At 67.5% G+C, this 57427-nt stretch carries 47 protein-coding genes (2 of these 47 cut by a window edge); 22 read left to right on the top strand and 25 right to left on the bottom strand.

The window, feature by feature from the left end:
- The 3 genes from H3H39_RS12805 to H3H39_RS12795 form a co-directional block, all read left to right on the top strand.
- Positions 1-280, top strand: the 3' end of a protein-coding gene (locus tag H3H39_RS12805; RefSeq protein WP_182153756.1) for a pirin family protein. It extends 599 nt beyond the left edge of the window; the window shows 280 of its 879 coding nt (coding positions 600-879); the start codon falls outside the window, past its left edge; the stop codon is at positions 278-280.
- 249 nt (positions 281-529) lie between these two features.
- Positions 530-2224, top strand: a complete 1695-nt coding sequence (locus H3H39_RS12800) for a sigma-54-dependent Fis family transcriptional regulator (RefSeq protein ID WP_182153755.1) — start codon at positions 530-532, stop codon at positions 2222-2224.
- 49 nt (positions 2225-2273) lie between these two features.
- A complete protein-coding gene (locus tag H3H39_RS12795) occupies positions 2274-3980 on the top strand; it encodes a methyl-accepting chemotaxis protein (protein WP_182153754.1) in 1707 nt (568 codons plus the stop codon).
- A 105-nt stretch (positions 3981-4085) separates the two neighbouring features.
- Here the strand turns inward: H3H39_RS12795 and H3H39_RS12790 are convergent, their stop codons facing one another.
- The 8 genes from H3H39_RS12790 to H3H39_RS12755 all read right to left on the bottom strand — a co-directional run bounded on the left by H3H39_RS12790 (position 4086) and on the right by H3H39_RS12755 (position 13882).
- A complete protein-coding gene (locus tag H3H39_RS12790) occupies positions 4086-5624 on the bottom strand; it encodes an FHA domain-containing protein (RefSeq protein WP_182153753.1) in 1539 nt (512 codons plus the stop codon).
- A 175-nt stretch (positions 5625-5799) separates the two neighbouring features.
- Positions 5800-6840 (bottom strand): PP2C family protein-serine/threonine phosphatase, encoded by a 1041-nt coding sequence (locus H3H39_RS12785; RefSeq protein ID WP_229218006.1) that lies wholly within the window; start codon positions 6838-6840, stop codon positions 5800-5802.
- Entirely contained in the window at positions 6837-7373 is a 537-nt protein-coding gene (locus tag H3H39_RS12780) for an SH3 domain-containing protein (RefSeq protein WP_229218005.1), read from the bottom strand. Before H3H39_RS12780 ends, H3H39_RS12785 begins: the two co-directional genes overlap by 4 nt.
- Positions 7374-7405: 32 nt before the next feature.
- A complete protein-coding gene (locus H3H39_RS12775) occupies positions 7406-9043 on the bottom strand; it encodes a hypothetical protein (RefSeq protein ID WP_182153751.1) in 1638 nt (545 codons plus the stop codon).
- 12 nt (positions 9044-9055) lie between these two features.
- Positions 9056-11557: an FtsW/RodA/SpoVE family cell cycle protein gene (locus H3H39_RS28355; RefSeq protein ID WP_182153750.1), complete on the bottom strand. Its 2502-nt coding sequence runs from the start codon at positions 11555-11557 to the stop codon at positions 9056-9058.
- An 11-nt stretch (positions 11558-11568) separates the two neighbouring features.
- Positions 11569-12609 (bottom strand): serine/threonine-protein kinase, encoded by a 1041-nt coding sequence (locus H3H39_RS12765; protein ID WP_182153749.1) that lies wholly within the window; start codon positions 12607-12609, stop codon positions 11569-11571.
- 144 nt (positions 12610-12753) lie between these two features.
- On the bottom strand, positions 12754-13203 hold the full coding sequence (locus H3H39_RS12760) for a glycine zipper 2TM domain-containing protein (protein ID WP_182153748.1): 450 nt from the start codon (positions 13201-13203) through the stop codon (positions 12754-12756).
- A gap of 103 nt (positions 13204-13306) precedes the next feature.
- Entirely contained in the window at positions 13307-13882 is a 576-nt protein-coding gene (locus tag H3H39_RS12755) for a GNAT family N-acetyltransferase (RefSeq protein ID WP_182153747.1), read from the bottom strand.
- Between the two features lie 202 nt (positions 13883-14084).
- On the opposite strand from H3H39_RS12755, the gene H3H39_RS12750 reads away from it, so the two are divergent.
- Both H3H39_RS12750 and H3H39_RS12745 read left to right on the top strand, forming a co-directional pair.
- Positions 14085-15533 (top strand): M20/M25/M40 family metallo-hydrolase, encoded by a 1449-nt coding sequence (locus H3H39_RS12750; RefSeq protein ID WP_182153746.1) that lies wholly within the window; start codon positions 14085-14087, stop codon positions 15531-15533.
- A 142-nt stretch (positions 15534-15675) separates the two neighbouring features.
- Positions 15676-15924 carry a hypothetical protein gene (locus H3H39_RS12745; protein ID WP_182153745.1) on the top strand — a complete coding sequence of 83 codons (249 nt, stop codon included), beginning with the start codon at positions 15676-15678 and terminating at the stop codon, positions 15922-15924.
- 11 nt (positions 15925-15935) lie between these two features.
- On the opposite strand, the gene H3H39_RS12740 is transcribed toward H3H39_RS12745, so the two are convergent.
- The 3 genes from H3H39_RS12740 to H3H39_RS12730 form a co-directional block, all read right to left on the bottom strand.
- A complete protein-coding gene (locus H3H39_RS12740) occupies positions 15936-17114 on the bottom strand; it encodes a GGDEF domain-containing protein (protein WP_182153744.1) in 1179 nt (392 codons plus the stop codon).
- Between the two features lie 98 nt (positions 17115-17212).
- Complete coding sequence (locus tag H3H39_RS12735; protein WP_229218004.1) at positions 17213-17590, bottom strand: helix-turn-helix domain-containing protein; 378 nt, start codon at positions 17588-17590, stop codon at positions 17213-17215.
- Between the two features lie 23 nt (positions 17591-17613).
- Complete coding sequence (locus H3H39_RS12730) at positions 17614-18465, bottom strand: GGDEF domain-containing protein (RefSeq protein WP_182153743.1); 852 nt, start codon at positions 18463-18465, stop codon at positions 17614-17616.
- A 240-nt stretch (positions 18466-18705) separates the two neighbouring features.
- Between H3H39_RS12730 and H3H39_RS12725 the strand changes: the two genes are divergently transcribed.
- The 4 genes from H3H39_RS12725 (at position 18706) to H3H39_RS12710 (ending at position 23992) form a co-directional block, all read left to right on the top strand.
- A complete protein-coding gene (locus H3H39_RS12725; RefSeq protein ID WP_182153802.1) occupies positions 18706-19344 on the top strand; it encodes a response regulator in 639 nt (212 codons plus the stop codon).
- A gap of 105 nt (positions 19345-19449) precedes the next feature.
- The gene (locus H3H39_RS12720; protein WP_182153742.1) at positions 19450-21138 is read left to right on the top strand and encodes a sensor histidine kinase; all 1689 of its coding nucleotides are present in this window, start codon (positions 19450-19452) and stop codon (positions 21136-21138) included.
- Positions 21135-21515, top strand: coding sequence for an Hpt domain-containing protein (locus H3H39_RS12715; RefSeq protein ID WP_182153741.1), 381 nt, complete (start codon positions 21135-21137; stop codon positions 21513-21515). The genes H3H39_RS12720 and H3H39_RS12715 overlap by 4 nt, the downstream gene beginning before the upstream one ends.
- Positions 21512-23992: a hybrid sensor histidine kinase/response regulator gene (locus tag H3H39_RS12710; RefSeq protein ID WP_229218002.1), complete on the top strand. Its 2481-nt coding sequence runs from the start codon at positions 21512-21514 to the stop codon at positions 23990-23992. Before H3H39_RS12715 ends, H3H39_RS12710 begins: the two co-directional genes overlap by 4 nt.
- Here the strand turns inward: H3H39_RS12710 and H3H39_RS12700 are convergent.
- Entirely contained in the window at positions 23898-24896 is a 999-nt protein-coding gene (locus H3H39_RS12700; protein WP_182153740.1) for a LysR family transcriptional regulator, read from the bottom strand. The two genes, H3H39_RS12710 and H3H39_RS12700, sit on opposite strands and share 95 nt — an antisense overlap.
- A 105-nt stretch (positions 24897-25001) precedes the next feature.
- On the opposite strand from H3H39_RS12700, the gene H3H39_RS12695 reads away from it, so the two are divergent.
- The 3 genes from H3H39_RS12695 to H3H39_RS12685 all read left to right on the top strand — a co-directional run bounded on the left by H3H39_RS12695 (position 25002) and on the right by H3H39_RS12685 (position 27899).
- Positions 25002-25649 (top strand): glutathione S-transferase family protein, encoded by a 648-nt coding sequence (locus H3H39_RS12695; RefSeq protein ID WP_182153739.1) that lies wholly within the window; start codon positions 25002-25004, stop codon positions 25647-25649.
- 8 nt (positions 25650-25657) lie between these two features.
- Positions 25658-26515, top strand: coding sequence for a pyridoxamine 5'-phosphate oxidase family protein (locus H3H39_RS12690; protein ID WP_229218001.1), 858 nt, complete (start codon positions 25658-25660; stop codon positions 26513-26515).
- Between the two features lie 307 nt (positions 26516-26822).
- Complete coding sequence (locus H3H39_RS12685; RefSeq protein ID WP_182153738.1) at positions 26823-27899, top strand: GGDEF domain-containing protein; 1077 nt, start codon at positions 26823-26825, stop codon at positions 27897-27899.
- 7 nt (positions 27900-27906) lie between these two features.
- On the opposite strand, the gene H3H39_RS12680 is transcribed toward H3H39_RS12685, so the two are convergent.
- The 11 genes from H3H39_RS12680 to H3H39_RS12630 all read right to left on the bottom strand — a co-directional run bounded on the left by H3H39_RS12680 (position 27907) and on the right by H3H39_RS12630 (position 44374).
- On the bottom strand, positions 27907-28824 hold the full coding sequence (locus H3H39_RS12680; RefSeq protein ID WP_182153737.1) for a diguanylate cyclase: 918 nt from the start codon (positions 28822-28824) through the stop codon (positions 27907-27909).
- On the bottom strand, positions 28805-32818 hold the full coding sequence (locus tag H3H39_RS28350; RefSeq protein WP_182153736.1) for a PAS domain S-box protein: 4014 nt from the start codon (positions 32816-32818) through the stop codon (positions 28805-28807). Before H3H39_RS28350 ends, H3H39_RS12680 begins: the two co-directional genes overlap by 20 nt.
- A 158-nt stretch (positions 32819-32976) precedes the next feature.
- Complete coding sequence (locus tag H3H39_RS12670) at positions 32977-33597, bottom strand: Hpt domain-containing protein (RefSeq protein ID WP_182153735.1); 621 nt, start codon at positions 33595-33597, stop codon at positions 32977-32979.
- Between the two features lie 13 nt (positions 33598-33610).
- Complete coding sequence (locus H3H39_RS12665; protein ID WP_182153734.1) at positions 33611-34540, bottom strand: diguanylate cyclase; 930 nt, start codon at positions 34538-34540, stop codon at positions 33611-33613.
- Positions 34537-38031 carry a hybrid sensor histidine kinase/response regulator gene (locus tag H3H39_RS12660; RefSeq protein ID WP_182153733.1) on the bottom strand — a complete coding sequence of 1165 codons (3495 nt, stop codon included), beginning with the start codon at positions 38029-38031 and terminating at the stop codon, positions 34537-34539. The genes H3H39_RS12665 and H3H39_RS12660 overlap by 4 nt, the downstream gene beginning before the upstream one ends.
- A complete protein-coding gene (locus tag H3H39_RS12655) occupies positions 38028-39419 on the bottom strand; it encodes an oxygenase MpaB family protein (protein ID WP_182153732.1) in 1392 nt (463 codons plus the stop codon). The genes H3H39_RS12660 and H3H39_RS12655 overlap by 4 nt, the downstream gene beginning before the upstream one ends.
- The gene (locus tag H3H39_RS12650; protein WP_182153731.1) at positions 39416-40264 is read right to left on the bottom strand and encodes a carotenoid biosynthesis protein; all 849 of its coding nucleotides are present in this window, start codon (positions 40262-40264) and stop codon (positions 39416-39418) included. Before H3H39_RS12650 ends, H3H39_RS12655 begins: the two co-directional genes overlap by 4 nt.
- 82 nt (positions 40265-40346) lie before the next feature.
- Complete coding sequence (locus tag H3H39_RS12645; protein WP_182153730.1) at positions 40347-42602, bottom strand: TonB-dependent receptor; 2256 nt, start codon at positions 42600-42602, stop codon at positions 40347-40349.
- Positions 42603-42838: 236 nt separating this feature from the next.
- Positions 42839-43240: a type II toxin-antitoxin system VapC family toxin gene (locus H3H39_RS12640; protein WP_182153729.1), complete on the bottom strand. Its 402-nt coding sequence runs from the start codon at positions 43238-43240 to the stop codon at positions 42839-42841.
- Positions 43240-43476, bottom strand: coding sequence for a type II toxin-antitoxin system VapB family antitoxin (gene vapB, locus H3H39_RS12635; RefSeq protein ID WP_182153728.1), 237 nt, complete (start codon positions 43474-43476; stop codon positions 43240-43242). Before vapB ends, H3H39_RS12640 begins: the two co-directional genes overlap by 1 nt.
- Positions 43477-43591: 115 nt before the next feature.
- Entirely contained in the window at positions 43592-44374 is a 783-nt protein-coding gene (locus H3H39_RS12630) for an IclR family transcriptional regulator domain-containing protein (RefSeq protein ID WP_182153727.1), read from the bottom strand.
- 227 nt (positions 44375-44601) lie between these two features.
- On the opposite strand from H3H39_RS12630, the gene H3H39_RS12625 reads away from it, so the two are divergent.
- Complete coding sequence (locus H3H39_RS12625; protein WP_182153726.1) at positions 44602-45816, top strand: multidrug effflux MFS transporter; 1215 nt, start codon at positions 44602-44604, stop codon at positions 45814-45816.
- An 84-nt stretch (positions 45817-45900) separates the two neighbouring features.
- On the opposite strand, the gene H3H39_RS12620 is transcribed toward H3H39_RS12625, so the two are convergent.
- Entirely contained in the window at positions 45901-46125 is a 225-nt protein-coding gene (locus tag H3H39_RS12620; RefSeq protein ID WP_182153725.1) for a hypothetical protein, read from the bottom strand.
- Between the two features lies 1 nt (position 46126).
- Here H3H39_RS12620 and H3H39_RS12615 point away from each other — a divergent pair, with 1 nt between their 5' ends.
- From H3H39_RS12615 to H3H39_RS12585, 7 genes are all read left to right on the top strand, one after another.
- Complete coding sequence (locus H3H39_RS12615; protein WP_182153799.1) at positions 46127-47011, top strand: 4-hydroxyphenylpyruvate dioxygenase; 885 nt, start codon at positions 46127-46129, stop codon at positions 47009-47011.
- The gene (locus tag H3H39_RS12610; RefSeq protein WP_182153724.1) at positions 47004-47849 is read left to right on the top strand and encodes a shikimate dehydrogenase family protein; all 846 of its coding nucleotides are present in this window, start codon (positions 47004-47006) and stop codon (positions 47847-47849) included. The genes H3H39_RS12615 and H3H39_RS12610 overlap by 8 nt, the downstream gene beginning before the upstream one ends.
- Positions 47846-48733 carry a sugar phosphate isomerase/epimerase family protein gene (locus H3H39_RS12605; protein WP_182153723.1) on the top strand — a complete coding sequence of 296 codons (888 nt, stop codon included), beginning with the start codon at positions 47846-47848 and terminating at the stop codon, positions 48731-48733. Before H3H39_RS12610 ends, H3H39_RS12605 begins: the two co-directional genes overlap by 4 nt.
- Before the next feature lie 11 nt (positions 48734-48744).
- A complete protein-coding gene (gene aroQ, locus H3H39_RS12600) occupies positions 48745-49206 on the top strand; it encodes a type II 3-dehydroquinate dehydratase (protein WP_182153722.1) in 462 nt (153 codons plus the stop codon).
- A gap of 114 nt (positions 49207-49320) precedes the next feature.
- Positions 49321-50451 carry a porin gene (locus H3H39_RS12595; RefSeq protein ID WP_182153721.1) on the top strand — a complete coding sequence of 377 codons (1131 nt, stop codon included), beginning with the start codon at positions 49321-49323 and terminating at the stop codon, positions 50449-50451.
- Between the two features lie 81 nt (positions 50452-50532).
- The gene (locus H3H39_RS12590; protein ID WP_182153720.1) at positions 50533-51873 is read left to right on the top strand and encodes an MFS transporter; all 1341 of its coding nucleotides are present in this window, start codon (positions 50533-50535) and stop codon (positions 51871-51873) included.
- A 293-nt stretch (positions 51874-52166) separates the two neighbouring features.
- Positions 52167-53879, top strand: a complete 1713-nt coding sequence (locus tag H3H39_RS12585; RefSeq protein WP_182153719.1) for an AMP-binding protein — start codon at positions 52167-52169, stop codon at positions 53877-53879.
- A gap of 72 nt (positions 53880-53951) precedes the next feature.
- On the opposite strand, the gene H3H39_RS12580 is transcribed toward H3H39_RS12585, so the two are convergent.
- Positions 53952-55334 (bottom strand): amino acid permease, encoded by a 1383-nt coding sequence (locus tag H3H39_RS12580; protein ID WP_182153718.1) that lies wholly within the window; start codon positions 55332-55334, stop codon positions 53952-53954.
- Positions 55335-55536: 202 nt separating this feature from the next.
- Here H3H39_RS12580 and H3H39_RS12575 point away from each other — a divergent pair, with 202 nt between their 5' ends.
- Both H3H39_RS12575 and H3H39_RS12570 read left to right on the top strand, forming a co-directional pair.
- The gene (locus tag H3H39_RS12575) at positions 55537-55752 is read left to right on the top strand and encodes a hypothetical protein (protein ID WP_182153717.1); all 216 of its coding nucleotides are present in this window, start codon (positions 55537-55539) and stop codon (positions 55750-55752) included.
- 73 nt (positions 55753-55825) lie between these two features.
- Positions 55826-57427, top strand: the 5' portion of a protein-coding gene (locus H3H39_RS12570; RefSeq protein ID WP_182153716.1) for an outer membrane protein assembly factor BamB family protein. 321 nt of this gene lie beyond the right edge of the window; only the first 1602 of its 1923 coding nucleotides appear in the window; its start codon is at positions 55826-55828; its stop codon lies beyond the right edge, outside the window.

The raw sequence follows: 57427 nt of genomic DNA, 5'->3' as shown, positions 1-57427 counted from the left end.
CATCAGCGGCGCAGTGGAGGTGGATGGCGTGCCGCTGGCGCTGCACACCATGGCATTGCTGGACACGGCCAGCGCCCAGCGCGTGCTCGCAGGTTCGGACGCGCGCTTTGTCATCATTGGCGGCGAACCGCTGGAAGGGCGGCGATTCATGTCGTGGAACTTCGTCTCGTCGAGCAAGGAGCGCATCCAGCAGGCGGCCGAGGATTGGACCGCGCAGCGCTTCGATCCGGTACCCGGTGAGACAGAATGGATACCGCTGCCGGCCCGCATGCCCGTTTGAACCGGTACAGCAGGCAGGGCTGTCATGGACAGTTTGTTGTCAAGGTGCACCTTGCGATGCGCCTTGATCTGGATCAAGGTTTCGAGCTGTTCCATCCGGGTACAGTGATTGTCTCAGGAACCATTTTCCTTAACTAACACTGTCATCTGATAGTGCGCCCAGCGAACGCGCTCTTGCAGATCCCAGGACGAGAGCGCGATGAACTCTTCCAGTCTGCTGTTGCTACATGCTTCACCTGTATTGGATTTATTGCAACACCAACTCGGCGGCAAGGACATGACGATGCTGGTGGTCGATGCCTTGGGGCAGCCGCTTCATGTTCGAGGTGATGCGGCTCTGGCCGGGCGCACGGCTGAACTGACCAATACCTTGGGCGCCGCGTTGATAGTCCAGCACCCGGTGTACTTGCCCGCATCTTGCGCGGGATCATGCGCGCCCATCGTCGATGGACAGGGCCAGTTGTGCGGCGCGCTGGCCATCCTCGGCGACTGCGCCAGCGACCAACCGGCCATGCTGGCGCTGGCGCGCATGTCGGCCAACATGATCGAGCGCCAACTGTTTTTGGCCTCGGCGCCGCAAGGCTTGACGCTGCATTTCCATGGCCGCGGCGCCGGCCTCGGCACGCTGCAGGACGGGCTGGCCAGTTGCAGCGCCGACGGCCGCGCCGTGATGGTCAACGATGCCGGCCTGACTCAGCTTGGGCTGCCCCGCGCGGCACTGGCCTCCCACACCTTTCCCTCCTTGTTCGGCGCGACGCTGGCCGAGCTGGCCGAGCGCTGTCGCGCCGCCGCCCCTGGATTGGTCAGCCTGCGATTGCGCGATGGCGGCACGGTGCACTGCCGTGTGCAATTTTGGGACAGCTGTGACACGATGGACCGGCGCGACACCGCCAGCGCCACCGCCACCGCCACCGTCGCCGATGGCGCCCACCCGGGGCGGCGCGTGCGGGCTGGGCTGGGCCGGTTGGCCGACTTGCCGTCCCCGCTGGCGGCGACGGCCCTGGGCCAGCTCGACATGGGCGACACCCGCATGGCGCAAGTGATCGCCAAACTGCGCAAGGTGGCGGGCACCGATATCGCCGTCCTCATCACGGGCGAGACGGGTAGCGGCAAGGAATGGCTGGCGCAGGCCATCCACCGCGATTCGCCGCGCGCGCGGCAACCGTTCGTGGCCATCAATTGTGCCTCCATCCCCGAGTCGCTGATTGAGTCGGAGCTGTTCGGCTACGAGGACGGCGCCTTCACGGGGGCGCGCCGCAAGGGCAGTCCCGGCAAGATCGTGGCGGCCAATGGCGGCACCTTGTTCCTCGACGAGATCGGCGACATGCCGCTGCCGTTGCAGGCGCGCCTGCTGCGGGTGCTGCAGGAACGCCAGGTCACGCCGCTCGGCAGCGCCAGATCGATTCCGGTCGATATCGCCCTGGTGTGCGCCACCCACCGCAATTTGCGCGAGCAGATTGAAGCGCACACCTTCCGCGAGGACTTGTACTACCGGCTCAACGGGCTGGTGGTGAAACTGCCGGCCCTGCGCGAGCGCAGCGATCTGCCGGCCCTGCTGGCGCGGGTGCTGGCCGAGGATGGCGCCGGTTGCACGCTGGCGCCTGCCGTGGCGGGCCTGCTGGAACGCCACCGCTGGCCGGGCAACCTGCGCCAGTTGCGCAACGTGCTGCGCACGGCGGCGGTAATGGCCGGGCCGGGTGAACAGATCCGGCCAGAACATCTGGCCGACGATTTCATGGATGACCTGACCCCCGTCATCGCGGGCACGGAAGCTGCTTCTAACGATAATGCACCGGCGCTGATGCTGGATCAAATGGAATTGCAGCTGATCCAGCGGACGCTGGCCGCGCACGGCGGCAACACCTCCGCCGCCGCGCGCGCCCTGGGCGTTTCGCGCAACACGATCTACCGCAAGCTGGGTATGGACCGGCTGGCGGTCGCGTGAAGCGCGCCCGGGCCGGAGCGACACCATAACGAGACAGTGGGAGACGACTATGTTTACGCAAGCAGTGACGCGGCGGCGGATGATGGTATGGGCAACGGTGGCGCTGTTCGCCGGGCTGGCGCTGGGAATCAGCGCGCTGGCTGGCGCGGCTTGGCCGGCGCAATTGGCGGCGGCGCTGTCGGCCGCCAGCGGCATCTGGCTGGGCGCCCGGCTGCGCGGACGCGGCGCCGGCACCCCCGAACAGCTGTTGTCCAGCAGCGGGGCCATGATCGACCAGATGATGATAGGCGCGGCCGAGACTTCGCACTTCATCGACACCATCCGCAAGCAGGTCGAACATGACCTGCAGGCGGTGCAGGAGATCGTGCGGCACGCATCCCACTCGACCGACAACACGGAGCAGATCGCGGCCAACGCCGAGCGTGCGTCGGTGGTGGCGGCGCAAGTGCGGCGCGCCAGCCTGGATGGGCGCAGCGAGGCCGACCAGAGCCTGGAGCAGATCGGCCAGGCGCGCGACGACGCCCATGCGGCCGTGGCCCTGATGCGGGCCTTGCAGGAAAAATCGCGCACCATCCACACCATCACCGACACCATCAACCAGATCGCCCAGCGCACCAACCTGCTGGCCTTGAACGCCGCCATCGAGGCGGCGCGCGCCGGGGAGCATGGCCGTGGTTTCGCCGTGGTGGCGGGCGAGGTGCGACAACTGGCGCAGCGCACCAGCGAATCGAGCAACGAGATCGGCCAGCTGGTGCGCGCCATCAGCGAACAGGCCGAACGGGCCGCCGGTGGCATGGAAGCGTTGAGCGGCAAGGTGGTGGCCGTCAGCGGCAAGGTCGAGCAGGTGCACGCCTTCTTCCAGACCATCGACCAGGCATCGGCCACGGCCGAAGGCGAAGTGCAGGGTATCGCGCTTTCCTCGCGCGGCCACGTGGACAGCACGCGCGCCATCGGCGGCGCCATCGAGGCGATCCGCGACGGCATGCTCAACACGCAGGCCGAATTGCCGCTCGCCTCGCAGTCGGCCATGATGCTGAGCGAACGGGCCGAGGCGCTGTTCCACGCCGGCGCGGGCGCCGAGGCGGGCGCGCACGACGCCATCCGCGTCGCCGCACAGCAGGCCGCGCGCGAGGTGGGGGAACTGTTCGAGCAGGCGCTCAAGTGCGGCGTGATCAGCGAGCAGGCGCTGTTCGAACGGCGCTACACGCCCATCCCCGGCACCAATCCGCCCAAGTACCGCACCGCCTTCGATGCCTACACCGACCGCGTGCTGCCGGAAATCCAGGAAGCGGTGCTGGAGCGCTTGCCGCAACTGGCTTATGCGGGTGCGGTGGACGACCACGGTTACTTCCCCACCCATAACCGCAAGTTCAGCCAACCGCTGACGGGCGACATGGACTACGACCTGGTGCACAACCGCACCAAGCGTATCTTTGACGATCGCATCGGCGCCCGCTGCGGCTCGCACACCCAGCCCTACCTGCTGCAGACCTACAAGCGCGACACGGGCGAGGTGATGCATGACCTGTCGGCGCCCATCACGGTACGGGGCCGGCATTGGGGCGGTTTCCGCATTGGCTACCGTTCGGATGCGGCGACGACGAGCGCTCCTGTCGCGGCGCCAGCGGCCGCGCCAGCCCCCACGCCTGCGGCTGCGCCAGCGCCCACGCGCGGCGGAGCGGGCAAGAGCGCGCTCACCTCGCGCCGGCCGGCGCTGGCGGGCGTGGCTGGCGCCAGGGCGCGCGCGGCGCGCTGAACGAAGCGGAGCGATTGCAAAGAAAATGGCAGGCGCGTGATCATCAAGGCCAGACCCCCGCGCCAAGGCGGGGAGTCTGGCCCTGAAGGCGGCGAGGCGAAAAAATCAGGCGGTGGACAGGTCGTGCGCGGCGATGGTGCTGTGCAGGCCGGTCGCGCCGGTGCGGATGATCCAGTGTTCGGGATACGGTTCGCTGGCGAAGCGGTTGTGGCGCGCGATGCGGGTCAGCTTGTCGAGCGAGGTGGTGGGCGCCAGCGCCGTCTCCTTGCCGCTTAGCTGATCGAGGTGCCAGAAGCCGCCGTCGTGGTGCAGCAGCAGCGGCAGCGCGGACGCCAGCGGGGTGCTGGCGTAGGACGGTATCGGGTAGCCGGGATGGGTCTCCGGCGCTACCAGGTAGAAGCACTCGGCGCGCGCACCTTCGTCGATGCGGTGCAGGATGACGGCGTGCGGCAGGATCGCCGTCACGGCCAGCACCACGATGCCCTTGATGCTGGCGCTCAGTTCAATGCGCATGCCCAGCCGCAGCGGCGTGGGTTTGTTCTTGCCCGGCCAGACGCCATCCAGCAGCAGGCCGTAGCGTGACACGTCCTCGATTTCGAAACCGTGGCTGGTGCGGCGGATCACGGCATGGCGCCCGGACAGGCGGCGCGTGAGTCCGTTGGTTTCCTGGCCATCGCCGCTGTAATGGGTGAGCAGAGCGTCAGCCTCGGGATCGACCAGTTCGAAGCGGCCGAACACGCATTCCTCCAGCGCGAACAGGCGGATCTGGCGCTGCGCGCCCGCTTCCGGCGCCGCGTTCACCAGGCAGGCCGCGCGGCTGGGGTGTGGATGCAGGGCCGCTGCGGCCGGCATGTCGATTTCGATCAGGTCCTCATCCCAGGCGATGGTGGAAAAGCCCAGGTCCACCTTGCCCTGCGGCGCGCCCAGGTCCAGATGGGCGATGCCGGCGTTGCGGGCCGTGACGTCGATGTCGAGCCGGTCGCCGCCTTGCGCGCTCACGCGGGCGATGGAGGCGTCGTCCGCCATCACGCGCACGTTTTTGTGGGTGGACAGGAAAATGCGGTGGATCTCGGTCAGCGTGGCGTCCGGGCGGGGCACCAGGATCACGAAGGTGCATACCCATTTGCGCGACGCCAGCTCCGGGTGCTGGCTCAGCACCTCGATGCTGATCTGGTACTGGCCATGCTCCATGCCGCGCGAGGAGAATTCCACGAACACGGGGCGCCAGTCGCCATTGGTGGAGCGCACCATCTGCTGGTGCGCGGCGCCATGCGGGATCAGGTCCGATTGCAGTTGCAGCGCCAGCTGGGGCGCGCAGCCTTGCGGCATACCGCGCAATTCCATTTTCAGGGTCTGGCGGCCGCCGGCGGCGCGCGGGTCGAAACCGCTGATGTGGAGCTGGGGACGTTCGGCCTGGGCGCGCACCAGCGTGCGGGCGTAGGCGGGGGCCAGGTCGGCGGCGGTGGTGGCTACCGCTGCTGTTGCGGGGAGGTCGGTGCCGGTGTGCGGTAAACCCTGGGCAGCCGCCTGCGCCGCGGCCGGTACATCGGCGCGGGCATGGCGCACGGCATGCAGCAGGTCGTAGCTGGAGGGTTGCGCTGCGGCTTGGGCGTGACCGCCCGCGCATGCGTCTTCCCCAGGCATGACCCAGTACGTGCAGTGCGGATGCTGCGGGTTACTGCATTTTTTCATGGCATTCGAACCAACGGGATACCCATGAGTTTATGCGCTTTTGCCATGGCTTGGCAATCGGCGTACCCCTGCAAATCATGAATTGTGGCCCGATTACGCCGGTTTGCTGTTTTTGTAACAACGCCGCTTAGCAAAAAGTGGTCAGAATGGAATGTGGCAGTGCTGTCTGGTCAATATTTCGGCCTGAAAAGCGGATGGCGATGGCTGTCATGTTGTCGATATATAACTGCGGCGGCGGGTTGTTGGTCCAGGCATGGAACAGGCCGTCCAGCGCCTCGTTGACGGAGGCTGTACCGTCCGAGAGCAAGCGCGGCCAACGGGCCAGCCACGGCAGCGGCTCACGGCAGGCCCACAGGCCGTCCGTGGCCAGCAGGTACAGCGCGTCGGGCCGTAATGCCAAGGCACGGCGGTCGGCCATCTGGCGCAGGAAGGGCGGCAATGAGGCCGGGTCCAGCGCGCGCAGGCCGTCATCCAGCACTTGTGGGTTGGCGAAGGCATTGCCGAGGATGAAGGCCTGGGCGATCTGGGGCCGGTGCTCGCCGTGCACCTGTTGCCACCATTCGCGCGCGCCCAGCATGCCGTGCATGGCGTAGCCGGTGGCCGGCACATGGTCGATGGTGAGCGGCAGGGCCACGTCAGCCGTCACTTCGTACAGCCGCGAATCGCCCACGTGATACAGCAGCGGCGCTTGGCCGGGCGCGATCTCCAGCAAGGTGAGGGTGGTGCCGGGGCGGCGGAAGGTGTCTGCGTCGCCCGGTTGGCGGAAGCGCGCTTGCAGCGCGGCGTGCAGCGTGTCGAAGCGGGAAGACAGTTCGTGCAGCGTGCGGCAGGCTGGAACGTCCAGCAAGGCCGTGGCCACAGCCTCCGCCGCCTGCCTGCCGTTGCCGTGGCCGCCCATGCCATCGAGTACGGCCAGCCGCACGTGGCCGGCGGGCCAGCCGGCGACCCGTGTGCGCAGTGGCGCTTGGCCGTAGAGGCGAACGGCGTGGCCGCTGGCGTCGATCAGCAGTAGGTTGTCCTGGTTCTCCGGCACCACCAAGCGGCTGGCGCTGGCGGCGCTGCGGGCGGCCACCGTCAGGCCGGGGCCGAACGCCAGCCCGTCGGCCAGACAGGTCATGGCATCGGTCGCAGGGGGCGCCTCGGCGCATGGGCCGCGCATGAACCTCATTCGCCGCTCCGGCGCAGCCACAGGCTGCTGACCCAGCCCACGCTGCCGCCATCGGCCATCACGGCGCGCACCTGCCACCAGTCGCCGTCGCGTGCGCCGGTGGGCGTGACGGTGGCGCCGGGCGGCACGGTGGCCAGCAACGGCGCGTTGACGCCGGCGGCCGCGCGCAAGTGCAGCGCGCGGTGGGTCTGGAATGGCTGGCCGGCGGTGGCTGGGCGGGGCGTGCCGGTTGACGTGGCGTCACGGTCGCTGTCAGACGGCGTGATGGATGGTGTGGCGTCACGGTCGCCTTGAGCCGTCGCGATGGATGGTATGGCGGCGTGGTCGTCCGGGCTCGTCGCCCGCGCCCACGTGTGCGGCGCGGGCGCGAGGAAAAGGATCAAGCTGCCCAGTCCCCAGCTTCCGGCCACCAGGATCAGCAGCGCGCGCGCGTTCGGCCGGCGCCACCACTGGCGCGGCGTCAGTACGGACGCCAGGAACAGGGTCAGCACCAGTCCCGCCAGGAAGGCGCCCGCGCCGTAGAGTTTAGCCATGTCCATGTTGGCTCCCGTTGTCATACCAGTTGTCATGCTTCGAAGCGCAGCACGTAATGGCCCACTGCCAGGTGGTGGCCCGCCGGCAGCAGGTAGGGCGCGTCGGCGCTCGTTTCGGCGATGGTGGCGACGAAGGCCAGCTTGTCGTCCAGGTGGTACAGGGCTTGGGTCGCGGCCAGGCGGCCGATTCGATAGCCCTGCGGCGTGGCCTCGAAACTGAATGCGGTGCGCGACAGGCCGAGTCGGTCGGCGCTGGCACCGTCGGCGCCGCCGTCGCGGCGCAGGAAACGTGGCGAGTCGAGTACGCGTAGCGCCGCCAGCATGGCGCTGCTGCGGCCGAAGGTGAAACGCGCGCCGCCCGCCACCGGCGCCGACAGCGGCTGCGCCAGCGACAGCAGGGCGCAATAGCGTTCGGCCATTTCCGGCACCACGGCCAGCAGCGCCATGCTGCGGCCATCGACGGGATTGAAGGTGGCCGGCGCGGCCACGCGCTGGCGGCCGGCGGCCGTACGGGCGTACAGTTCGTCGTTGGCGGTCACGCCGAATATGATGGCCGCCGAAGCGTCGTGCGAGACGGCCAGCGTGCCGTCGAATGGCAGTTCCAGCGCGCTGGCGCCTGTGTCGCGGTAGCGGCTCAGGCGCGGCAACGCCAACGCCACCAGGCTGACGCGCTGCTGGGCGGCAGGGGCGTAGGTGGCTTCGCTCTCGGCCGGGCGCGCCGCCTTGTGGCTGACAGGGAGCGCGGTCAGGTCGGCGCCGGCCGGCATGGCGGACGTGGCTGGCGAGGCAAGCGAGGTAAGCGAGGCAGGCGAGGCAGGCGAGGCAGGTGAGGTAGGTGAAGGCGAGGCGGAGCGGCCGGCCGAACGGTTCTGCCAGACGGCGGGCTTGATGCTGTTCCGTGATGTCGAGGGCGACGCGGAGGTGGCGGGGACCGCGCCGACTCGTGTGATCTTCAGCAGCAGGCGTGGGCCGCCGTTGGCACCGCCGATGCCGCTGGCGTTGGACTTGATGGTGTAGTAGCCGCTGCGTGGATCAAAGCGGCAATCAAAGCCGTCCTTGGGCCGCATCTGCACAATGGGTGGTGCGTCCGGCCCATCGTTGATGATGAGGATGGCGCCGTCCGGGCCGAATGGCCAGCCGGGGGCGGCGCAACTGGCGTCGCTGGCGTCGGCGCCGATCAGCACCAGCCGCTGGTCGGGATAGACCGGGCACACGGGATGCCACACGGCGCTGTCGCGCGATACGCTGACGTTGAACAGGATTTTCTCGTCCGGCGCCGGCAGGTAGACGGCGTGGCCGAACTTGACTTCGATCTGGCCCGGCGCCAGCGCGTCCGCGCCCACCACGTCGTAGCGCACCTGGTCGGCGCCCAGCAGGTCGCCGAAGTCCTTCTGGTGCAGGGCCGTCAGCGTTTGCGCCAGGTCGCGCGCGCGGGCGCCGCGCGTGAGGTGGTAGTCGTCATCGACTTCCTCTTGCGGCAGCATCAGCGTCACGTGCGAGAAGCAGCGCGTGGCGGCGCGGCCCCGGTGTTCGCGCGGGCAGCGTTCCAGCAAATCGCGCAGCAGGGGGCGGCGGGCGAACAGCGCCAGGCCCGGCGTCTGCCAGATCGCCTCGGCGTTGAAGACGTCCCCTATCCGGCCCAGGACTTGGTGTTGAACATAGATCGGCATGATGAAATCTCCTCAGGTCTCAGATGATGGCGCGCTGGCCGCGACCAGTGCTAGCAGGGGGCACAGGAAAAACAGCAGGTGGCTGCCGCCGGCCGACAGGAAACTCATGGGCTGGCCCATGATGGGGAAGATGGCCAGGTTGGTGCCCCACGACAGCAGGAAGTGCCCCAGCGCGAACGCGGCGCCGCCGCACAGGGCGAAGTAGGCGAAGCGCCCGGCCCATGCGGCGCGATGGTGGCGGGCGGTGGCGCCAGCGGCCAGGCGGCGTGCCGCCGTCAACACGATCCCGGTCACGAACGCCGCCTGTACGGCCCACAGCAGCAGGCCCGCCGCCAGCCCATGGCGGTTCAGGAAGAACGACGGCGCGAAGTCATCCTGCACGGCGGGGATGCGCAGCACGCCGCCCAGCGGTTGGCCCAGTGTGCGCAGGCCGAACAGGTGATCGGCGCCCAACCAGCCGCCGTCGGCGACGGCATGGGCGCCCAGCAGCAATTGCTGGCCCGTGTGCGGATGTTCGGCCGGGTTGAGCCAGACCAGGAAGCGGTCGGCATAGAAACCCCAGCGGATCAGGTCATCGGTGCCGGCCAGCCGCAGCCAGGTGATGGCGGCGACGGCCGCCAGCACCAGCAACAGCAAGGCGGCCGCCAGTTTGCCGTTGCGCGCGGCGGCCGCGTAGGCCAGCGCCATCGATGTACTCCACACCAGTAGCAGGATCAGAGGCGAGTAGTCGTCCACCTGCACCAGGGCGAGGCCCAGCAGCGCGAGGAACAGCAGGGCCGGCGCGGCCAGTTGCAGCCAGCGCAGGACGCGGTCAGGCCAGTGGTGCGGACCGTGGCGCCAGCCGAAGCGCAATGCCAGGCAGTGGGCGGTGAGGGCGGTCAGCGCCAGCTTGGCCAGTTCCACCGGCTGCAGGTCGAACACGCCCGTCTCGTCGCCCCACAATACCTGGGCCGCCAGCGCGGCCAGCGCCACGGCGGCGAACAGCATCAGCAGCCATTCGACGCCCCGTTGCGGCATGCGGCTTCCCTGTAGTCTCACCCACAGGCGGCAACTGGCGGCGAGCGCCGTGCCGATGGCCAGCATGGCGGCGCTCTTCTGGTAGTAGCGCAGCCACGATGATTCGTCCGCGCCCAGCCCCAACTCCAGTTGCGCCAGCAGTCCGGTCGCCAGCAGGATGACGGCGGCGGCGACGGGCAGCGATAAGCGGCCCGGCGACGCTAGCCACACGGCCAGCGCGCAGCATGCCAGCAACAGCGAGCAGGCAACGCTGGGGGGATGTCCGGCCCGCTGCAGCACCAGCGCCGCCGCGCCGGCGGCCAGCAGCCAGCCTCCCGTCCAACAAGTCGCCGCGGCATGCCAGCCTGCCACAGCCTGCCGCCCCGACGCAGCTTGCCACCCCGCCCCAGTCTGCCACCGCGCCGCAGTCCGCCATCCCGTTTCTTTGGCCGCCGGAACCCAAATGATGCGCGCCGTGAACAGCAGGCATAGGCCAGCCAGTCCGACGGCCAGCGCGCCGAACACGGTGCGGTCGCCCGCGCCATCCCATAGCGTCCGCTGTTGCCAGCGCCATTCAACGGCGGACGGCAGCCGCGCTTGCGGTATGCTGTACAGGGCGATGTGACGGCCCGGTGTCATGGTCAGCTCATTGCCGGCGAGGGTGAGTTCGAAGCGCGTATGGCCGACCACGAGCGCGCGGGCAGATGCCAGCGGCACTTCCTGTCGCCGCAGGTCGCTCGCTAGCTGATCTCGCTGCACCTGCACGGCGGCCGGTTCGCCGTCCGGATTGCCGGCGCTGAGCACGATCTGGCCATCCTCGCGCGCCAGCCGCGCCGCGCCGGGTGTCACGTCGGGCAGGCCAAGGCGGTTGCCGCAGTGGAGATTGCCGCCAAACGTGAGCGGATGGGCCACCGTCAACGCGGTGGGCGCCCAGCGGTTCCATAGTGCCGTCAGCCGCGCGCCGAGGTGGGTGTCGGGGCAGGCGGGCTGTGGCTGGCCGTCGCGGTACAGCGTGGCGCCGTCATAGCGCCAATGCTGGCCGGCCATCGAAAAAGCGATGCCGCTGGCGCCAGCCTGTTCGATGATGAAACGCCGGCCATCGATCTGGAAGGCGCGCTTGCCCTGCAAGGAACTGCTGCCCATGCGCCGTTCGCTGTCCGCGTCCTGCAATACCAGTTGGCGGGATGGGCTCAGATTGGCCAGCAGCCAGGCCCCGTCCGCATCGCGCCGCAGGGACAGGTGGGCCAGATCGGCCTGTGGGGCGGCCAGTTCATGGCGGCCCAATGTGACGATGGCGCCCGGCGCGAGCATGACCTTGATGGTGGCGGGCAGCCAGGCAGCCGGTGCGCGCCACAGCGCCCACGCCTGCAAGGCGCATAGCAGTGTGACCAGTGCAATGACGGCGGCGCGTGCGCCGTTGCGGGCGATCGCGTTGACGGTGCCTTGCGCGCCCGTGGCGCTCCTTGCCGCATCGCTGGCAGCCGCTCCCGTGCGCGGACGGGTACGAGCGAATGGCATGGTGGTCCCCATCATGCGCTCTGGATGTTGCGCCAGCCGTTGGCGGCGGTGGGCCGGGCCAGCCCGTGGGCCAGTTCGTGCGGGCCGGACATGGGCGCGGGCGGCAGGGTATGACGGATGGCCTCCAGCAGGCGGCTGATCTGCACCGCGTGGCGCGGCCGCAGCGCGGGATCGGTGGCCAGCAGGGTGCGCAGCAGCTTCAGGGCCGGCGCGCGCGCTTGCGGCTGCGCGCGCGCGATGGCGTCGCCAAAGTGTTCGGCTTCGTCCTCGCTCAATGCGGGGGGGATGGCGCCATCGTGCGCTTGCCGCAGCAGGTCCGCGCCGGCCGTGTGGTGGTGGCGGTAGGCCTGGCCGCAATCGCTGCAGAACCGCAACGGCTGGCCGCCTGTGGCCAAATAATAGAACAGGGCGCCCAGCGAGAAGTAGTCGCTGCGCGCGTCGGTGTCGTAGCGGCCATCGGCGCCGGGGAAGAACTGTTCCGGCGCCTGCCAGTTGGCCGTGCCGGCGTAGGAATGGGAATGCGCTTGATCGAGTGGCCGGTTGGTGCCGAAATCGGCCAGCTTGACGGTGGACAGGTGCGGGTCCAACAGCACGTTGGCCGGTTTCAGGTCCAGGTAGCGCCAGCCGTACTGGTGCACCTTGGCCAGCGCCTGATTGAGCTGGGCGATCCAGTCCAGCAGCTGTGGCAGGGGGAGCGCTTCGCCGCGCGCCTTCAGGGTCGTGGTGTGCTGGCCCAGGTCGGTGCCCATCAATTCGAGCGCCAGCACGGGCAGGCCGTCGTGCCAGCCGCTGTCGAGCAGGCGCACGATATGGCGCTCGTCCCACGGTTCCAGCGATTGCAGGAAGGCGATTTCGTTGCGGGCGCTGTCGATCCAGCGCGCCCGCTGTTCGGGCAGGGCGCGCGCCATCTGCTCCTGGTTGATCAGCTTGATGGCCACGTCGCGCGTGGCGCGGGGCCCGCTGGCGCGCCAGATCACGCCGTAGGCCGAGCCCCCGATTTGCTCGCGCAGCCGATAGTGGCCCAGCTCCAAGGTGATGATAGTGTCCGTCATGATTCCCCCGCCGGCACCGCGCCGTCATGCCGGTGTAGCGGGGGGAGAGGAAAAGCGGAAACGGGGCGCCTATAAAAAAAAGCCTGACGCCGGGAGCGTCAGGCCTTGGCCGCTGGGGTGTGCGGCGCGAAACGGTGGGCGCGGTTAGTCCCGATCGTAACCCCGGTGATGTTCGTGGTGTTCATGCTCGCGGTATCCATGCTCATAGTAGCCATGGCCACGGTATTCACGATATTCGCGGTAGTAAGGCCGCGCCGGTTCCACGTAGACCACGCGCGGCGGGCCGTAGTAGCGCGGTGGCGGTGCGTAGTAGACGGGTGCCTGTTCGTAGTACACAGGCGCCGGTTGCGTGTAGACGCGGGTTTCCGTGTAGCCGCGACGGTAGCCGCGGTCGTCCGTGCTGATGCTGTTGCCAACGGCCGCGCCGAGCAGGCCGCCGACGATGGCGCCATCGCGGCCGCCACTGTTGTTGCCGATGGCCGCGCCGATCACCGCGCCGGCCGCCGTGTTGAAGTCTCTATCCCCGGCCATAGCGCCCGACGATACGGCCATCGCGGCCAGCATCACCGCACCCAGGATTTTCTTGTTCAACATGGCGTTCTCCTTGCATCGGCGCTGATCGGAATGATCAGTTCGACCGTTGTATGAGCTTCACTATATCGTCCAGCGAAAAAATCTCCACGCCTTATACACATTCTTACATTCGGGGCAGCCGTGTAACATTTGACGGTATCCCGCCCCGGCTGGCGCGCCGTTCCTCCCACTCAGGCCGCAGCAGGCTGTAGACGGTCACATCGCGGTAGCCGCCGTTGATGAAGAACGCCTGGCGCAGCGTGCCTTCGGCCGTGAAGCCGCATTTCTCCGCCACCCGCACCGAGGCCGTGTTCTCGGGCGCCGTCAGTAGTTCCAACCGGTGGTATTGGCTCACATTGAACAGGTGGTCGATCAGCAGCGTGCATGCTTCCGTCACGTAACCGCGCCCGGCCAGCGTCTGGTCGAACAGGCGGTAGCCGATTTCGCGCATGGTGGGCGTGCGCGCCTTGAAGTGGGTGAGCACGCCGACGATATGGTGTGCCTGGTCTTCGATCACGAACAATTCGCTGTCCTCGGACGCGAAACCGTTCTGCATGAATTCCTTGCGCATGGTTTCGGGCGACTTGAACTGGCTGGAAAAATAGTCGCCGCGCGAGGGCAGGTCGTTGACCAGCGCGATGAAGGTGTTCAGGTCGGCCGTGAGCAGGTGGCGCACGGTGCACAGTTTCCCTTTGAGCATGGACGTTTCCTCCAGGACGGGCATCAAGCCTCATGGTAAGGCAAGCTTGCCGCTGAATCAACAGCGATCCGCTCTGGTCAAAACGTAACATTTGCTGCGAAAACTAGTCAAATAAGCTATTGTTTCAGTCCCCTTGCCATTCGCCAGGGAAACATTGATCGCAATGAAACGTTCCATCCATTACCCGAGAGACAGGATACGCATGCACACCGTTATCAAGAAAGCGCTGGGCCACAAGCCCGTACTGACCATGCTGGCAGGTTGCCTGCTGGGCGCCGCCGCGTCGGCCGCGCTGGCAGCGCCGGCCAACGACAACGCCACCCTGAGCCAGATCCGCGACAGCGCCATGCGCGACAACTGGGCCTACGAGCGCCTGGCCGACCTGACCGACCTGGTGGGGCCGCGTTTGTCCGGTTCACCCGGCGCGGCGGCGGCCGTGGAGCAGGTGGCGGAGGCGATGCGCAAGCTGGGCGCCAAGGTCACGCTGCAGCCGGTCAAGGTGCCGCATTGGGTGCGCGGCGCCGAGTCGGGTGAGCTGGTCGATTACGCCGGCCGGCCCGCCGGCATCACCCAGCGCGTGGTGTTGACTGCCCTGGGCGGCTCGGGCGCGACCCCGGCCACCGGGCTCACGGCGCCCGTGCTGGTGGTGCACAGCTTCGACGAGCTGCAAGCCCACGCGGCCGAAGCCAGGGGCCGCATCGTCCTGTTCGACGTGCCGTTCGACCAGCAGATGGCCGACCGCGGCATGGCCGGTCCGGCCTACGGCCACGGCGCCAACTACCGCGTCAACGGCCCGCGCAAGGCGGCCGAACTGGGGGCGGTGGCGGCGCTGGTGCGCTCCGTGGGCGGCGCCGACTACCGCATCGCGCATACCGGTGCGACCATCCTCGATGACAAGGCCCGCATTCCGGCCGCCGCCGTCACCACGGAAGACGCGCTGTTGATGACGCGCCTGGCCGCGCGCGGCGCCTTGAAGATGCACCTGACCCTGACCCCGCAAACCCTGCCCGACGCCGACAGCTTTAACGTGATCGCCGACCTGCCGGGCAGCGACAAGGCCGACGAAGTGGTGATCGTGTCCGGCCACCTCGATTCCTGGGACCTGGCCACCGGCGCCAACGACGACGGCGCCGGCGTGGCTGGCGCCATGGGCGTGCTGGCCACGCTCAAGAAGCTCAATTTGCAGCCGCGCCGCACCATCCGCGTGATCGCCTGGATGAACGAGGAAAACGGCACCCGTGGCGGCAAGGCGTATTTCGCCGCCAGCAAGGATCAGCTGGAAAAGCAGGTGGCGGGCATCGAGAGCGATTCCGGCTCCGGCCGGCCGTTCGGTGTGCTGTCGAGCGTGGCGCCCAAGGTGGAACCCCTGTTCGAGCCGCTGATGGCGGCGCTGGAGCCGATCGGCGCCGGCGCGTTCACCCGGCGCGATGTGCTGGGCGCGGCCGACCTGCACCCACTGGAGCAGGCCGGCATGCCCGTGTTCGAGCCGCACGTCGATACCCACAGCTACTTCCACTACCACCATACGCCGGCCGACACGCTCGACAAGGTCAATCCGGACGACCTGCGGCGCCACGTGGCCGTGATGTCGGCCCTGTCCTGGTTCCTGGCCAATATGGAGCAGCCCATCGGCCGCACGCTCAAGCCCTGAGCGTCCTAAGCGTTCTATGTGCCGCCGCATGGCTTGATCAGGTGTGCAGCCGCGTGCCATTGCTTCGTGCTAGTCTGTAGGCTGGCGTCCGCCCGCGACGCCAGCCATATACTGAACCCGCTAAACGGCAAAGGAGAGGGCCATGGACCAGCAGTCGAAGATCCACTACAAGGGTTGGGAAATCATGCCGGTGGCCTTGCCCACCAGCGACAAGCGATGGACGGCCAGCTGCGATATCGCGCGTGCCGGCGTGGATGGCAAGGAAATGTTCGAAGGCGCCACCATGCAGTTCCTGCGTGAGACGGAGGACGACGCTATCGCCGCCGCCTGCGACGAGGCGATCCGCCAGATCGACAACCTGATCGCCAATCCCCTGGTGCGCCTGGCCTGAGCCAGGCCGGCTCAGCGCGCGCCGGCCAGCGCCACCCGGTTGCGGCCATCGTGCTTGGCCCGGTACAGGGCCAGGTCGGCGTCATGCAGCAGGGCCGGCCAGTTGGCATGGCCGGGGCCATACACGGCCACTCCCACGCTGACGGTGAAATGCAGCATCCCCAACGGCGTGGCGATGGTCAGCAAGGACAGGCTGTGGCGCAGCCGTTCCGCGCAGCGCAGCGCTTCGTCGCAGTCCGTTTCCGGCAACACGCAGACAAATTCCTCCCCGCCCAGCCGGCCGAAATGGTCGATCTCGCGCAACTGGCCGTGGCAGGTGCGCACCAGCGCCTGCAATACGCGGTCGCCCGTCTCATGGCCGTACTGGTCGTTGACCTGCTTGAAGTGGTCGATATCGAGCATGGCCACGGCCAGCTTGCGCCCATGCCGCTGGGCCAGAGCCAGTTCGCGCTCGGCCACTTCCTCCAGGTAGCGCCGGTTGCAGGCGCCCGTCAGGCTGTCATGCTGCGACAGGTGCAGCAGTTGCTGTTCGAGCAGGAAGGACTTTTGCTGGAACACCCGCATCACCAGCAGCACGACGGCGGCCAGCGCGACGGCGAAGGCATACTGCATCAGCCCGCTCACGCATTGCAGCCACGGCAGCCGCCACGCGCTCAGGGCCACGAACAGCACCGTGGGCGCGGCCAGCATGCGGGCGAACGCGGGCAGGCGCAGTGTGCACAGGGCGGCCGCGAAATTGCATGCGGCCACGCCGGCCAGGCCGTACACCAGCCCCTGCGGCAGCAGGAATTCGCACAGGATCAGCGCGCACACGTGGCTGACGTAGATGTGGCCGCAGCGCCGCTCCACGCTCCAGCACAGGGCATTAGGAAAATAGGCGGCGCTGCCGATGAGCACGGCCAGCGCCCGCAGCGCCAGCGTGTAGCGGGCCAGGTGCGGGTCGAGCAGCATGTCCCAGACGGCGAACAGCACCATGCCGAGGCCGAACAGCGGACCGAGCACGGGCAGCATCTGTTCCAGTTCCGCGTCATGCTGGGCGTGCATGGCGCGCTCGGCCGGTTGGGGCAGGGCCCGCAGCCGTTGCAGCCCCATGCGCTGCCGGGTGGCGGTGCGCAGCGGCGTTCCGGCCGGGGCTGCATGGGCGGCGTGAGGGGCAGCCGGTGGCCGCTGGGTGGCATTCATTGTGCGCATTCCGATTCGTTCATTTCACAATAGCAAGCCGATAGTCAGTCGTGTTTGATCTGGGTCAAATGGGACGGGAATGCGGCGCGCCCGGCTCCCGGGCCGGCTCAAATGCACTGCATCGTCAGGCTTTTCAGTTCCGCGATGGGGATCATGAAGGTTTCGTGGATACGCAGCACGAGGTCGGCGTTGACGGCCAGCTTGCCGCGGCGGATCTTGCTCAGGCGCGGCGCCGACACTTGCAGCGCCCGGCACAGGGCGGCGTCGTTCTTCAGGTCATGGCGTGCGATCACGGTGTCGAGCAGGTGGTGTGGGGTACGTGGCTTGTGCGGGTGGCGTGGCGCGTTGATCATGCTGCTTCCTTTCAGACTGGGAGGGAGACGAATGGTGTTGCTCAGGCGCGGCGTGGCGCCGGCCGTCGTGGCCAGGACGTGGCACGATCGATTCAGGTTGATTGGCTCGTCGTCGACGATCGGTACGTCCATGATCGTCAGGCTCCGGAGCGCGGTCAGGCGTTGCGCCGCTGCGCGATGGGCGAGGCCAGCCGCATTGCCGCCTCGGCGAGCGCCTCGGTGCTGGCATGCTGGCGGCTGTCGGCCACGCCGATGGCGCAACTGAGCTGGCTGAAGCCGGCGAAGAAGGCGTCACCGATGGCGCGGTGCAGGCGCGCGGCCAGTTCGCCGGCTTCCTCGCTGGTGGTGCCGGGCAGCAGCAGGGCGAACGCACCGTCGTCCCAGCGCGCCACCACGTCGCTGCCGCGCAGCTGGTGGTGCAGCAAGGCGGCCAGTTCGACCAGCACGGCGTCGGCTGCCCCGGGCCCGAACAGGGTGCCGATATAATCGAGTTGCTCGACCCGCACCAGCACCAGCGCCAGCGGACTGTGGAAGCGGCCGGCGCGCACGAACATCAGGGCCAGCATCTTGCGGCACTCGTGCTGGCTGTAGCTGCCCGTGAGCGGGTCGGTCGCACTCCTGTTGGCCGCCGGCGCGGCCTCGGCCTCCGGCTGGTCCGGGGCCTGAGGCTGGCCGCCGTGGACCAGCCGCAACGCTGGCCGGGGCGAGGCGGGGTGTTCCGAGCCGGCGCCAGCGCTGGCGTTGGCACGGGCAGGGGTGGCTGTTGGCGCCGGCGCCAGTATCGTTTGCAGCGCCAGGCCGGCGCCACCCGCCACCAGCACCAGCAGGATCAGCACCCGCTCCCACGCTTCCAGATGGGGACTGTAGAGCATGGCGCCCAGCAGCAACATCGCCGTGCCCAGCAGCGGCAACCGGCGCAGGCTTTCCAGGCCGGGCTGGGCTGGGCTCAGGTGGCTGGCTCCGGCGTTCGGCGCGCGTGGATGAAGGATGTCGTGGGATCGGTTCATAAGGCCTCGCAACGTCGCCAGCTGGCGTTTTCTTCGCCGGAAAATCGGTTTTTCCGTGCATTTCGCAAATTTGCATCCCGCCAGTCCGGCTCGCTGCTATGCCTATGACCGTTTTGGCGGCATAATGCCCTTAGTGGCGCCAAGCGAAACATCAAAATCCCCGCCGCCTGAAACAATTATAATGAATTTATTTGAGAATTGTTGGAATTGCGAAAATTAATGTTGCCGAAAGCCCTCACCATGAAAACCAAGGACGCCGCGCCCGACGAAGTGTGTACGACACAACAGGCGGCTGAAATCCTGGGCATTTCTGTGTCGTCGGTGCAACAACTGGTGGAAGCGGGTGTGATCGAAGCCTGGAAAACCAAAGGCGGCCACCGCCGCATTCCACGCCATGCCGTGCTGGCCTATAAGTCCACGCCGTCGCCGGCCCTCGGCTCGCGCGCGGCCGCCGGGGGCGTCGCCCCGCGCGAACTGGCGGCCGACGGCCTCGTCTCCATCATGGTGATCGAGGACAATCCCATGCAGCGCGCCCTGTACGAGCGCCAGATCGGCGCCTGGGACTTGCCCGTGCGCCTGTCGTTCTGCGAGAACGGCTACCAGGCCTTGCTGCAGATCGCCCGCAGCCAGCCGGACGTGTTGCTGGCCGATATAGTGATGGAGGGCATAGACGGCTATGAGGTGGTCAAGACCATCCTGGACGACCCCAAGCTGGCCTCCATGCAGATCGCCATCCTGTCCGGCCTGACGGCGCAGCAGCTCGACGAGCGTGGCGGCGTGCCGCCGGGCGTGGTGTTCTTCGCCAAGCCCGTCAATTACGACGAGCTGCGTGGCTACTTGCGCGCCTGCATCGCCCAGCGCCTGCGTGTATTGAAATGAATTTATCAAATTAAACGACTTTGACATTTATTTGAAACGGGAGCACCATCTGACTGCAGGTGCAGCGCGGCCACTCCGGCCCGTGGCGGCGGCGGGGAGAGTGAAATGTGGCGAGGGTCAGTCAAGAAACTGGATGTGCGCTGGCTGGTGGTCTGCTTCGGGCTGCTGCTGATCGCCGGTCTGTGGTGGTTGACCCTGGCCCAGCTGGCCGATGCCGAGCGCACGGAGCTGGCCGACGCCGAGCGTGACGCCCAGGCGCTGGTGCGCCTGTCCGACGAGCACGCGACGCGCACGCTGGAGGCGGCCGACCAGGCCGTCATCTTCCTGCGCCATCGTTACCAGAGCTCGGGCATGGCGCTCGACATTCCCGCCGAGCTCGAGAGCGGCCTCGGGACGCTCGACCTGTACAACCTGTTTACCATCGTCGACCAGCACGGCACGGTGGTGCTGTCCAGCCGTCCGTTCCAGCCCACCAACCTGAGCGACCGCGAGCACATCCGCGTCCACATGCGCCACGATGACGGCCAGCTGTATGTAAGCCAGCCCGTGCTGGGGCGGGTGTCGGGCAAATGGTCGCTCCAGCTCACGCGCCGCATCAATTATCCCGACGGCAGTTTCAAGGGCGTGGTCGTCGTGTCCATGGACCCCGAGTATTTCCTCCGCCTGTACCGCGATATCGACATCGGCCCGCACGGCACCATCGGCCTGGTGGGCGCGGACGGCGTGCTGCGGGCACGGCGCGTGGGTAGTGAGGCCTCGCTGGGGCAGGATATCCATGACAGCGCGCTGTTCGCCGCCATCCTTCGGGAAGGGCATGGCGGCGTCACCGCCAACAGCCCCATCGACGGGCGCCGCCGCATCTTCCGCTACGCCAAGCTCGAACACTTCCCGCTGTATGTGGTGGTGGGTATCGACCTGGAAGACCGGATGGTCAACTTTGGCGTGCGGCGCAGCCAGGCCCTGGGCCTGGCCACGGCCGCCACGGTGCTGATCGCGCTGTTCAGCGGCGCTATCATCGTGCTGGTGGCCCAGTTGATCGCGCGCCGCGAGCAAGCCGTGGCGGCCAGCCTGGCCAAGTCGCGCTTCCTGGCCAATATGTCGCATGAGCTGCGTACGCCGCTCAACGGTATCCTCGGCTATTCCGAGCTGCTGGCCGAGGAGCTGGGTGACAGCCGGCTGGGCGGCTTCGCGCGGGCCGTGCAGGGCAGCGGGCGCCGCCTGCTGGGACTGATCGAATCCGTGCTGGAACTGAGCGCGCTGGAATCGGGTGGCGCGGTGCTGGCGCTGCGGGCCGAGCCGCTGCGCGAAATGATGGAGCAGGCGCTGAGCGCGCAGCGCGACGGCGCCGCCGAGCGCCACGTGGGCCTGTGCGTCCATTACAGCGCCGATTTGCCGGAACAATTCGTGTGCGACCGCGCGCGCCTGCTGCGCGTGCTCGACATCCTGTTGCGCAATGCGCTGGCGGCCACCAGCTACGGCGCCGTGCAGCTCGACGTGCTGCCCGTGGCGGAAGGCTTGCTGCTGCGCGTGACGGACACCGGCTGCGGCATTTCGCCCGAACAGCAGCGCCGCCTGTTCCAGATTTTCACGCAGCTGGACGACTCGGCCAGCCGCGCCAAGGGCGGGGCCGGCATCGGACTGGCCATCGCGGCCCGGCTGGTGCGGCTGATGGCGGGCCGGATCTGGGGCGAACCGGGCGCCGTGCAAGGCAGCGTATTTACGGTCGTGCTGCCGCCGCTGGCCCTGCGCGAGCAGCCCGTCCCGCAACCGCAGCTGGTCGAGGAGACCGTATGACGGCCGGCCGCTACCACGCCATTGCGCCCGAGGTGCTGATGGGGGCTGTGGCCGGTGACCTGGCGTCGTTTCGCAGCCTGTCGCAAGTGTATCTGGCCATCGCACCGCCGGGGCTGGCCCGCATGCGCGCCGCGCGCGCGGCCGGCGACCTGCGCGCGCTGGCGCACGAGAGCCATGCCCTGAAAGGCAGCGCCGTGCTGGTGGGCGCGCAGGCGCTGTGCGCGTTGCTGCAACAGATCGAACTGCTGGCCGGCGCGGCCGGCGGCGCCGACCTGGTGGCGCTGTGGCCGGCGCTGGAGCAGCAGTTCGGCCTGGTGATGGACGAAGTGACCGACAGTATCGATCACTACCACGGCACGCCGGGGAGGGGCGTATGACGGCGCCGGACGCGGCTCCCGCGCCGGCGGCGCACGGCGAGCGCCGCCACCCGCGCCGCTATCCGTTGCGCTGGAGCGGGTTGAGCGCGCGCCAGGCCGCTGCCGTGATCGGCGGCGCCGTGATCCTGCTGCTGTGCGTGGCCACGGTGGGCGCGGCCTGGCTGCTGCGCCAGCGCGCCATCGAGGACTGGCGCGGCGACATGAGCAGCCTGTCGCTGGTGCTGGCCGAGAACGTGTCGCAAACCATGGCCTCCACCTATCTGGTGCTGGACGGCCTGACGGAAGTGGTACAAGCCATCCAGCAGCACGCGCCGGGGCCGCTGGCCGCCTCCACCCGCTCCGTACAGCTGTACCAGACCATGCGCGACAAGATCAGCGGCCTGCCGCAGGTTGGCGTGGCCACGGTGGTCGATGCGGACGGCACGGTCCTCAATTTCACCCGCAGCTATCCGCCGCCGCCCATCACGCTGGCCGACCGCGACTACTTCGCCTACCACCGCGACCATGCGGACAGCGCGCCCTTCCTGAGCCAGCCGGTGCGCAACAAGGGCAACGGCAAGTGGACCTTCTACGTGAGCCGGCGCCTGAACGACGCCCATGGCCGCTTCGCCGGCGTGGTGCTGGTGGGTGTGTCGTGCGACTTCTTCAGCGCGTTTTTCCGCAACGTGAGCCTGGGCGAACACGCGGCCATCTCGCTGTACCGGCGCGACCAGACCTTGCTGGCGCGCTGGCCGCAGGTGGAGCAGATCATGGGCAAGCGCATCACCACCGGCAATACCAGCCAGGTGCTGGCGCAGGGCAAGGACCACGATGTGCGGCTCAGCGCCGGCCCGCGCGAGGCGGCCGGCGGCCAGCACGTGTACCGCATGGGCGCCGTGCGGCTGGTGCGCAATTATCCGCTCGTGATCAATGCCACCATTACGGAGGAACTGCTGCTGGCGGGTTACTGGCGCAACCTGCGTGTGCTCGGCGGGATCGCGCTGGGCAGCCTGGTGGCGCTGACGCTGGCGTTCTGGATGATGGGCCAGTTGCTCAAGCGGCGCGAGCAGGATGCCGAGCAGGCGCGCGCGCTCATGCGCATGGCCGACGCGGCCAGCGAGGCCAAGTCGAGTTTCCTGGCCATGATGAGCCACGAGATCCGCACGCCGATGAACGCCATCGTCGGCATGTCCGAACTGATGCTCGACACGCCGCTCGACGCCACCCAGCGCGGCTATGCGCGCAATGTGCACAGCGGTGTGCTTGAGCTGATGCAGATCATCAACGAGGTGCTCGATTTTTCCAAGATCGAGTCCGGCCGCATGGAGCTGGTGCAGGGACTGTTCGATCCGGCCGACCCGGTGCGCCAGGTGGCGGCCCTGCACCGCGCCAGCGCCGACGCGAAAGGCTTGCAGCTGGAGGTGCGGATCGCCAGCTGTCCGCGCAGGGTGTATGGCGATGCGGCCCGGCTGCGCCAGGTGCTGGGCAACCTGGTCAGCAACGCCATCAAGTTCACGCCGTCGGGCGGCGTCTCGATCGCGCTGGAGGCACGGCCCGGGGGTGGCCGCAACGGCCTCTGGCGGCTGTGCTACACGGTGCGCGACAGCGGCATTGGTATCGGCGCCGACGCCCAGCGCCACCTGTTCGAACCCTTCAGCCAGGCCGACAGCACCATCAGCCGCGAATACGGCGGCACGGGCCTGGGCCTGGCCATCTGCCGGCGCCTGGTGCGCCTGATGGAAGGCCACATCGAATGCAGCAGCGTTCCCGGCGAGGGCTCGACCTTCCGGGTCGAACTGCCGTGCCGCCTGCATGCGCCGGCCGGGGTGCCCGTTGCCGCGCCAGTGCCACCGCCCGCGCCGGCGCCATCGGCGGATGCGGCGCCGGCGCGCGCCGAACCGTCCCATGCCGCGCCAGCGCAAACACAAACGCCAGCGCCAACACCAATGCCAACGCCAACATCAACATCAACGCCAACGCCAATGCCAATGCCAATGCCAATGCCAACGCCAGCGCCAACGCTGGCAACGGCCGTTGCGCTGCTCGACGGCGCCGCGCCGGCGGCGGACGGGCCGCCGCCGCTACGCGTGCTGGTGGCCGAGGACACGGAAATGAACCGCCAGCTAGCGCGCATCCTGCTCACCCGGCTCGGCTGCGAAGTGGACGAAGCCGTCAACGGCCAGCTGGCGCTGGACGCGCTGGAAGCGGCCCGCTACGACTTGGTGCTGATGGACTGCATGATGCCGGTGCTGGACGGCTACGAGGCGTGCCGCCGCCTGCGCCAGCGCGAAAGTGAGACGGACGCGCCGCGCCTGCCCGTGATCGCGCTGACGGCCAGCGCCATCGAAGGCGACCGCCAGCGCTGCCTGGCCGCCGGCATGGACGACTACCTGTCCAAGCCCTTCACGGCCGCCGAGTTTTCCGCGATGGTGGCGCGCTGGGGGCGCCTGCCTGTCGCCGCCCCGCCGGTTTCGGCGCCGCCGTTATCGGTACCCTAGCGGGAGGCAACGGTTGCAGCGGGGGTAGGGCGGCCAGCCGCGCGGCCAGGAATTCGAGCAGCGCACGCAGCTTGGGCGCCATGTAGCGCGCGCTCGATACCACCAGGTGCACCGGCAGCGATTCCGGTTCGTAGTCGGCCAGCAACCGCACCAGCGTGCCTGCCGCCAGGTCGTCCGCCACCTGGTACGACAGTGCCCGTCCCAGTCCGAAACCATCACGCACCGCCACCAGTGTCGCTTCCGTGTCGTTCAACGTCAGGCGCGGCGCCAGCTTCACGGCCATGTCGCGCCCCGCATGGCGAAAGCGCCATTCTTCCAGCGGCGAGCGGATCGCAGTGAACACCACGTCATGCCGCTCCAGTTCCTGCGGTGTGTTGGGCGTGCCGCGCCGCGCCAGATAGGCTGGACTGGCCACCACCATGCGCCGCACCTCGCCCACGCGGCGCGCCACCAGCCCGGCGTCGGCCAGCGCGCCGATGCGCACGGCCAGGTCCAGTCCTTCCTCGATCAGGTCCAGGTTGCGGTCGTTGAACAGCAGTTCCACCTGCATGGCCGGATGGGCGTCCAGGAAGCGCATCACCAGCGCCGTTACGTGGCGCCGCCCGAACACCTGCGGCGCCGTGATGCGCAATTTGCCGCGCAGGGGCGCGTCCGGGTCTTCACGCACGGCCTGCTCGTAATCGGCCAGCACGCGGCGCGCCATGTCGGCCAGCCGCAGGCCGGCCTCGGTGGGCGCCAGCCGGCGCGTGGTGCGCTCGATCAGGCGCGTGCCCAGGCGTTCCTCCAGCGCGGCCAGCGCGCGCGTGACGGCCGGCGCGGAGCGGCGCAAGCGGCGCGCCGCGCCACTGAGGCTGGCGCTATCGAGGATGGCGACGAAGATGGTCAGTTCGTCCAGGCGGTCCATGGATTCTTCCACTAATTGAAAAAGTAATTTCCACTATAGCATTATTTACATCAAATACTGGAATGCCTACCATGGGTGTACCGATCAACGAAACGAGGAACCGCCATGACCACTTCCACCCATACCCTGATCCTGCACGGCACCCGCTTGTCCGGCCACGTGCACCGGGTCGAACTGCTGCTGCACATGCTGGGGCTGCGCTACGAACTGGTTGACGCGCCGGCCGCCGTGCGCGACGGCGCCGCTTTCCGCGCCATGAATCCGCTGGGCCAGATTCCCGTGCTGCAGGACGGCGACCTGGTGCTGGCCGACAGCAACGCCATCCTGACTTACCTGGCCCGCCGTTACGCGCCCGCTGGCGGCTGGCTGTCGGACGACCCGGTGGAAGCGGCCGAGATCACGCGCTGGCTGTCGATCGCGGCCGGCGAGCTGCGCTTCGGCCCGGCCATGGCGCGCGCCGTCACACTGTGGAACATGGACGGCGACCTGTCCCGCGCCCACGCCATCGCGGGCCGTCTGCTGGCTTTCATGGAGCAGCACCTGGCCACGCGCGCCTTCCTGGCCACGCGCGCCTTCCAGGCCGCCGGCCGGCCTACGCTGGCCGACCTGGCCTGCTACGGCTACGTGGCGCACGCGCCCGAAGGCGGTGTGGCGCTGGACGCTTATCCGGCCGTGCGGGCCTGGCTGGCGCGGGTGGAGGCGCTGCCCGGTTTCGTTCCCATGCCCGACAGCACGCCGCCGGTGCGCACATGAGCGCGGCCATGGACGGTCCACTGCGCGGCCCATTCCACCCCGGCGAGCTGCGCGCCCAGCAACTGGCCGGCAAAGGCAGCAGCGGCGGCGCCATTCGCGATCACATGCCGGACCAGCACCGTGAGTTCTTCGCCATGCTGCCGTTCGTGTTGCTGGCCACTGTGGGCGAGGATGGCTGGCCCCAGGCCGCGGTGCTGAGCGGCGCGCCCGGTTTCGTGTCCAGTCCCGATGCCACCACGCTGCGGGTGGCGGCGCCGCTCGGCGCGCCCGCCGGTACCCGCGTGGGCCTGCTGGGGCTGGACTTTGGCACGCGCCGCCGCAACCGCGCCAACGGCAGCATCACGCAGGCGGACGGGCAGGGCTTCACCATCACCGTCGACGAGTCGTTCGGCAACTGCCCGAAATACATCCGGCTGCGCGACGTGACGCCAGCGGAGGAGGAGGGGGGCGCACTGTCGGCCACCGCCTTCGAGGGATTGAGCGAGCAGGCGCGCCGCATGGTGGCCTCCGCCGATACCTTTTTCGTGGCCACCACGGGCGGCCAATACGGTGCCGACATCTCGCACCGGGGTGGCGAACCCGGTTTCGTGCGGATAGCGGGCGACACCCTGACGGTGCCCGATTACGCCGGCAACCGCTACTTCAACACGCTGGGCAATATGCTGGTGGACGCGCGCACGGCCTTGCTGCTGATCGACTACGCCAGCGGTGATGTCCTGCACCTGCAGGGGCGGGCCGTGGTCGAGTGGGATGGTGCGGCGGCCGGCCTGCCGGGCGCGGAACGGCTGTGGCATTTTCGGGTGGAGCGTGGCACCCTGCGGCCGGCGGCCGTGCCGCTGCGCTGGCGCCTGCGCCCGGACGATTGAGGCGCGCGCCGGCGGCCGCTTGCTGTCGCTTGTTGTCGCTTGTTGTCGCTTGTTGTTTAACTAACGTGCGCCGCGCGCCGGGGCTGGACGGGTCATCGCGCCCGTCCGGTTACCGCAAATCTCACAAATTGTCACTTGTTGAGGCCAGCATTCCTTGTTACGATGGCGACAGATCGCGCGCCGTGCCACAAGGCCTTCCGCCTGTGCCTTGATATCCGATGTGCGCTGATCCCCATGTAGCGATACTCCCGCCCTGGCGCACCGCGCCCGCTCAAGCGCCCTATGTAGCCGCGCCTGGAACGACATCATGCTGACACTGAAATCGGAACACCCCGTGCCCAGCGTACTCAAACAGCTGGGGGAAATGACGGCCTGCCGCGATATGCACCTGGTCGAGCAAAGCCTGTTGCGCACGCTGGGGCCTGTGCTGGGCATCAAATCTACCTCGTTGTACCGGGTGGACGAGCATGGCGTCGTCACGCGCGCGCTGCACCACACGCGCGACGCGGCCATGGTGGGCGGGGAACGGTACCGCACCTGCGACCAGACCGGGGAACCGGGCAGCGCCGTCGGCCTGGAACCGGCCGTGGCCGACTTGCTCAGTGCGCTGCGCCTGCTCGACCACAGCTGCGCACGTCCGCAGCCGGGCGGCTACCTGATCGGCTACCCGCTGCATGGCGCCGACCACCTGTGCGGCTATGTCGTATTCGAGCGCGACCACGAAGTGACGCCCACCGAGCACGCCGTCATTCACGGGGTGCTGGAAGTGTTCTCCAACTATTACGCGCTGCTCGACGCCAGCCAGCGCGACCGTCTCACGGGCCTGCTGAACCGCCATTCGCTGGAACTGAATCTGACCCGGATGTGGGATGCGCTGGCCCAGCGGCTCAAGCACGGCGCCGAAGCCGCCCAGGTCAACCGCCGCCGCGACCAGGCCCAGACCTACTGGCTGGGGGTGCTCGATATCGACCATTTCAAGAAAGTCAACGACACCCACGGCCACATCATGGGCGATGAAATCCTGCTGCTGACGGCACGCCTGCTGGAAGGCGCGTTGCGCCGTTCCGACCTGCTGTACCGTTACGGTGGCGAGGAGTTCATCGTGATCGTGGCGGCCAACGACTTGGCCACGGCCACCCAGATCTTCGAGCGCGCGCGCCAGGCCGTGGCCCAATTCAAGTTTCCCCAGGTGGGGAGGCTGTCCATCAGCGGCGGCTTCAGCATGGCTGATCCCGCCGTGCAACCGCAAGCGATCATCAATCGCGCCGACCGGGCCCTGTACGAAGCCAAAGCCGATGGCCGTGACCGCATCTATTTCTACGAAGAGCTGATCCGCACCGGCCGGCTGCAGGAAGTCCAGTCGGGCACCATCGACCTGTTCTGACGCCGCTTTATTGCGCCAGCCGGCAGCGGTCGCGCCCTTCATGCTTGGCCTGGTACAGAGCCTGGTCGGCCTGCCGCAACAGGGCGCCGCAGTCGTCGTCGGGCTGTGGCCGCAGCACGGCCACGCCCACGCTGATGGTGACATGGGGCGCGATGAGACTGTCGGCATGGGCGATGGCCAGCGCTGCGATGGCCAGCCGCAGTTGTTCGGCGACAGTCATCGCGCCCGCTTCGTCCGTGTCCGGCAGCATGCAGGCGAATTCCTCGCCGCCATAGCGGGCCACCAGGTCGTGGGGCCGCTTCAGGTTGTCCTTGAGCGTGAGCGCCACCCGCTTCAGGCATTCATCGCCGGCCTGGTGGCCGTAGTGGTCGTTGTAGCGCTTGAAGAAGTCGACGTCGATCATCAGCATGGCCAGCGGCTTGCCGCTGCGCGCGCAGCGCCGGCACTCGGCCTTCGCGGTATCGTCGAACAGGCGGCGGTTGGCCACGCCCGTCAGGCCGTCCGCGAACGCCATCGCCTGCAGGGCGTCCATGTGCAGCTTGAACTGCAGGTGGGCCAGTACCCGGTTGCGCAGGGTGAGCGGGTTGACGGGCTTGGACACGAAGTCGGCCGCGCCCGCGCTCCAGCAGGCATTTTCCTCCTCGGCCAGGATGCCGGCCGTGACGAAGATGACGGGGATGGCCCGCGTTTCCTGGTCCTGCTTCAGGCGGCGGCACACGGTCAGTCCATCCATGCCCGGCATGACCACGTCGAGCAGGATCAGGTCCGGCTTGCTGTCGCGGCAGAATTCGAGCGCCTGTTCACCGCTGGTGGCGGCAAATACTTCGAATTCCTCGGCCAGCACGGCGTGCAGCATGCGGATGTTGATGGGCTGGTCATCCACCACCAGTACCCGGCCGCGGCGTTCAGGAGAGAGCTTGTGCATGGTCGCGTTCTTGTATTGCAGAGTGTGAGTCGGGGGCCAGCCGGTCCAGCATGGCCTGGCAGATATGGGCCGCGCTGGCCAGGTCGAAATTGTCCACGGCCGCTGCCAGGCGGGCCGCCTCCGGTTCCATGGCGGCGCGCTGCTCGCGCAGCAGGCGCTCGAACAGGGGCAGCGCATCGAGGTTGGACGCTTCCAGCAGCTGCCGCAGGCGCACCAGTTGCTCCGGCAGGGTGGCGGCGTCCGGGCTGGCGCCCTCGGAGGCGGGCGCGGGGATGGCGGCCAGGTGCTGGACCATGCTGGCCGCCAGTTCCGCGCTGGCCGAGGCGGCGCGGCTGGCTTCGGCGATCAGGCGGGCGTGTTCCATTTGCCAAGCCGTGGGGCTAGCTTGGCCGCGCAGCAGCAGTTCCATCGATTGCGCCAGCGCCGCCAGTGCGTCCGCGCCGACGGTGGCGGCAAGGCCCTTGAGGTTGTGCAGCTGGCGGGCCGCCGCACTCATGCCGTCGGGGCTTTCCAGCGCTGGCGGCACCTGCGCCGCCAGTGCGCCGCATTCGGCCGCGAAGCGCTGCAGCGCACGCTGGTAGACGGAGGCGTTGCCGTTGAAGCGCGCCAGCGCGGCGCTGCCATTGATGCCCGGCCCCGGCTCTGGCACGGGCGCCGGCTTTGGCGCGCTTGCGGCATCCATCTTCACAGTGCTGGCGCGGGCCGTATGGTGAGCCACCACGGCCAGTAACTGGGCCAGGTCGAACGGTTTGCCCACGTGGTCGTTCATGCCGGCCTGGAACGCTTGGTCGCGGTCCGACGGCATGGCGTTGGCTGTCATGGCGACGATGGGCAGGTCGGTGAGGCCGAGCCGGCCGCGAATCAGGCGGGCGGCCTGGTAGCCATCCATGTGCGGCATCTGGATATCCATCAGCACGCAGTCGTAGTGCGGATCGGCCGCCAGCATGTCGAGCGCGGCCTGCCCGTGGTCGGCCATGTCCACGCTGGCGCCGGCCTGGCGCAGCAGTTCGCCGGCCACTTGCTGGTTGATGGGGTTGTCCTCCACCAGCAGCAGGCGCAGCCCGGCCAGCGGCGTGGCCGCAAGCGGCGCCGGCGCCAAGCCCGGTGCGCCCGGTGCGCCCAGCACGCTCGGTATGTCCGGCGCTCCCGGTGCTCCCGGCACGCCCGATACGCCCGGTACGCCCGGTACGCCCGATACGCCCGGTACGCCCGATACGCCCGGCACAGGGGCTGCGGCGCGCTGCAGCGGCAGCACGAAACTGAACGTGCTGCCAGCGCCCGGCCGGCTGTCCACCGTGAGCGTGCCGCCCATCATCCGCACCAGCCGGCGGCAGATGGCCAGGCCCAGCCCGGAGCCGCCGTAGCGGCGCGCCGTCGACGCCTCGGCCTGCGAGAAGCCGTCAAAGATGCGTTCCAGCTGCTCCGGCGCGATGCCGATGCCGGTGTCGCGCACGGCAAAGCGCAGCGCCAATGGCGGCGGGCTATCAAGTCGATCCTGGCTACCCTGGCCATCCTGGCCCACTTGCGGCGCACACGCCGTCTCCACCGAGACCGCCACTTCGCCCTCGTGGGTGAACTTGATGGCGTTGCCGCCCAGGTTGAGCAGCACCTGGCGCAGCCGCAGCGCGTCGCCCACCACCCATGGCGGCAGGTCGTCGGCCACCTGGTAGCGCAGCGCGATGGCGCGCCCGCCCACGTTGGCGCTGAGGATGATGTCCACCTCGTGCAGCAACTGGCGCACGCTGAAGATATGCGGATCGAGCGCCAGCTTGCCGGCCTCCACGCGGGAGAAATCGAGAATGTCGTTGAGGATGTCGAGCAGGGCGCGGCCCGCCACTTCGCACTTGTCGGCGTAGTCGCGCTGGCGCGCGTCCAGCGCGGTCTGTTTGAGCAGGGTCAGCATGCCCAGCACGGCGTTGAGCGGCGAGCGGATCTCGTGGCTCATATTGGCCAGGAACTCGGACTTGGCCCGGTTGGCCGCGTCGGCCGCTGTCATGGCCGCGCGCAAAGCCTGTTCCGCCTCGTGCTCGGAGGTGATGTCGCGGTTGATGCCCAGCACCCGCAGCACCTGGCCATTGCGGTCCCGTTCCTGCGAGGTGACGGCTTGCATGTAGCGCACCGCGCCATCGCGGGTGACGACGCGGAAGGTGGTTTGCTGCCGCGCGGTGCCGTCGGCGGCGGAGCGCAGGCCGGCCAGCACGCGTTCCCTGTCCTCGGGATGCAGCCGTCCCTGCCAGGCTTCGTAAATCGGGCCCACGCGTTCCTGCTGTGGCACGTCGTAGAATTCGAACATGCGTTCGTTCCATTCCACGGCACCGCTGGCCGGTTCCCAGGTCCAGATGCCCAGTTCGGCCACCCGCGACGCGTTCAGCAGCTGGTCGCGCGCGGCCACCAGGGTGCGCCGGTCCTGCTCGCGGGCTGAGATGTCGGAGATGATGCCGAGGAAACCGATGATGGCGCCGCTGTCCTCGCGCAGCGCGCTCACCGACAGCAGGCCGGGGAAGGTGCTGCCATCCCTGCGCACGTAGGTGTAGCCATCCTCGTTGGGCAGACCCAGCCTGGCCTTGGCCACGAACACGTCGAAGCCGGGCGCGATCTCGCGGCCCAGTTCCTGCGACAGGGCGGCGGCGCGCGCCACCACCTCGTCGTGCTCGTGGAGCCGTTCCGGGCTGCTCTTGCCCAGCAGTTCGGCGGCGCTGTAGCCCAGCATGCGTTCGGCGGCCGGATTGAACAGGCGTATGGTGCCGTTCGTGTCGGTGGCGATGATGGCATAGGAGGCATGGGCCAGGATGGCGCGCTGCAGGATGGTGACCGATTCGATCTGGCGCGTGCGTTCGCGCACCTGCTGTTCCAGCGACACGTTCAATTGCTGGATGCGGGCCGTGGCGGCGGCCCGGTAGGCGTCCAGCTGGCGCCGCTGGCGCCGCAACAGGTGGTTGGCGCCGCCCACCAGCAAGCCGCCGCAGAGCATGGACAGCAGCAGTGTGAGCTGGGCCGTGTGGCGGGCCGTCACAGCGGGCGCCAGCGGGGTGGCCAGGACCAGCGTCAGATCGCGTTCCGGATGGCGCTGGTCGAGCTTGACACGCCGCGCCGCGGCGATGACGGTGCCGTCCGGACCATCGTAGCGCCCCAGCGGCGCGCTGGCGTCGCTGGCCAATGGGTGGAACTGGTCTTGCCAGCGCACGGGGCGGCCACGTTCGAAACCGAAGCTGGTGGCCGGGTCCGGGTGTAACAGGAAATCGCCGCCGCCATTGGTGAGGTAGACCCGCAGGTCCGGCGCCAGGTTGGCCAACGGCGGGGCGAGGAAGGCGCGCGCGGCGTAACTGACGACGATGGCGCCAAACAATGCGCCCTGCGCATCATGCACGGCGGTGGCGGCCCGCAGCACGGGCGTGGCCGGCGCGACGGGCTGGCCGTCTTCACGCCGCCAGCCGATATCGGACAGGTGCACCTGGCCCGGCGCCAGCTGGGCGGCGGCCCGCAGTTCGGACTGTGCGGCCGCCGGCCGCAACTGGGCGGGGGGCGCCGCGCTGATCACGGTGCCGGTGCGTTCGATCCGCACCAGCTCGCGGCCCTGGTCGGCCAGGCCGATCAGGCTCACTTGCAGGATGTCGGGATTGGCGGCGGCATAGGACTGGAAGATGTTCGTCAGGCGCTGTCGCCACAGCTTGATGGGAGTCGCGTCCCGCGCATCGTAGCCGTCGTTGGCGCTGGCGCGCACGATGCCGTCCACCGGCGGCACGCTGGCCAGGAAGCGCACGTCGCGCTCCAGCGTGCCCAATTGCTGCGCCAGCAGGCTGGCGTTGGCGGCGCTGCGGCCCAGCAACCGGGATTCCAGCGCGCTCACGGCGCGCCGCTCCTCGCGTTGACCCACCCATTGCGTGGCCGCGCCCAGCGCACCGGCCAGCAGCAGGGCCAAGCCGGCCCGGCGCCAGGTGGCGGCTTGCTTCAGGTAAGGTGCGATGGCGCTGGTCAGGTCCCGTGTCTTTATCATTATGATTATGAAGTCGTCCGCGCGGGACGTGCGGCGTGCCGCTGGAGCGGACTACCGGCGCGTGCCAAGGGTGACTTTCATTGTACTTGCTTGTACAGGACAGCTGGCGAAAATGTGGCGGCCCCGCGACGGCCCCGGTCCAACTACGGGCCCATTTGTCAACCCAGCGTGACGCCCAGTCGCTCGGCCAGCAGCGCGGCCTGTTCCGTCTCCAGCTCGTCGAATTGCTGGCGGATGGTCGCCAGCTCGGTGGCATGCGCGTCGCCGGCCAGCAGCGCGTCCAGTTGGTCGAGCAGGGCGACGGCCGCGTAGTCGCCGTCGCGCAATAGCGGCGGCAACTGGCGCAGCAGCCGGGCCGCACGGCGCGCCGGGTCGGCCACGGCTGCGGACACGGGCGCCGGGGTGGTGGCGCCCGCCACCGGCGCTTCCGGCGTGAGCTCGCGCATGGCGGCCAGCACCGTCGCCAGTTCCGCCGCGAAGGCGTTGGCGAGGGCGGGCCAGGATGCCGCTTCGCCCGCCCGTACCGCTTCTTCCAGGGCGGCGGCGGCGGCGCCCAGCCGGTAGGCGCCCAGCAGCGTGGCCGCACCCTTGACGCGGTGCGCGGCCTGGCCCAGCGCGGCCCCTTCGCCGGTGGCCAGGTGGGCCGCGATCCGTTGCGGCATGTCGCCGTAGGCCAGCACGAAGGCGCGCACGGCGCTCAGCAGCAGCGGGCGCTGCATGCCGTTGCGGGCACACGCGTCTTCAAGGTCCAGGATGGCCGCGCTGGCGTCGTGCTTCATGCCGTCTTCCATTTCAATCGCGGGCCGGGGCCAGGTCCGGCCGCCAGCTGACGCGGTCGCGGCCGGCCTCTTTGGCCAGGTACAGGTGGGCGTCCACGGCAGCCAGCAGCTCGTTGGCGCTTTCGCCCGCGCCCAGGCGCAAGGTGGCGCCACCCACGCTGACGGTGAGCAGCGGGCCGGCCTTGGAGGCGGCATGGGCGATGGCCAGCTGCGCCACCTCCGCGCGGATCGCTTGTACCAGTTGCAGGGCCTGGGCCGCGTCCGTGTCGGGCATCAGCAGCACCAGTTCCTCGCCGCCGTAGCGGGCCGCCAGGTCGGCCGGGCGGCGCATCTGGCCGGCGGCCGCGCGCGCCACGGCGCGCAGCGCGCGGTCGCCGGCCGGGTGGCCGTAATGGTCGTTGTATTGCTTGAAGCAGTCGATGTCGAGCATTGCCAGCGACAGCGGCCGCCCGTTGCGCTGGGTGCGCAGCCATTCGTTGGCGTACATGTCGTCGTAGCGGCGCCGGTTGGCCAGCTCCGTCAGGCCGTCCACGTGGGCCAGGTGTTCGAGCATGCGGCGCTGGCGCACCATCTGCAGGTGCAGCGCCACCCGCGCCAGCACCACGGTGGCGTTGAACGGTTTGGCGATGTAGTCGGCCACGCCCATCTTGAGGCCATTGGCTTCGTCTTCGGGACGGTCCAGACCAGAGATGAAGATGACGGCGATGTCGGCCGTACGCGGGTCGGCCCGCAGCCGGCGCAGCACTTCGTAGCCATCCATATCCGGCATCATCACGTCCAGCAGGATCAGGTCGGGCGCATGGCGCGTGGCCCGCTCCAGGGCCTGCTCGCCATTTTTTGCCAATAGCACTGTGTATTCCGGCTTGAGCAGCTCGGCCAGCACCTGGCGGTTGATGGCGTCGTCGTCGGCGATCAGTACTTTTTGCGTTCCAGACAAATTCATGCGCTCGGTTCCACAGTCAAATTCAGGGCCAGCGCCAGTTGCGCCAGCGGTGCCAAAGCGACATCATATTCGATCTCGTCGACGGCTTGCTGGATTGCCGCCAGCAGTGCGCCGTGGCGGGCCGCACCCGGCAGGGCCTGCAGCGCGTGCAGAGCGTCTTCGGCGCGGGCGTCGTCGTGGCGCAGGAAGGCTTCCAGCTGGCGGATCAGGGTGGCGGCGCCTGGCATGTCCGGGGCCGGCGCGTCCGGCGCGGCGGGGCCGGGGGCCGCGGCCGGGATGGGGGGCTGTGGCACGATGGCGGCCAGGCCGGCCAGCACCGTGGCCAGCGTGTCCGCCAGTTCCGGCGCCAGCGCCGCGCACCGCTCGTGCTGGCCCGAGCGCAGCGCCTGTTCGACACTGTTGGCCAGGGCCGACAGCTCGGCCGCGCCCAGGTAGGCCGCGCTCGATTTGAGGTTGTGGGCCAGGCTTTGCAGGGCCTGGTGGTGGCCCGCATCGAGCGCCTCGCGCACGACTTGCGGCGCGCCCTGGTACTCGCGCAGGAAACTGGCGATGCGCTTGTGCAGGCGGGCGCGCTGCTGGCCCACGGCGTCGAGCGCCTGTTGCCAGATGATGCCGGGCACGGGCGGCAGCGGTGCGCCGGTGCCGGCCTGGCTGTCGTCCAGGTTGGCCAGCATCGGCGCGGCCGGCGGCTGGCGCCCGGCCAGGCGGGCCGGATCAATCCACTTGTGCAAGGCACGGAACAGCAGCTCGGGATTGATCGGTTTGGTCACATGGTCGTTCATGCCGGCCGCCAGGCTCTTGTCGCGGTCGCCCGCCATGGCGTGCGCCGTCATGGCGATAATGGGCGGCTGGCGCAGCTCGGGCAGGGCGCGGATGCGCATAGTGGCCGTCAGGCCGTCCACTTCCTGCATCTGGATGTCCATCAGCACCAGGTCGTAGTCGCGCTCCTGCACCATGCGTACCGCTTCGCCGCCGTGCAGGGCCACGTCCACCTCGACCTGCGCCATGGCCAGGAAATCCTGCGCCACTTCGCGGTTGTTGGCGTTGTCGTCCACCAGCAGGATGCGGGCGCCGGCCAGGCGCGCCAGGTCGGGTGCCCGCATGCCCAGGCCCACCACGTCGGGGCCGGCCAGGTCCGGGCGCAGCACTTGCAGCAGGCTGTGATACAACAGGGCCGGGCCGACCGGCTTGGTGAGAAAGCCGTGCAGCTGGAACTGGCCTTCCTGCTGCTGCACCGTCTCGCGGGTGCAGGCGCTGACCATGAGAATGGCCGGCGGCGCAGCCAGGCGCGGGTCGGCTTGGATACGGCGTATGGTTTCCACCCCGTCCCAGCCCGGCATCATGTAGTCCATCAGCACCACCTGGTAGGGCAGGCCCTCGTCGGCGGCGCGCGCCAGCATGTACAGCGACTGCTCGCCGGAGCTGGCCCCATGGGCCGTGACGCCGAACGACGCCAGCATCTCGACCAGCGCGTCGCGCGCCGTGGCGCTGTCGTCCACCACCATCACGCGCACCTGCTGCAGGGCGGCCGCCGGCGGCGCCACGGGGGCGCTGGCCGGATCGGCCACGCCCAGCGTGACGGTGAAGCTGAAGCGGCTGCCCACGCCGGGCGTGCTGTTGACGCGGATGGCGCCGCCCATCAGTTCGACCAGTTGCTTGGAGATGGACAGGCCCAGGCCCGTGCCGCCGTAGCGGCGCGTGATGGAACCGTCGGCCTGGCTGAAGGACTGGAACAGGCGCACCAGCTGTTCCTCGTCCATACCGATACCCGTGTCGCTGACGCTGAAGCGCAGCGTGACCTGCTCGCCCTTGCGCTCGGTCGCGTCCACCGCCACCACGATCTCGCCGCGGTCGGTGAACTTGACGGCGTTGCTGGTCAGGTTGATCAGGATCTGGCCCACCCGCAGCGGGTCGCCCACCAGCCGGGCCGGCACGCCGCGCTCGACCCGGAACACCAGTTCCACCCGTTTGGCGTCGGTCTTGATGGCCGTCAGGCTGGCCAGGTGTTCCAGCAGGTCGTCCAGCGCGAACGGCACGGTTTCCAGCGCCAGCTTGCCCGCTTCGATCTTGGAGAAGTCCAGGATGTCGTTGATGATACCCAGCAGGTGCTGGCCGGCGCCCTCGATCTTGCTCACGTAATTGCGCAGGCGGGGGCTCGGTTCCGCCATCATGGCCAGCTGGCTCATGCCGATGATGGCATTGAGCGGGGTGCGGATCTCGTGGCTCATGTTGGCCAGGAAGTCCGATTTCATGCGGGTGGCCGCTTCGGCGCGCAGCATGGCGCTTTGCATGGCCTTGGTGCGCAGGCCCAGGATGCGCATGAACACCAGCATGTCGAACATATTGCCGAACTGGAGCGCGTGCATGGTCCAGAAGTTGGCCGCCACGGCGCCGTTGATGACGCGCGACAGCAGCACCGAGGACATGAAGCTGACGGCCCAGCCAATCAGGAAGTAGATGCCGACGGCGTCGCCGCGGCGGGCCCGCATGAAGGCGCCCGGCAGGCCCAGCAACATGGGCATCAGGCCCAGCGTGCTGACGATGGCCACCAGCGTCTGCACGCCGATCAGGTCGGTGGCGTAGGCGAGGGCGCTGAGCAGGGCCAGCACGGCGCCGCCGCGCATCAGGCGGCTGAACACGCGGTCCATGCCGGGGCGCGCCAGCGCCTGCTCCACGAACAGGTAGGCGCCGCAAGAGGCCATCAGCGCGAACAGGCCGCCGGCGTGCATGGTCATCCACCGTTCGCTGCCCCACAGGTATTGGCCGCCCAGGCCGAAGAACTCGACAGAGAACATGGTGGTGCCGGCTGTCAGCAGCGCGTATTTGCCGAACAGTGGCTCGCGCAGGTTGATCCATTGGGCCAGGCTGTAGAGCAGCAGGCACAGGCTCAGGCCGGTCAGCAAGCCTTGCAGCATCTGCTCATTAAGGGCGGCCGCGTGGAAGGCGGCCGGTGTGGACAGGCGGATCGGCAGGATCATCGAGCCGGTGTTCTCCACCCGCAGCCACAGTTCCTGGCCGCTGCCCTGCGCCAGCTTGAGGGCCATGGCCGGGGCCCGGCCCCGCGCGCCGGACGGGGCGCCCGGCAGCAGATTGCCCATGGCCTCGTGGTGCACCAGCGTGCCGTCGGCGCTGACATAGACGTCGACCCGGTTGAGGGGCGCATAGTCGATATTGAGGATCCAGTCGCCGTCGCTGCCATCGGCCACGACGACCGGGATGCGCAGCCACACCACGTCGCGGTGCACGCCCAGGGTGGCGTAGGCTGAATCGGGTGGGGTGAAGCGGGCGGCGGCGGCGCGCGCGCCTGCAATATCCAGTTGGCCGCCGGGGTCGGACAGCACGGTCAGGGCCGGCCACGCATCGACGTGGCCGCGCGCGTCGTCCAGCAGCAGGGGGGCGGGGGCGGCCCAGGTGGCGAAGGGCAGCAGGAACAGCAGCAACAGCAACGGCGCCAGCAGCGACCGCGCGGCGAACAACGGCGCCCTGGTCATGGTTGCGGTCCGGTCGGGATCAAACGCTTGCGGCGGCCCGTCAGGCGCGCTTCGAGTGCGTTGACCCAGCGCGGCGCCTGGCGGTCCTCAGCCCAGTCGGAGGTGACGGCGCCGACCTGGTTGAGCAGGGCTTCGGGAAGCTTCAGGGGCCGGGTCTGGTCCATCAGCAGCTTGACGGTGAACTGGTAGCCGACCACGCGCGTGACCAGGCGCGACAGCGAGAACTGCGGCCAGAACAAACGCGCCGTGCCGTCGATCAGGCGGATGGTGCCCATCGAAACGGTGAACAGGGCGCGCGACAGCCACGATACGCGGCCCGTCAATCCCAGGTCGTGCGAGGTGGCGGAGCCGCACAGGTGGCGCGTGAGCAGCACGGGGAAAGGCTTGAGCACGCGCAGCGGCAGCTCCTTTTCCATGGTCTGCATCAGGGCCGCGCCCAGCGCCGGGCGGGCATCGGGCAGGTAGGGGTGAGCGCGGCCGCCGGCCTGCATGCGGTTGAACAGCGACTCGGCCTGTTCCATCGTGTCGGCCATCATGGCGCGTTCGATACCGAGCACGTGGCCGACCACGTTCCAGGTGTGCAGGTAGGCATGTTCGTCCTCGGCCGGCAGGCCCAGGCCCAGCTTGCGCAGCGCGCGCAGGAACACGTAGCTGAAGGTGAGCAGGGTGTAAGCCAGTTCCTCCTGGTTGCAAGGCAGGCCGTCGCGTTCCACGTTCCAGCCGTGGGCGTACAAGGTGCCCTGCATGCTGTGTGGCTGGCCGGCCAGCATGGGCATCGGCGGCACCACGGCCGGCGCTTCGGGACGGGCCGCGTCGGATGGATTGCCGCGCAGGATAAGATGGCGGATGGTGGCGTGGATCAGGCGTACCTTGAGCGTTTGCGCCACGCCGCCGCCGCTGGCGTCCGTCAGGCCGCCGCCCATCATGACGGGGAACAGCATGGCGGCCGTGGAGCGGATGCGGTAATCGGTGTGCTGCTCCAGCTGGCCGGCCGCGTGCAGCACGCCGGCCAGGTCGGGAATCACATAGCATTCGGGCAGGCTGGCGCAGAACAGCAGGGTGCACGAGAGCATGCTCATGTCCATGAACAGTTCCTCGGCGCGGGCGATCTTGGCCGGCTCGGCCCAGGCGGGCAGGCGCAAGCCGGCCTGGATGTAGTGTTCCAGCGCGGCGGCGATGGCGGGCGGCACGTGCGCACCGGCGCGCCAGCCGGGCAGGGCGCCGTTGGCCTGCCATTGCGTGAGCTGGTCGTTGATGGTGGCAATGGCTTGCCATTGGGCCGCGTTGTCGCCGTGCTTGTCCCACGGGCCCAGGATGCGGGCGATGGTGTCGTCGGCCAGCGGATCGGCGCGCAGGGTGCTGGAACGGGAAATAGTGTCGCGCATCATGCCTCCACCGCTTGTCGTTTGGCCGCGTTGGCCGGGGAGCTGGCCTGGCCCGGTTGGCGCCACCGTTCGAATCCGCACAGGGCCACCAGCAGCGGGATGCCCATCGCGAACAGGGCGATGGTGCGGGTTTCCACCGGCGTGCCTTCGGCCACCTGGAACGCCATGCTGCCGCCGTAGACCAGCAGCGGCACCATGGCGTGGCGGCGCGCCACCGGCAGCGTGGCCACGGGCGCGCGCTTGCGCAGGGTGAGGCGGAACAGGAACACGATGGTGAACGACACCAGCATCCAGCCCACGAAGCCTTCCAGCGTTTCACCGAACCACCAGCCGTCCGTCTTGGTCATGATCCAGGCTTTCAGGCCGTACACCATGTAGGGATCGGCGCCCAGGTCGTAGGCCGTCACCAGCATGGCCGCCAGCAGCGACATGACGAGCGTCTGGCGCAGCGGGGCCACGCCGTCCGTGGGCGACTGCCACACGATCAGGTTGCCGATCACGTAGGCCACGTAGCACAGCGCGAACCACATGAGGGGAATGATGACGGGGACATCGCCCAGCCGTGGGCCCAGCACGTCCGTGTAGGTGTAGCTGCCGAAGAACCAGCCGTAGCTGGAGCCCAGTTGTTCCGCTATCCAGCCCAGCACCACGCCGATGACGACAAAGTTGCGGGCCGCGCGCGCGCCCAGCAGGTGGATGGCGCTGCTCCAGCAGCAAGCGAACATGATGAGGGAACTGACGATCAGCAGCTTGGTGGTGTCGCCATAGCCACGCGACAGCGTGACGGCCAGGAACACGATCAGCAGAACATTGGTGCAGCGGGGCAGGTGGTGCAGGACAGACTTCATGAGCGGACTTTTCGGATCACAGAGTTGACGGGCGCCGCGCGAACGCGGTGGACTGGCTGCTACGGGTTTTCAATAACGGACTTCAATAACGGTAGTCGAAACGCGCGGCGACGGTTCTTGGGTCGCTGGGCACCACCATGCCGAAACTGTCGATGGCGATCGGTTGCACCCTGTTTTCCATATTTCTCACTTGCGCCTGCACGCTCCATGGCGCGCCGTTGGGCTGGTAGCGCACGGTGAGGTCGCTGGCGGTGCGGGCCGGGATGGTGTAGCGCAGTTGCTGGGTCGGCACGCCGATGATGTAGGCGGCGCTGCGGCGCGCCAGGATGCCGGCCCGCAGTTGGCCAGCGGCCAGCAGGAAGCGGTGTTCGTAGCCGGCCGTGACGGTGTTGGCGGGCGCCCGATCGAGCTTGGTGCCGGCCCAGGAATGCACGTCGTCCGGGGTGTAGGACACGTAGTGGGCGTCGAGCAGGGTCAGGCCGTAGCTGATCTTGTCGTCGGCCGTGGGGTTGACCTGGCCATCCGCCTCCAGGCCCTTGACGCTGGCCACCCCGGCGTTGGTGGTCACGTAGCGCGGCGCGCCCTGCACGATGGCCACGCCCGACAACTGCAGGTTGCGGTAGTCGTAGTCGAACACGGCCAGGTTCAGGCTGGCGCGCTTGTCCCAGAAGCGGGTCTTGAGGCCGGCCTCGCGCGCCGTCAGCGTTTCGGGCTGGTAGTACAGCGTGCTGGCGGGGACGGCCACGGCGGCCGGGCAGCGGATGCCCAATGCCGTGCTGCCGGCCAGGCAGCCGTCGTTGAAACCGCCCGCCTTGTAGCCGGTGGACAGGGTGGCATAGGCGAAGGTGGCGGGCGTGACGTCGTAGTCAAGGCCCAGGCGCCAGGTATTCTTGTGGGTGTCGATTTCAGCCGCGTTGAGCAGCTTGAAGTCGGTGGCCGGGTTGAAGCTGGGGCCTTGCTGGAAATTGGTGGAGCCCACGCGCGATTTGTCGTCGCCCGTGTAGCGCACGCCGGCCGTGGCACGCAGGCGCTCCGTCATGCGCCATGTGGCCTGGCCGAACACGGCCTTGCTGCGCGCGATGGTGGGGCCGGTGGGGAACACGTAGTACGGCGGCAGGCCAAGCAGGGTCAGGTCGCGGAAGGTGTACAGCGTGTCCGTCTCTTCGTGGAAGTAATACAGGCCGGCCTGCGCGCTGACCGGACCGTTGCCGTTGGTGGCCACGCGCAGCTCGTGCGAGTCCTGCGTGTTGGCACCGTCGAAATTCTGGTGCACGCCGATGGCGAAGCCCGGCTTGACGCGGTAGTAATAGTTGAACAGGATGTGGTTATCGAAGCGGCGGTGGGCGCCCAGCCAGGTCACGGTGGCCGGTCCCAGGTTCCACGCCAGTTCGGCCGACAGGCCGGTCGTGGTCCTGTGGTCGTAGCCCTGTTCGGGACGAGTGTTGGGCGGCACGAAGCCATTGGTCAGGCGCTGGTCGGTGCTGGCGTCGTACCAGGTGGGCTGGCCGCTGGCCACGCCGTGGTAGAAGTTGGTGTCGGGGACGATGCGGTCGCTGTTGTCGTGCACCGTGCTGTGGTCGGCGCGCAGCAGCAGCGAGGCGGCGGGGCTCAGCGCCAGCCTGGCTGACAGGCGGCCCGATACGTCATCGCGGTCCAGGCCCAGCGTGTAGGGCGTGCCCTGGCCGTTGATCAGGTAGCTGTCGTGGCGGTTCGCGGCCACGGCCGCGCGCAGCGCCAGCGTCTCGTTGACAGGCACGTTGAGCATGGCGTTGACCTTGCGGCTGGCGTAGTCGCCCAGCTCCACGCCGACTGCGCCTTCCAGCTGGCGGCTGGGGGCGTTGGTGATCACGTTGATGGCGCCGGCCGTCGTGTTGCGGCCGTACAGGGTGCCCTGCGGGCCGCGCAGCACTTCGATCCGGTCCACGTCGTAAAAGCTCAGGTTTTGCTGCGTGGGACGGGCCAGGTAGACGCCATCGACCATGAAGGCGGCCGACGGGTCGCCTTTTTCCGTCGTGTCGGCGTTGGTCACACCGCGGATGGTGATTTTCAACGCAGCGGCGGCGCCGTCCAGGTGCACATTGGGCAGGCGCGCGGCCAGCGCGGACGGTTGGTCCAGGCCGGCCAGGCGCAGTTGTTCGCCCGTCAGCACCGACATGGCCACCGGGGTGCGCGATTCCAGCGAGGTGGTGCGCTGCGCGGTGACCACCACTTCCTGTATCTGTCCATCGGCACTGCCGGGCACGGACGGCGAAGTTTGCGCATGCGCGACACCATGCAATGCGGCCGACACGGATGCGGCCAGCAGCGCCGGTTTCCAGCGCGCCTTGTCGTTGATCATAGAACCATTCCCCAGTCTGGTCGTGCTACCGCCACCCCCGGCCCGGCCTTGGAATGTTAGTTTCACCACACGTATAATTATTTGACAACAATGCCGCTATGTACTGCAAGGGATAAGAGTCTAACAGGTCGTGTAGCTGGGAAATAGTCCCTCGCCGGGGCGTGCGTGTAAAAAACGCACACATCATGGCCGTTTCGAAGGGGCGGGCGATGCGCCTGGAATCGCCCCCGGTTCATTTAATTGTTGAGCCAGTTCTCAATTCGCAAGCCGGGATACGCGCCAAAGTCACGCTCGTTATTCGTTACCAGCGCCACGTTGAGGGATACGGCATGCGACGCGATCAGTTTGTCGAGCTGGTCTCTTTTGCGTTCGCGTGTGGCTTGCCGTATCGCGCCATATGACAACGCCGCCGCCGCATCGAACGGCATTACCGGGATGTCTTCAATGAGTGCGGCCAGATGATGGCTTTCCCGCGCACTGTTTTGCGACACTGTGACGCCATACTGTAATTCGGCAAATGTGATGGCGGACATGACGACGTCGCCCACATAACATTGAGCGAAACGGCGGGCGACCTGATCGGGCTGGTTCTTCATCAGGTAGATGCACATATTGGTATCGAGCATGTACAACGCCATTACAATGGCTCCCGGTCGCTCTGCTCATGGTCGCCGCGTCCCTCGGCCAGAAAGTCGGGCCCGAACCGGGCGAATTTCTTCATGACGCCGGTCAAAGGGCGTCGCGCCGGACGGATCCTGATTTCTTCTCCGATACGCTCGATTTCCAGCTCAATATCCGTTCTCTCATAGGCGATCTCGGCTGGAATGCGCACCGCCTGCGAGTTGCCGTTCTTGAATGCCCGTGTGGTTCGCATGGCTATCCTCGTATGTACTTGTGTGTACTCGCATGTACTTTACCACGGATCTGGCGATGAAGAACCCGATCTGTTCCGCCTTCAGGTTGACCAGCAGCTTGCGCCAAGCGCTGCATCAGACCCACAGCATCAGTGTATTGGCCGTGGCCTGCATGGCCGGCACGCAACGGGCGATGGCTTCCTTGCGGGTGCCGCTGGTGGTGGCCATGGAGGTCGACAGCGCGCCGACCACCGTGCCACCGCGGCTCTTGACGGGCACGGAGATGCCGCGCAAGCCCATCTCGTACTGGTTCTCGGTGGAGCCGAAGCCATCTTCGCGGATGGCGACGATCTCGCGGAACAACTGCTCCTTGTCCGTCACCGTCAGGTGCGTGTAGGCGATGGGGGTGATGCGGGCCAGATAGGCGTGCAGTGCGTCGTCGGTGAGCGATGACAGCAGCACGCGCCCGGCTGTGGAAGTGTAGGCTGGCAGCCGCATGCCTGGGTCGAAGCCGGCCAGCAGGATGCGCGGCGCATTCACCCGGCTCACGTAGACCACATCGTCGCCATCGAGCACGGAATAGTTGGTCGATTCCTGCAACTGGTTGGTGAGCCGCTGCAGGTAGGGCACCACGGCGCGCGGCAAACGGGCCGAATCCACATAGGCGTGCCCCAGGCTGAGCACACTGGGGCGTAGCCAGAAAGTGCGCCCGTCGGTGGCGGCCAGGCCGATATGCACCAGCGTGAGCAGGTAACGGCGCGCCGCCGTGCGACTGAGGTTGACCCGTTCTCCCAGTTCCGTCGGCGTGAGCCGCACCGATTCATGGTCGAAAGCGCGGATCACGTCCACGCCCTTGATCAAGCCCTCGATCTGGTCGCGCTTGGCGACGACGACATCCTGCAAAGCCGGCTTCTTCATCCTGATTTCCTTGAATTGCGCGACAATCGCGCACCTGGTGCGATTGTCGCATGTTTGACCTTGTTCGCCTCTATCTTGAAGCGGGCCTGGTTTCTACAATCGGGAGGCGTCCGGTATCCCGGCCGTGCCACGGCAGCTCGCGCCGACTCACAAGGATTCCCGATGACCCCCGCCTTCCATTCCGCGCGGCCCGCCGCCATGTGCAACCACGTCACGACGGTGCAGCCATGAGCGCAGGCTTGAGCGCCAACGCGCGTACGCGACCCGCGCTGGGCACAGTGCTGGTATTGCTGCTGGCCTGTCAACTGGTGGCCACCGACGTCTACCTGCCCGCCTTGCCGCAGATCGCCAGCCAGTTCGGTGGCCGCGCCGGTCCCGTCCAGTGGACGCTGACGGCCTTCCTCCTCGCCTTCGGCCTGGCCCAGTTGGCAATCGGCTGGCGCGCCGACCGCATCGGCCGCCGCTCCTTGCTGCTGGGCGGTTTGACCCTGTACGTGGCGGCCGCCGTGACGGGCGCGCTGGCCGGCGGGCTGGAAACGCTGATCACCAGCCGGGTCTTGCTGGGCATGGCGGCCGCCGCCTGCGTGATCGGTGCGCGCGCCGTGATCCGCGACCTGTACGCCGGTCCGGCCGGCATGGGCGTGATGGCGCGCAGCATGACGGGCATGGGCACGATCGGCGTACTGAGTCCACTGGCCGGCGGCCTGGTCACTCAGTGGCTGGGTTGGCACTGGACGCTGGCGCTGGTGGCCGGATTCGGCGCACTGGCCTGGCTGGCTGTGTGGCGGGGACTGCCGGAGACGCGCGCGCCCGCTGCCGCCGGTGATGCCGATGTGACGGGCTATTGGGCCATGGTGCGCCATCCCCGTTTCCTGGCCTCGTCGCTGCTGGCCGGGATCAGCTTCAGCGGCATCATGTGCTTCCTGCTGTTGTCGCCGTTCGTCTTCATCCGCGATTTCGGCATGTCCCGTGTGGCCTACGGCGCCGTGCCGGCCGCCTGTACGCTGGCTTTCCTGGTCGGCACGGTGATCTGCCGGCGCAGCTTGCGCCACTATCCCGTGCCGCGTGTGGTGCGTATGGGGGCATTGTTGTCCATGGCCGGCGGCGCCGGCCAGTTGCTGCTGGCGCAAGCGGGCGTGCATGCGCCATGGGCGCTGCTGGTGCCGCAATGCGTGTACATGCTGGGGCATGGTATCCACCAGCCGTGCGGGCAGGGCGGGGCGGTGGAACCGTTCCCCGCGCAGGCCGGGCGGGCGGCGGCGGTGTCCGGCTGCATCATCACCTCCATGGCCTTCGTCGCTGGCCAACTGGTGTCGCACAGCCAGTTGGACGCGTCGGCCACGCTGGTGCTGGCCATGAGCTGCATCAGCGCCGCGCTGGGCCTGTTGGCGTTCGGGGGCATGGAGCGCGCTTACCGGCGCGCCGGAACGGTGCAGGCGTGAAGACATGGCGGTGGCCCCTGAGCTTGAATGCGGATGCGTTGCGATGGTATGCCGCCGCCCGGGGTGGTACAAGCGGCGACCGTGCTATTTGCGCGCATCACGCGCGTACTGCGCGTTGATCGCGCAATGGGCAAAAACACCACACTCGCAGGCCGTGACCGTCCAAATTTGACCCAGGATAAGAAAAATACGGGCATTTGCGCGCTTATCGCGCATGATGCGCGAGTAGCGCAAAAATCGCCATTTTGACGGCTGTTTTTTGTCCTTGCCGCTTTCTACACTGGCCTCATTCAACCGAGTGAGGACCATGATGACGGCGCAAGAACACAATCCGGAACCGCACAATCCATTGGGCATCGACGGCATCGAGTTCGTCGAATATGCGAGTGCCCAGCCGCTGGCGTTTGGCGCGCTGCTGGAACAGATGGGGTTCGTGGCCACTGCCCGCCACCGTTCGCGGGAAGTGACCCTGTATCGCCAGGGCACGATGAACGTGATCGTCAACGCCGATCCGCGCGCCTTGCCGCAGTCGGGCACCGATCCCCAGTCCACCGTCATCAGCGCCATCGCCCTGCGGGTGCGCGACGCGGACGCCGCCTACCGCCACGCGATCGACATGGGCGCCTGGGCGATCCAGACCCGGGCCGGGGTGATGGAACTGAACATCCCTGGCGTGCATGGCGCCGGCGATTCCATTCTCTACTTTGTCGACCGGTTCCGCGACTTCTCCATCTACGACGTCGACTTCAAGCCGATTCCCCATGCGCCGGCTAATCCGCCCGCGCTGGCCGGCATGCACTTTTTCGGCGTGGTGCAAGCCATCGGCGCCGGCCGCGCGCCGGAATGGATCGATTTCTACCAGCAGTTGATGGACTTCCGCGTGCTGCCGGAAGGACGGTATTTCGGCGTCGTCCCCAAGGGCACGCTGCTGGAAAGCCCATGCCACCGCTTCTACCTGCAACTGGTCGAACCGCCCGAAGGCGCGGGCGGCCTGCAGTGGGGCGAACAATTGATCCGCGTCGGCTTCGGCGTGCCGGACGTGCTGGAGGCCGTTCGGACCTTGCAGCGGCGCGGCATCGTCTTCATCGACCGCGCGCCGGCCCAGTCCAGCGAACGCGGCGCACTCACCCAACTTTACAAAGGCGGCGTCAGCTTCGAGCTGGTCGTAAGCCACCTGGAGAACCACCATGATTGAGATTTCAGGCACCACCCGTATCTTCCCCGTGATCGGCTGGCCGGTCGAGCAGGTCAAGGCACCCGCGCTGTTCAACGCCTACTTCCAGCGCCATGGCATCGATGCGCGCGTGGTCCCGCTCAAGGTGCCGCCCGAATCGTACACGGCGGCCGTGCGCATGCTGATGTCGTTCCCCAATGTGGGCGGCATCTTCGTCTCCATTCCGCACAAGCCGATGAGCGTGAGCGCCGTCGAACAGCCCAGCAATCGCGCCGTGCTGGCCGGCGCCTGCAACGCCATCTACAAGGATGCGGAAGGCATGCTGCTGGGCGACCTGATCGACGGCGAAGGTTTCATCCGCGCCTTCGACCGCACCTGCGCCGGGAAGCCGCTGAACTGGCCGGCGGCGCGCGCGCTGGTGGTGGGCAGCGGCGGCGTTGGCTGCGCCATCGCCTATGCGCTGGCCGAGCGCGGTATCGGCCAGGTGGCCATCTACGACACACGCACCGAACAGGCCAGCGCCTTGCAGGCCCGCTTGCAGCAAGCGTTTCCCTCCGTGGAGTTTGTGATCGCGCCGCCGGCCGCCGCCGGTTTCGACGTGGTGGTCAATTCGACCCCGCTGGGCATGCACGCGGACGACCCATTGCCTATTGACCTGCGCGGCGTGTCGCCCGGCTGCGTGGTGGCCGATTGCGGCATGAAGATCGAGATGACCCGGCTGCTGCGCCAGGCGCAGGAAATGGGCTGCCGCATCCAGAAGGGCAAGGAGATGCTGATCGAGCAGGCGCCCTTGTACCTGGAGCTGTTTGGCTGGCCCGGCGTGTCGTCGGACGCCTTCCGTGCGCTGGAGGCCCTGTGAATCTCTCCAATTTCGGCATGGACAGCATCACCCTGGCCGGCCCGCTGGAAGCCAAGCTGCGCGCCTCGCGGGCGGCCGGTTTCAGCCAGATCATGCTGTGGGCCAGGGACCTGGCCGGGCACCCCGGCGGGCTCGATGAGGCGGTGCGGCTGGTGCGCGCCAGCGGCGTGCGGGTGACGGGCATCCAGGTGATGCGCGACTACGAGGGACTGGACGGCGCGCTGCACGAGTACAAGCTCGACATCGCCCGCCAGATGTTGCTGGTGTGCCAGGCCGTGGGTGCGCCGCTGTTGATGGTCTGCTCCAGCACCTCCAGCCATGCCAGCGCCTCCATGCCGCTGATCGCCCGCCATCTGGCCAAGCTGGCCACGCTGGCCGTGCCGCTGGGGGTGCGGGTGGGCTATGAGGCCTTGTCCTGGGGCCGTCACGTCAACCAATACGAGCAGTCGTGGGAAGCGGTGGAGCTGGCCGATCACGCCAACCTGGGTGTGGTGATCGATTCCTTCCACATGCTGGCCAACCGGGCCAGCCTCGATGGCCTGCAGGATATCCCCAGCGCCAAGATCGCGATGGTGCAGCTGTCGGACTTCATGTGGCGCGATATCCGCAGCGCCGAGGAAAGGCTGGAAACGGCCCGCCACCTGCGCGTATTCCCGGGCGAGGGCGCCCATTCGGCCGAGCTGACGGACCTGCTGCGCCGGCTGGACCGGGGCGGCTACCGGGGCGACTACAGCTTCGAGGTCTTCAACGACGACTACCTGCAGCTGGCGCCGGAGATCGTGGCGCAGCGCGCCCACCGGGCTGCCAAGTGGGTGACCGACCAGGTCTTGCGGCGCAGCCTGGACGTGCGCCGCCCCAGCGCCGCCTGCGCGGCCATGGCGTAAGGGAGCGCGCGATGGGAACGCAAGCGAACAAGGTGTTGGTACTGAATGGCCCCAATCTGAATCTGCTGGGCCAGCGCGAACCGGCCGTGTATGGCGCGGCCACGCTGGCGGACGTGGAACGTTTATGCGCACAGGCGTGCGAACGGCATGGCCTGGCGCTGGATTTCCGCCAAACGAATCACGAGGGCGTGCTGATCGACGCGCTGCACGAGGCGGGCGCCGCCCAGGCACGGGGTGAACTGCTGGGGGTGGTGTTCAACGCCGGCGCCTACACCCATACCTCGCTGGCCCTGCATGACGCCATCAAGGGCGCGGCAGTACGGGTGATCGAGCTGCACATCTCGAATGTCCACGCGCGGGAGCCGTTCCGCCATCACTCCTGGCTGTCGCCGGTGGCGGCGGGTGTGATCGTGGGGCTGGGTGTGCGCGGCTATGCGTTGGCCATTGACGCGCTGGCCGGAGAACCGGTTTAGCAACGATTTAGCAAAACGAAGGCCCCTCACTTCGCGGCAGTACCTGAGGGGACATGCGCGGCGTACCGGAACTCCGGCGGCGCGGCGATACAACGAAAACAATATGGAGATAGCATGAACAAGCAATTACTGGCGCTTGCCTGTGTGGCCGCCTGGTCGGCCGTGGGCGCTGCGCAGGCGCAGTCGAACGTCACCATCTACGGCAACTTCGACGAATACCTGGGTTATATCCGCAGCAGCAGCGGCGCCCACATCACGGGCTTGAACGATGGCGCCATCCTGCGCAGCCGGCTCGGCTTCCGTGGCGTGGAAGATATCGGCGGCGGCTACCAGGTGCGTTTCAACCTGGAGCAGGGCCTCAACGCGGACACGGGAACCGGCGCCGACACCACCCGCCTGTTCGACCGGCAGGCCTGGGTGGGCATCGCCGCGCCCCACGGCGAGTACCGGATCGGGCGCCAGAACACCGAGATCTTCCTGATCGGCGGCGCTATCGATTACACCGACCGCACCACCTTCGGTTCCATCTTCAATACCTTCGGCATTCCTTCGCGCTATGACAACGACCTGTCGTACCGCTCGCCGCGCCTGGGTGGCGTGCAACTGGCGCTGCATTACGCGTTGCCGGAAAATGGCGGCGCCACCCGTGGCAACAGCGCCATCCTGCAACTGGCGCTCGATTACCAGGACGGCCCTTACCGCGCCGGTTACGCTGGCTTCCAGGCCAGCCCAAACAGCGTCACGGCCACCGTGCATGACAAGGTCGTCTACCACAACGTCTACGCCGACTATAAATACAGCGCCGGCACTGTCTACCTGGCCATCGCCCGCAGCAACAACTCGACCGGTAACGCCAATGGCCGCAACGCCGGCACCATCCTCAACAACGTCAGCAACCCGAACAACTTCTTCGCCGGCACCGACGTTAATGCGGGCCGTTACTACAACCTGTACCAGCTGTCGGCCGATTATCGCGTCGCCAGCCAGTTGCGGGTGGGCGCGCTGTATGGGGTGATGCGCGACACCTCGGGCGGCGACGCCGGTGCGCGTGGCGGCAACGTGGGCGCGTATTACGACCTGTCCAAGCGCACCGTGTTGTACGGCTTTGCCAGCGTGATGAAGAACGAAGCGAACGCCGGTTTTCGCTTCAGCGGCTCGGCCGGTCCCTCGGCCAACCTGGCGGGGGCGGATGTCAACGGCAAGCGCCTGACGGGTCTGCAGGCCGGCATCGTACATAAGTTTTAACAACAGCCCGTGGCGCGCGCGATGGAACAGCCGTTCCCGCGCGCGCGCAAACGGGGTACATTCAAGTTCCTGGAGGAAGACATGTCTATAGCAAGTGCAAGCGCGGCCCGCAGCCAGGCCGCCACCGGCGAACCCAAGCCGCAACGTTCGCCCCGCAAGGCGGCCTTTGCGAGCTGGATCGGCAGCGCCGTCGAATACTACGACTTTTTCATTTACGGTACGGCGGCCGCGCTGGTGTTCGGGAAAATATTCTTCCCGGCCTTCGATCCGGCCACCGCCACCATCGCCGCTTTCGCCACGTTTGGCGTGGGCTACGTCACCCGCCCGATCGGCGCTGTCCTGCTGGGCCACGTGGGCGATAAATACGGCCGCAAGAAGGTGCTCACGTTCACGCTGCTGCTGATGGGGATTTCGACCTTCATGGTGGGGCTGCTGCCCACCTACAGCCAGATCGGCATCGCCGCGCCCATTTTGCTGGTAGTGCTGCGCATGCTGCAAGGGCTGTCGGCGGCCGGCGAACAGGCGGGCGCCAATTCCATGACGCTGGAGCACGCACCGGCCCATCGGCGCGCCTTCTTCACCAGTTTCACGTTGAGCGGCACCCAGGCGGGCCTGATCCTGGCCACGCTGGTGTTCCTGCCTATCTCCGCGCTGCCGGAAGACCAGTTGCTGGCCTGGGGGTGGCGGATTCCCTTCTTCCTCAGCGCCGTGGTGGTGGCGGTGGGTATGTGGGTGCGCCGCACGCTGCCGGAGACGCCAGCGTTCACCGAGGAACGCGCTGATAAAGCTGACCGCATGCCCGTGGCCCAGCTGTTTCAGCACCACAAGGCCAACCTGGTGCGGGTGATCTTCGCCGCGCTGGTGTCGGTGGTCAGCACCATCTTCGGCGTGTTTACGCTGTCGTACGCGGTCAACACCATGCATATCCCGCGCTCCACCATGCTCACGCTGCTGGTGCTGGCCAATGTGGTGGCGCTGGGTGCGATCCCCCTGTTCGCCACGCTGGCCGACCGTATCGGCCGCAAGCCGGTGTTCATCTTCGGCGCGCTCGGCTCGGCCGCGCTGATCTGGCCCTACATGTGGAGCATCGCCGCCGTCAACGTGCCCCTGATCTTCACTTTCGGTCTGCTGCTGTCGGGAGTGGTGTATAGCGCGGCCAACGGCGTCTGGCCTTCGCTGTATGGCGAAATGTTCAACACGCGGGTGCGCCTGTCCGGCATGGCGATCGGCACCCAGATCGGCTTCGCGCTGGGCGGCTTCGCGCCCACCATCAGCGCCGCCATCCTGCAACCAGGGGCGGGCGGCTGGGTGCCGGTCGCCGTGTTCGTGACGGCCACCAGCGTCGTCTCGGCCATTTCCGTGGCGACGGCGCGTGAAACCTACAAGGTGCCGATGCATGAACTGGGGGGAGCCGTGTCCTGAGACGGACGTCCTGTCCATGCTTGAAACAAGGGAGGCCATGTGCCTCCCTTGTCGTTTTCCAGGCGCGTCGATGCGCGCTGATTTGTCATCGCCGGGGCAGGACGCAGCCTTACACTGCGCTTACATCTTGTTAATTTCGTTCGATTTTCCGCCGCTGTTGTTTCAATCTCGTCTCAAAGTCATGGCAGCCGCAAAAAGTGCGCCGTCCGGGCTGCCGATTGCGGTATCGTTACATAAATAAATCAAATGATTTGATTCAAAATTGAACAAAAGTGCAATGACAGGAGACTTACATGACGCAGTACCAGATTGAGCAAAGCTATGCCCGCGGCGCAACCGACAAGCCGCTGATCGAGCACACCATCGGCGATTATTTCGACACCATCGTGGCGCGCCATCCGGACGCCGAAGCGCTGGTCAGCCTGCACCAGCAACGCCGCTACACCTACCGTGAACTGCAGACCGAGGTCAATCGCCTGGCCAGCGCGCTGCTGGGCGCCGGGCTGGCCACGGGCGACCGCATCGCCATCTGGTCGCACAACAACGTGGAATGGGTGCTGATGCAACTGGCCACGGCCCGCCTTGGCCTGATCCTGGTGAACATCAACCCGGCCTACCGCGTGGCGGAGCTGGAGTATGCGCTCAACAAGGTCGGCTGCAAGGCCCTGGTCAGCATGGCCCGCTTCAAGACCAGCGACTACCTGTCCATGATCCGGGAACTGGCGCCGGAACTGGCCAGCGCCGCACCGGGCGCGCTGCATTGCGCGCGCCTGCCGGACCTGCGCGCCGTGGTGTGGATAGACGAGGCGGGCGCCGGCGCCGAGGAAGCGGGCATGCTGCGCTTTTCCGCGCTGCTGGCCGGTGGGCAGGCGGACGACGCGCGCGTGCGCGCGGCCGCGGCCGGCGTGCGGCCGGAACAGGCCATCAACATCCAGTTCACCAGCGGCACCACGGGCTTCCCCAAAGGGGCCACGCTCACCCACCGCAATATCCTGAATAACGGCTTCTTCGTGGGCGAAGCCATGAAGCTGACGGACCGCGACCGCCTGTGCATCCCGGTGCCGCTGTACCACTGTTTCGGCATGGTGCTGGGTAATCTGGCCAGCCTCACGCACGGCGCTTGCATCGTTTATCCGAGCAGCGGCTTCGAACCGTTGGCCGTGCTGCAGGCGGTGCAGGACGAACGCTGCACGGTGCTGCACGGCGTGCCCACCATGTTCATCGCGGAGCTGGATCATCCGCGCTTTGGCGAATTCGACCTGTCCACGCTGCGCACCGGCATCATGGCCGGCTCGCCGTGCCCGGTGGAGGTGATGAAGCGGGTGGTGGGCGACATGCACATGTCGGAAGTGACGATCGCCTACGGCATGACGGAGACCAGCCCGGTGAGCTGCCAGAGCGGCACCGATACGCCGCTGGCGATGCGCGTGTCCACGGTCGGCATGGTGCGCGACCACCTGGAAGTGCAGATCGTCGATCCTGAGACGGGCGCCGTCACGGCCCGCAACCAGCCGGGCGAACTGTGCACGCGCGGTTACTCGGTGATGCAGGGCTACTGGGGCGATGAGACCCAGACCCGCGAAGCCATCGACGCTGACGGCTGGATGCATACGGGCGACCTGGCCACCATGAACGAGGAAGGCTACGTCAACATCGTGGGCCGCATCAAGGACATGGTGATCCGGGGCGGCGAGAACATCTACCCGCGCGAGATCGAGGAATTCCTGTACCGCCATCCGGCCGTGCAGGACGTGCAGGTGGTGGGCGTGCCGGATACGAAATATGGCGAGGAACTGTGTGCCTGGATCGTCGTCAAGCCGGGCCAGAGCTTGACGGAGGAGGGCGTGCGCAAATTCTGCGAAGGCCAGATCGCCTACCACAAGGTACCCCGCCACATCCGCTTCGTGGAGGAATTCCCGATGACGATCACGGGCAAGATCCAGAAGTTCAAGATCCGCGACCTGATGAAGCAGGAGCTGGGGCTGCAGGAAGCGAAGACTGCCTGACGCAAGGACGGCGAGGAAAGCGGGGACGAACGCGGGAACGGACGCCGGCGTCCGTCCCCGCATCGCATGGCGTCAGCGCGGCGCTTGCGCCAGAGCGCCGTCTCCGTTGGGCGTGCCCTTGGGCCGCAGGCGGTAGCCGATGGCCAGCGCGATCAGCCACACGGGCAGCAGATACACGGACAGCCGCAGGTCCGGCGTCAGATACATCACCACCAGGATACCGGCCAGGAACACCAGGCACAGGTAGTTGGTCAATGGGTAGCCCAGGCTGCGGAATGCCGTCATTTGGCCCGCCGCCCGTTTCTGCGCGCGGAAGCGCAGGTGGATCCAGCTGATCATGCCCCAGTTGATGATGAGCGCCGACACCACCAATCCCATCAACACTTCGAACGCCTTGCCCGGCATGAAGTAGTTGACCGCCACGCAGGCGCCCGTGGCCACGGCCGATACGCCCAGCGCCGCCAGCGGCACGCCGCGTGCATTCACCTTGAGCAGCATGCGCGGCGCGTTGCCTTGCTGGGCCAGGCCGTACAGCATGCGGGTGTTGCAATACACGCCGCTGTTATACACGGACAGCGCGGCCGTCAGCACCACGGCGTTCAGCGCGTTGGCCACCAGGTTGCTGTTCAAGGCATGGAAGATCAGCACGAACGGGCTGCCGCCGCTGACCACTTTCTGCCACGGGTAGAGCGACAGCAGGATGCCCAGCGCGCCGATGTAGAAAATCAGGATGCGGTAGATGGCCTGGTTGGTTGCCTTCGGGATGGTAACGGAGGGATTGTCCGCCTCGGCCGCCGTGATGCCCACCAGTTCCAGCCCGCCGAACGAGAACATGATGACGGCCATGGCCATCACCAGTCCGCTCACGCCGTTGGGGAAGAAGCCACCGTGCTGCCACAGGTTGGCCACGGCAGCCTCGGGGCCCGCGCCGCCCGACAGCAGCAGCCAGCCGCCGTAGCCTATCATGCCGACGATGGCCGCCACCTTGATGATAGCGAACCAGAATTCCATCTCGCCAAACGCTTTCACGTTGCTCAGGCTGATGGAATTGATGATGAGGAAAAAGGCCAGCGCCGACATCCACGTCGGGATGCCCGGCCACCAGTACTGCACGTAGATCCCCACGGCCGACAATTCGGCCATGCTGACCAGCACATACAGCACCCAGTAATTCCAGCCTGACATGAAGCCGGCCTGGTGGCCGCAGTACTTATTGGCGAAATAACTGAACGAGCCGGCCACGGGTTCGTCGACCACCATTTCGCCCAGCTGGCGCATGATGAGGAAGGCGATCACCCCGGCCACGGCGTAACCGAGCAGGACGGACGGTCCGGCCATCTGGATGGTTTGCGCGATACCGAGAAATAGCCCGGTGCCTATCGCCCCACCCAGCGCGATCAGCTGGATGTGGCGGCTCTTCAATCCGCGTTTGAGTTCGTTATGCTCACCTGACATCTTTTCTCCTGGCGTCGTTCCGGGGCCGGCGGTTGCCGGCCGGGCCGCAAAATCCGTCGATTCTCGCACAGCTGACCGTTGCTAGCAAAGAAGCAGCCCGCATGCGCGCATGACATGGCTTGTAGTTGGCAGGCCACATTGTCGCCGCGTGCCCGGACTTCGTGGGATACTGCTCATCAGTAATCTGACTGGGCAGAGCCGCATGCGGCTGCACCATGCGGCGCTCCACAGCGTGGCCAGCGCCGGCGCGCTATATCAACGTTGCGGCCAGGAGCAACTGGCGCTACAGATGCAGGCCATCCGTTGCACCGTGTTGTTCGGCTCGGAAATGTATCAGGAGTCGCGCCTGTCCTGCGCCGAACTGCTGGCCGGCGCCGCTGACCTAACTAGTTGTTGCAACGTAAATTATTGCGTATAAATTAAGTATAATGCACTCCGATAAGAAATTGTGTTGTGCAATTTCATAAGGATGATGAGTACTTGATATGCGTATGACGAACATTTTTGCAGCGCCACTGTTGCTGGGCTGGTTGTTGGCCGGCTGCGGCGGTGGCGGTGGCGGCGGTTCATCCAGCACGGCGCCGGCCGCGCCCGATCCCGAGGGAGCATGGCTGAGTTTTACCGTTTCCCAGCCCGAAATCACGGGTTACGTGGGTGAGAGCGTCCCGTTCACCATCACCGCCACGTCGAGCCGCACCTTCGCCAAACCCTTCAATGTTGCCGTGATCGACGGCAGTGGTTCCATCACCACCGACGTCACCGTCACGGCCTTGAGCGACCTGCGTTACCGGGCCGATCTGATGACCTCGCCCACCTTGGCCAGTGGGCCCCGTCAGGTCAATCTGGAGGTGCGCGTATGCGAGGACAATCCGGTGGTCTGCCAGCAACCGTTGCCCGGCTCGCCGTGGCATGTGCCGGTCCAGATGAATCTGAAGTCAACCGCCGAGGCGGCCAAGCGCTTGACCTTGTCGGAGTCCGCCGTGAACTTGACGGCCTATCCAGGTCAGCCGGTTTATCTCGATCTCGCGGCCACGATCAGCGGCGATCTGGTTGGACAGCGCTATCAGATCAAGATTATCGCTCCCAGCGACCTGATCACGGTGGGCGATGTCAGCGGCATGACCAAGGACGGCTTCCACACCCGATTGACGAGTGCCGCCGGCCTTGCGGTGGGGAACTACAGCGGCAAGGTGGAAGTGCGCTTGTGTCGTGATGATCCCGCCGTGTGCCATCAACCGGTGCCTGGCTCGCCCTGGATCCTGCCGTTGACGCTGGCCGTGCAAGCGACATCCAATCAGGGCGGCCTGGTCGCGGTGCCGGGCCTGGTCGCGTGGTCCACCTATCAAGGCAATGCCGCCCATACGGGTTATGTGCCGGCCAGTTTCGATGCGACCAAATTCACCCGGCGCTGGCAAGTGCCGACCGTCGCCAACGCCGCCGGGATTGATCACGGGCACAGTGGCGTCGCCATCGACCATGGTATGGTCTACTTAACGGTCTACGATAGTACTCAAGGCTACGTGCTGGCGGCCATGAATGAGGACTCCGGCGCCCAGGCGTGGCGCGCGCCGTTAGGCCTGGGTTTGGCGGCGACCGCTCCAGCGGTGGCGAATGGCCAGGTCTACACGCTGTCGGCGACGGCGAGCGCGGCCAGTTTCTCGACCTACGACCAGCGCAATGGGGCGCTGCTTGGCAAGACCGGCATCAGCTCGGAACTGCCGGTGGCGATGGCGCCCAACGTGGTCGGCACGGACGTGTATTTCGCGACCGTCAACTCTGGCACGCCTTACCTCAGTAAATTCTCCAGCCTGGGGAACAAATTCGCCTGGCGCCAGTTTGGGGGCGTCTCCAACCAGGCGCGTACCCCCGCGGTGGACGCGCGTAACATATACGGCTACAGTGGTGGGCAACTGAAGGGCTACAACCTGGGTACCGGGGCGGAGGCATGGTCCATCGTCGATCCCGATTACAGCCAGGTGTTCGTCCGGGAGGGCACGGTCATCGTGGCCGATGCCAGGGTCTTGTTCTGGCAGCAGAACCGGCTGGTCGCGTTCGACGTCGCTCAGCGCAGCGTGGCGTGGTCCGTCAAGGGC

The organism is Rugamonas apoptosis (genome assembly GCF_014042355.1).
Classification (GTDB): domain Bacteria; phylum Pseudomonadota; class Gammaproteobacteria; order Burkholderiales; family Burkholderiaceae_D; genus Rugamonas; species Rugamonas apoptosis.
This window is presented reverse-complemented; position numbering and strand designations above follow the sequence as displayed.

Bases quoted from the DNA above. Each gene is read 5' to 3' on its own strand.
- H3H39_RS12665 (WP_182153734.1), bottom strand. From the start codon at position 34,540: ATGAATTTGTCTGGAACGCAAAAAGTACTGATCGCCGACGACGACGCC.
- H3H39_RS12760 (WP_182153748.1), bottom strand. From the start codon at position 13,203: ATGTTGAACAAGAAAATCCTGGGTGCGGTGATGCTGGCCGCGATGGCC.
- H3H39_RS12710 (WP_229218002.1), top strand. From the start codon at position 21,512: ATGACGGCGCCGGACGCGGCTCCCGCGCCGGCGGCGCACGGCGAGCGC.
- H3H39_RS12575 (WP_182153717.1), top strand. From the start codon at position 55,537: ATGCGGCTGCACCATGCGGCGCTCCACAGCGTGGCCAGCGCCGGCGCG.
- H3H39_RS12755 (WP_182153747.1), bottom strand. From the start codon at position 13,882: ATGCTCAAAGGGAAACTGTGCACCGTGCGCCACCTGCTCACGGCCGAC.
- H3H39_RS12780 (WP_229218005.1), bottom strand. From the start codon at position 7,373: ATGGCTAAACTCTACGGCGCGGGCGCCTTCCTGGCGGGACTGGTGCTG.
- H3H39_RS12790 (WP_182153753.1), bottom strand. From the start codon at position 5,624: ATGCCTGGGGAAGACGCATGCGCGGGCGGTCACGCCCAAGCCGCAGCG.
- H3H39_RS28350 (WP_182153736.1), bottom strand. From the start codon at position 32,818: ATGATAAAGACACGGGACCTGACCAGCGCCATCGCACCTTACCTGAAG.
- H3H39_RS12670 (WP_182153735.1), bottom strand. From the start codon at position 33,597: ATGAAGCACGACGCCAGCGCGGCCATCCTGGACCTTGAAGACGCGTGT.
- H3H39_RS12645 (WP_182153730.1), bottom strand. From the start codon at position 42,602: ATGATCAACGACAAGGCGCGCTGGAAACCGGCGCTGCTGGCCGCATCC.
- H3H39_RS12785 (WP_229218006.1), bottom strand. From the start codon at position 6,840: ATGAGGTTCATGCGCGGCCCATGCGCCGAGGCGCCCCCTGCGACCGAT.
- H3H39_RS12685 (WP_182153738.1), top strand. From the start codon at position 26,823: ATGCTGACACTGAAATCGGAACACCCCGTGCCCAGCGTACTCAAACAG.
- H3H39_RS12680 (WP_182153737.1), bottom strand. From the start codon at position 28,824: ATGCACAAGCTCTCTCCTGAACGCCGCGGCCGGGTACTGGTGGTGGAT.
- H3H39_RS12590 (WP_182153720.1), top strand. From the start codon at position 50,533: ATGTCTATAGCAAGTGCAAGCGCGGCCCGCAGCCAGGCCGCCACCGGC.
- H3H39_RS12580 (WP_182153718.1), bottom strand. From the start codon at position 55,334: ATGTCAGGTGAGCATAACGAACTCAAACGCGGATTGAAGAGCCGCCAC.
- H3H39_RS12725 (WP_182153802.1), top strand. From the start codon at position 18,706: ATGAAAACCAAGGACGCCGCGCCCGACGAAGTGTGTACGACACAACAG.
- H3H39_RS12615 (WP_182153799.1), top strand. From the start codon at position 46,127: ATGACGGCGCAAGAACACAATCCGGAACCGCACAATCCATTGGGCATC.
- H3H39_RS12750 (WP_182153746.1), top strand. From the start codon at position 14,085: ATGCACACCGTTATCAAGAAAGCGCTGGGCCACAAGCCCGTACTGACC.
- H3H39_RS12730 (WP_182153743.1), bottom strand. From the start codon at position 18,465: ATGAACCGATCCCACGACATCCTTCATCCACGCGCGCCGAACGCCGGA.
- H3H39_RS12695 (WP_182153739.1), top strand. From the start codon at position 25,002: ATGACCACTTCCACCCATACCCTGATCCTGCACGGCACCCGCTTGTCC.
- H3H39_RS12795 (WP_182153754.1), top strand. From the start codon at position 2,274: ATGTTTACGCAAGCAGTGACGCGGCGGCGGATGATGGTATGGGCAACG.
- H3H39_RS12640 (WP_182153729.1), bottom strand. From the start codon at position 43,240: ATGGCGTTGTACATGCTCGATACCAATATGTGCATCTACCTGATGAAG.
- H3H39_RS12700 (WP_182153740.1), bottom strand. From the start codon at position 24,896: ATGGACCGCCTGGACGAACTGACCATCTTCGTCGCCATCCTCGATAGC.
- H3H39_RS12630 (WP_182153727.1), bottom strand. From the start codon at position 44,374: ATGAAGAAGCCGGCTTTGCAGGATGTCGTCGTCGCCAAGCGCGACCAG.
- H3H39_RS12625 (WP_182153726.1), top strand. From the start codon at position 44,602: ATGAGCGCAGGCTTGAGCGCCAACGCGCGTACGCGACCCGCGCTGGGC.
- H3H39_RS12775 (WP_182153751.1), bottom strand. From the start codon at position 9,043: ATGCCGATCTATGTTCAACACCAAGTCCTGGGCCGGATAGGGGACGTC.
- H3H39_RS12650 (WP_182153731.1), bottom strand. From the start codon at position 40,264: ATGAAGTCTGTCCTGCACCACCTGCCCCGCTGCACCAATGTTCTGCTG.
- vapB (WP_182153728.1), bottom strand. From the start codon at position 43,476: ATGCGAACCACACGGGCATTCAAGAACGGCAACTCGCAGGCGGTGCGC.
- H3H39_RS12690 (WP_229218001.1), top strand. From the start codon at position 25,658: ATGGACGGTCCACTGCGCGGCCCATTCCACCCCGGCGAGCTGCGCGCC.
- H3H39_RS12610 (WP_182153724.1), top strand. From the start codon at position 47,004: ATGATTGAGATTTCAGGCACCACCCGTATCTTCCCCGTGATCGGCTGG.
- H3H39_RS12740 (WP_182153744.1), bottom strand. From the start codon at position 17,114: ATGCGCACAATGAATGCCACCCAGCGGCCACCGGCTGCCCCTCACGCC.
- H3H39_RS12745 (WP_182153745.1), top strand. From the start codon at position 15,676: ATGGACCAGCAGTCGAAGATCCACTACAAGGGTTGGGAAATCATGCCG.
- H3H39_RS12620 (WP_182153725.1), bottom strand. From the start codon at position 46,125: ATGGTCCTCACTCGGTTGAATGAGGCCAGTGTAGAAAGCGGCAAGGAC.
- H3H39_RS12715 (WP_182153741.1), top strand. From the start codon at position 21,135: ATGACGGCCGGCCGCTACCACGCCATTGCGCCCGAGGTGCTGATGGGG.
- H3H39_RS12660 (WP_182153733.1), bottom strand. From the start codon at position 38,031: ATGACCAGGGCGCCGTTGTTCGCCGCGCGGTCGCTGCTGGCGCCGTTG.
- aroQ (WP_182153722.1), top strand. From the start codon at position 48,745: ATGGGAACGCAAGCGAACAAGGTGTTGGTACTGAATGGCCCCAATCTG.
- H3H39_RS12655 (WP_182153732.1), bottom strand. From the start codon at position 39,419: ATGATGCGCGACACTATTTCCCGTTCCAGCACCCTGCGCGCCGATCCG.
- H3H39_RS12595 (WP_182153721.1), top strand. From the start codon at position 49,321: ATGAACAAGCAATTACTGGCGCTTGCCTGTGTGGCCGCCTGGTCGGCC.
- H3H39_RS12735 (WP_229218004.1), bottom strand. From the start codon at position 17,590: ATGGACGTACCGATCGTCGACGACGAGCCAATCAACCTGAATCGATCG.
- H3H39_RS12765 (WP_182153749.1), bottom strand. From the start codon at position 12,609: ATGACGGACACTATCATCACCTTGGAGCTGGGCCACTATCGGCTGCGC.
- H3H39_RS12720 (WP_182153742.1), top strand. From the start codon at position 19,450: ATGTGGCGAGGGTCAGTCAAGAAACTGGATGTGCGCTGGCTGGTGGTC.
- H3H39_RS12585 (WP_182153719.1), top strand. From the start codon at position 52,167: ATGACGCAGTACCAGATTGAGCAAAGCTATGCCCGCGGCGCAACCGAC.
- H3H39_RS28355 (WP_182153750.1), bottom strand. From the start codon at position 11,557: ATGCCATTCGCTCGTACCCGTCCGCGCACGGGAGCGGCTGCCAGCGAT.